This is a genomic window from Bacillus sp. sid0103 (assembly GCF_019219025.1).
The window spans coordinates 57,672-115,342 of record NZ_JAHUWN010000002.1 but is presented as its reverse complement, the minus strand read 5'-3'; the positions used below and the strand labels follow the sequence as shown (position 1 = coordinate 115,342).

General features: G+C 41.2%; 48 protein-coding genes and 1 riboswitch (1 of these 49 only partly in view). Of the genes, 32 read left to right on the top strand and 16 right to left on the bottom strand.

Features of this window, described 5'->3' with window-relative positions; translation table 11 throughout:
* Positions 1–125: 125 nt before the first annotated feature.
* Together KW850_RS02685 and KW850_RS02680 are read right to left on the bottom strand one after the other, a co-directional pair.
* Positions 126–344, bottom strand: a complete 219-nt coding sequence (locus KW850_RS02685; RefSeq protein WP_218346033.1) for a spore germination protein — start codon at positions 342–344, stop codon at positions 126–128.
* Between the two features lie 184 nt (positions 345–528).
* Positions 529–1,143 (bottom strand): GNAT family N-acetyltransferase, encoded by a 615-nt coding sequence (locus tag KW850_RS02680; protein WP_218346032.1) that lies wholly within the window; start codon positions 1,141–1,143, stop codon positions 529–531.
* A gap of 179 nt (positions 1,144–1,322) precedes the next feature.
* Between KW850_RS02680 and KW850_RS02675 the strand changes: the two genes are divergently transcribed.
* Complete coding sequence (locus KW850_RS02675) at positions 1,323–1,616, top strand: hypothetical protein (RefSeq protein WP_218346031.1); 294 nt, start codon at positions 1,323–1,325, stop codon at positions 1,614–1,616.
* 363 nt (positions 1,617–1,979) lie between these two features.
* Positions 1,980–4,010 (top strand): peptidoglycan recognition protein family protein, encoded by a 2,031-nt coding sequence (locus KW850_RS02670; RefSeq protein WP_218346030.1) that lies wholly within the window; start codon positions 1,980–1,982, stop codon positions 4,008–4,010.
* A gap of 75 nt (positions 4,011–4,085) precedes the next feature.
* Here KW850_RS02670 and KW850_RS02665 read toward each other — a convergent pair whose 3' ends face one another.
* A complete protein-coding gene (locus KW850_RS02665) occupies positions 4,086–4,997 on the bottom strand; it encodes a DMT family transporter (protein WP_218346029.1) in 912 nt (303 codons plus the stop codon).
* A gap of 508 nt (positions 4,998–5,505) precedes the next feature.
* A riboswitch (PreQ1 riboswitch) is annotated at positions 5,506–5,552 on the top strand.
* A 125-nt stretch (positions 5,553–5,677) separates the two neighbouring features.
* Between KW850_RS02665 and queF the strand changes: the two genes are divergently transcribed.
* Positions 5,678–6,178: a preQ(1) synthase gene (gene queF / locus KW850_RS02660; protein ID WP_026564093.1), complete on the top strand. Its 501-nt coding sequence runs from the start codon at positions 5,678–5,680 to the stop codon at positions 6,176–6,178.
* 774 nt (positions 6,179–6,952) lie between these two features.
* Here queF and KW850_RS02655 read toward each other — a convergent pair.
* Positions 6,953–7,123 (bottom strand): hypothetical protein, encoded by a 171-nt coding sequence (locus KW850_RS02655; protein ID WP_218346028.1) that lies wholly within the window; start codon positions 7,121–7,123, stop codon positions 6,953–6,955.
* A gap of 304 nt (positions 7,124–7,427) precedes the next feature.
* Between KW850_RS02655 and KW850_RS02650 the strand changes: the two genes are divergently transcribed.
* Together KW850_RS02650 and KW850_RS02645 are read left to right on the top strand one after the other, a co-directional pair.
* Positions 7,428–8,222: a serine/threonine-protein kinase gene (locus KW850_RS02650; RefSeq protein WP_218346027.1), complete on the top strand. Its 795-nt coding sequence runs from the start codon at positions 7,428–7,430 to the stop codon at positions 8,220–8,222.
* Between the two features lie 47 nt (positions 8,223–8,269).
* The gene (locus KW850_RS02645; RefSeq protein ID WP_218346026.1) at positions 8,270–8,536 is read left to right on the top strand and encodes a hypothetical protein; all 267 of its coding nucleotides are present in this window, start codon (positions 8,270–8,272) and stop codon (positions 8,534–8,536) included.
* A gap of 89 nt (positions 8,537–8,625) precedes the next feature.
* Here the strand turns inward: KW850_RS02645 and KW850_RS02640 are convergent, their stop codons facing one another.
* Together KW850_RS02640 and KW850_RS02635 are read right to left on the bottom strand one after the other, a co-directional pair.
* A complete protein-coding gene (locus tag KW850_RS02640) occupies positions 8,626–8,844 on the bottom strand; it encodes a DUF2922 domain-containing protein (RefSeq protein ID WP_218346025.1) in 219 nt (72 codons plus the stop codon).
* Between the two features lie 40 nt (positions 8,845–8,884).
* Positions 8,885–9,103, bottom strand: coding sequence for a DUF1659 domain-containing protein (locus KW850_RS02635; RefSeq protein ID WP_218346024.1), 219 nt, complete (start codon positions 9,101–9,103; stop codon positions 8,885–8,887).
* Between the two features lie 338 nt (positions 9,104–9,441).
* Between KW850_RS02635 and KW850_RS02630 the strand changes: the two genes are divergently transcribed.
* The 10 genes from KW850_RS02630 (at position 9,442) to KW850_RS02585 (ending at position 19,816) form a co-directional block, all read left to right on the top strand.
* Entirely contained in the window at positions 9,442–10,179 is a 738-nt protein-coding gene (locus KW850_RS02630; protein WP_218346023.1) for a GntR family transcriptional regulator, read from the top strand.
* A gap of 68 nt (positions 10,180–10,247) precedes the next feature.
* The gene (locus KW850_RS02625; protein WP_218346022.1) at positions 10,248–11,090 is read left to right on the top strand and encodes a fructoselysine 6-kinase; all 843 of its coding nucleotides are present in this window, start codon (positions 10,248–10,250) and stop codon (positions 11,088–11,090) included.
* Between the two features lie 107 nt (positions 11,091–11,197).
* Entirely contained in the window at positions 11,198–12,490 is a 1,293-nt protein-coding gene (locus tag KW850_RS02620; RefSeq protein WP_218346021.1) for an ABC transporter substrate-binding protein, read from the top strand.
* Between the two features lie 145 nt (positions 12,491–12,635).
* On the top strand, positions 12,636–13,523 hold the full coding sequence (locus tag KW850_RS02615; protein WP_218346020.1) for a carbohydrate ABC transporter permease: 888 nt from the start codon (positions 12,636–12,638) through the stop codon (positions 13,521–13,523).
* A gap of 4 nt (positions 13,524–13,527) precedes the next feature.
* Entirely contained in the window at positions 13,528–14,424 is an 897-nt protein-coding gene (locus KW850_RS02610; RefSeq protein ID WP_256358045.1) for a carbohydrate ABC transporter permease, read from the top strand.
* Positions 14,425–14,599: 175 nt separating this feature from the next.
* Complete coding sequence (locus KW850_RS02605) at positions 14,600–15,433, top strand: TIM barrel protein (protein WP_218346019.1); 834 nt, start codon at positions 14,600–14,602, stop codon at positions 15,431–15,433.
* Positions 15,434–15,495: 62 nt separating this feature from the next.
* On the top strand, positions 15,496–16,719 hold the full coding sequence (locus KW850_RS02600; protein ID WP_218346018.1) for an MDR family MFS transporter: 1,224 nt from the start codon (positions 15,496–15,498) through the stop codon (positions 16,717–16,719).
* Between the two features lie 14 nt (positions 16,720–16,733).
* Positions 16,734–17,699, top strand: coding sequence for an SIS domain-containing protein (locus tag KW850_RS02595; RefSeq protein ID WP_218346017.1), 966 nt, complete (start codon positions 16,734–16,736; stop codon positions 17,697–17,699).
* Between the two features lie 77 nt (positions 17,700–17,776).
* On the top strand, positions 17,777–18,790 hold the full coding sequence (locus tag KW850_RS02590; protein WP_218346016.1) for an SIS domain-containing protein: 1,014 nt from the start codon (positions 17,777–17,779) through the stop codon (positions 18,788–18,790).
* 12 nt (positions 18,791–18,802) lie between these two features.
* Complete coding sequence (locus tag KW850_RS02585; protein ID WP_218346015.1) at positions 18,803–19,816, top strand: SIS domain-containing protein; 1,014 nt, start codon at positions 18,803–18,805, stop codon at positions 19,814–19,816.
* A 104-nt stretch (positions 19,817–19,920) separates the two neighbouring features.
* On the opposite strand, the gene KW850_RS02580 is transcribed toward KW850_RS02585, so the two are convergent.
* From KW850_RS02580 to KW850_RS02550, 6 genes are all read right to left on the bottom strand, one after another.
* On the bottom strand, positions 19,921–20,337 hold the full coding sequence (locus tag KW850_RS02580; RefSeq protein WP_218346014.1) for a VanZ family protein: 417 nt from the start codon (positions 20,335–20,337) through the stop codon (positions 19,921–19,923).
* Positions 20,338–20,545: 208 nt separating this feature from the next.
* Positions 20,546–22,135: an N-acetylmuramoyl-L-alanine amidase gene (locus KW850_RS33075; RefSeq protein ID WP_256358044.1), complete on the bottom strand. Its 1,590-nt coding sequence runs from the start codon at positions 22,133–22,135 to the stop codon at positions 20,546–20,548.
* A gap of 150 nt (positions 22,136–22,285) precedes the next feature.
* Positions 22,286–23,095, bottom strand: coding sequence for an N-acetylmuramoyl-L-alanine amidase (locus KW850_RS02565; RefSeq protein ID WP_218346013.1), 810 nt, complete (start codon positions 23,093–23,095; stop codon positions 22,286–22,288).
* A 223-nt stretch (positions 23,096–23,318) separates the two neighbouring features.
* Complete coding sequence (locus KW850_RS02560) at positions 23,319–23,462, bottom strand: YvrJ family protein (protein WP_218346012.1); 144 nt, start codon at positions 23,460–23,462, stop codon at positions 23,319–23,321.
* A gap of 58 nt (positions 23,463–23,520) precedes the next feature.
* Positions 23,521–23,739: a DUF2922 domain-containing protein gene (locus KW850_RS02555; protein ID WP_218346011.1), complete on the bottom strand. Its 219-nt coding sequence runs from the start codon at positions 23,737–23,739 to the stop codon at positions 23,521–23,523.
* Between the two features lie 38 nt (positions 23,740–23,777).
* Positions 23,778–23,996 (bottom strand): DUF1659 domain-containing protein, encoded by a 219-nt coding sequence (locus tag KW850_RS02550; RefSeq protein WP_218346010.1) that lies wholly within the window; start codon positions 23,994–23,996, stop codon positions 23,778–23,780.
* A gap of 137 nt (positions 23,997–24,133) precedes the next feature.
* On the opposite strand from KW850_RS02550, the gene KW850_RS02545 reads away from it, so the two are divergent.
* Positions 24,134–24,325, top strand: a complete 192-nt coding sequence (locus tag KW850_RS02545) for a hypothetical protein (protein WP_026564084.1) — start codon at positions 24,134–24,136, stop codon at positions 24,323–24,325.
* A gap of 56 nt (positions 24,326–24,381) precedes the next feature.
* Here KW850_RS02545 and KW850_RS02540 read toward each other — a convergent pair whose 3' ends face one another.
* The 4 genes from KW850_RS02540 to KW850_RS02525 all read right to left on the bottom strand — a co-directional run bounded on the left by KW850_RS02540 (position 24,382) and on the right by KW850_RS02525 (position 29,312).
* Positions 24,382–25,611, bottom strand: coding sequence for an NCS2 family permease (locus KW850_RS02540; protein ID WP_218346009.1), 1,230 nt, complete (start codon positions 25,609–25,611; stop codon positions 24,382–24,384).
* Positions 25,612–25,879: 268 nt separating this feature from the next.
* Positions 25,880–27,394 (bottom strand): GGDEF domain-containing protein, encoded by a 1,515-nt coding sequence (locus KW850_RS02535; protein WP_218346008.1) that lies wholly within the window; start codon positions 27,392–27,394, stop codon positions 25,880–25,882.
* Between the two features lie 212 nt (positions 27,395–27,606).
* On the bottom strand, positions 27,607–28,812 hold the full coding sequence (locus KW850_RS02530) for an aminotransferase (RefSeq protein ID WP_218346007.1): 1,206 nt from the start codon (positions 28,810–28,812) through the stop codon (positions 27,607–27,609).
* Positions 28,809–29,312, bottom strand: coding sequence for an Lrp/AsnC family transcriptional regulator (locus KW850_RS02525; protein ID WP_218346006.1), 504 nt, complete (start codon positions 29,310–29,312; stop codon positions 28,809–28,811). The genes KW850_RS02530 and KW850_RS02525 overlap by 4 nt, the downstream gene beginning before the upstream one ends.
* A 356-nt stretch (positions 29,313–29,668) precedes the next feature.
* Between KW850_RS02525 and KW850_RS02520 the strand changes: the two genes are divergently transcribed.
* From KW850_RS02520 to KW850_RS02445, 16 genes are all read left to right on the top strand, one after another.
* Positions 29,669–33,115 (top strand): 5'-nucleotidase C-terminal domain-containing protein, encoded by a 3,447-nt coding sequence (locus tag KW850_RS02520; protein WP_308128740.1) that lies wholly within the window; start codon positions 29,669–29,671, stop codon positions 33,113–33,115.
* Between the two features lie 99 nt (positions 33,116–33,214).
* Positions 33,215–37,966, top strand: a complete 4,752-nt coding sequence (locus tag KW850_RS02515) for an endonuclease (protein ID WP_218346005.1) — start codon at positions 33,215–33,217, stop codon at positions 37,964–37,966.
* A gap of 198 nt (positions 37,967–38,164) precedes the next feature.
* Positions 38,165–38,524 carry a P-II family nitrogen regulator gene (locus KW850_RS02510; RefSeq protein WP_218346004.1) on the top strand — a complete coding sequence of 120 codons (360 nt, stop codon included), beginning with the start codon at positions 38,165–38,167 and terminating at the stop codon, positions 38,522–38,524.
* A 3-nt stretch (positions 38,525–38,527) separates the two neighbouring features.
* Positions 38,528–39,835, top strand: coding sequence for an ammonium transporter (locus KW850_RS02505; protein WP_218346003.1), 1,308 nt, complete (start codon positions 38,528–38,530; stop codon positions 39,833–39,835).
* A 599-nt stretch (positions 39,836–40,434) separates the two neighbouring features.
* Positions 40,435–40,611, top strand: coding sequence for a hypothetical protein (locus KW850_RS02500; protein WP_218346002.1), 177 nt, complete (start codon positions 40,435–40,437; stop codon positions 40,609–40,611).
* 313 nt (positions 40,612–40,924) lie between these two features.
* Positions 40,925–43,282 carry a bifunctional YncE family protein/alkaline phosphatase family protein gene (locus KW850_RS02495; protein WP_218346001.1) on the top strand — a complete coding sequence of 786 codons (2,358 nt, stop codon included), beginning with the start codon at positions 40,925–40,927 and terminating at the stop codon, positions 43,280–43,282.
* A 185-nt stretch (positions 43,283–43,467) separates the two neighbouring features.
* Complete coding sequence (locus KW850_RS02490; protein ID WP_256358043.1) at positions 43,468–46,593, top strand: efflux RND transporter permease subunit; 3,126 nt, start codon at positions 43,468–43,470, stop codon at positions 46,591–46,593.
* A 215-nt stretch (positions 46,594–46,808) separates the two neighbouring features.
* Entirely contained in the window at positions 46,809–47,738 is a 930-nt protein-coding gene (locus tag KW850_RS02485) for a phosphate ABC transporter substrate-binding protein (RefSeq protein ID WP_218346000.1), read from the top strand.
* Positions 47,739–47,896: 158 nt separating this feature from the next.
* Positions 47,897–50,302 (top strand): Ig-like domain-containing protein, encoded by a 2,406-nt coding sequence (locus KW850_RS02480; protein WP_218345999.1) that lies wholly within the window; start codon positions 47,897–47,899, stop codon positions 50,300–50,302.
* A gap of 180 nt (positions 50,303–50,482) precedes the next feature.
* Positions 50,483–51,466 (top strand): biotin/lipoyl-containing protein, encoded by a 984-nt coding sequence (locus tag KW850_RS02475; RefSeq protein ID WP_218345998.1) that lies wholly within the window; start codon positions 50,483–50,485, stop codon positions 51,464–51,466.
* Positions 51,466–52,176: an ABC transporter ATP-binding protein gene (locus KW850_RS02470; protein ID WP_256358042.1), complete on the top strand. Its 711-nt coding sequence runs from the start codon at positions 51,466–51,468 to the stop codon at positions 52,174–52,176. Before KW850_RS02475 ends, KW850_RS02470 begins: the two co-directional genes overlap by 1 nt.
* Positions 52,154–53,320: an ABC transporter permease gene (locus KW850_RS02465; protein WP_256358041.1), complete on the top strand. Its 1,167-nt coding sequence runs from the start codon at positions 52,154–52,156 to the stop codon at positions 53,318–53,320. Before KW850_RS02470 ends, KW850_RS02465 begins: the two co-directional genes overlap by 23 nt.
* Positions 53,321–53,552: 232 nt before the next feature.
* A complete protein-coding gene (locus KW850_RS02460; RefSeq protein WP_218345997.1) occupies positions 53,553–54,110 on the top strand; it encodes a PepSY-associated TM helix domain-containing protein in 558 nt (185 codons plus the stop codon).
* A 166-nt stretch (positions 54,111–54,276) separates the two neighbouring features.
* Complete coding sequence (galE, locus tag KW850_RS02455) at positions 54,277–55,248, top strand: UDP-glucose 4-epimerase GalE (protein WP_218345996.1); 972 nt, start codon at positions 54,277–54,279, stop codon at positions 55,246–55,248.
* Positions 55,249–55,520: 272 nt separating this feature from the next.
* Complete coding sequence (locus KW850_RS02450; RefSeq protein ID WP_218345995.1) at positions 55,521–55,928, top strand: hypothetical protein; 408 nt, start codon at positions 55,521–55,523, stop codon at positions 55,926–55,928.
* A gap of 248 nt (positions 55,929–56,176) precedes the next feature.
* Positions 56,177–57,671: the 5' end (the start) of an MSCRAMM family protein gene (locus KW850_RS02445; protein ID WP_218345994.1), read on the top strand. The gene runs 2,732 nt beyond the window's last position; only the first 1,495 of its 4,227 coding nucleotides appear in the window; the start codon lies at positions 56,177–56,179; its stop codon lies beyond the right edge, outside the window.

The following is a 57,671-nucleotide window of genomic DNA, read 5'->3' as shown; positions in this document are numbered from 1 at the left end:
CCTTTTTTAGGAGGTTAAATGAAGGTGGGGGAATTTTCTCTGCGTGTCTAGTAAGTTGTGTGAAATGTATTTTTTTGAGTGGGCGTGCAGGAGGAATTCCCCAACCTTTTCCCGATTGACCATGGTTAGTTATCGTGAACGATGGGTTGGTCAAATAGATCGGAATTAATGGAAGTGGAGGTACTTTGACCATTGATCGTTGTGACATGAACCCCTGTATTGGTAGAACCTGAGCCATGTGTAGTTTTTATGGCGCTTTTAGGAGAAACAAACAATGAAGCGCCAAATTGGACAACACCGCCACTGATGGAATCAATCTTCACTGGAACTGGAAATTCTGACATAGAAGAACATCCTTTGCATTGTAATATCTTACTATATGCGAATTTCCTTTTTTATGTTCGCAATTGGTCCTGTTCAAAAGTTCTCCATACCATTTCAAACAAACTGTGAACTTGTCACTATAGCCATGGCAACAGATCGAAAAGCAGAAGCAGCCAAACGGCTAAACTTCTGCTTTTCTTTTTATCAAACATATTCATCGTCAATGAACGTGGAAATTTCATCTAAAATGGCATTTCGATCAGATACATCAGAATGAATATTTCCAAAAACCTCTGCGATTGCAGCTTGTATTTGTTCCTTTGGCAATCGATGCAGGTTAGATGTGGGTCTAAAATACAGGTACATTGGAAACCCGCCATCGTTGGTGGGGAGTTTATAAGGGATATGTAATCTCTTGGCGCCCAATCTTTCGTAAAAGTTTATCCGTCTTATTTGTTGTACTCTCGCATGCTCATCGCATTCGGGTTTTTCCACTTCGACAAATATTCCGGCCTGTTTTGATTGAAGAATTTTATTAAATATGAGGCTCCCATACCCAAGATTCTGGAATCGCTTATCGATTGCCAAATAATCAAGCCAAATCACAGGGATATGTTCAAATTCATAAATAAAGGCATAGCCAACGATTTCTTCTTTATTGGTTGCCAAGAGTAATTTATATTTCCCTTTCGCTAGGAGCGATTTAAGGTGATTGTAATCTTTTAATTCATTCGCCGGAAAGTCTGATAATAATCGTTGATAGACATTATTTAAATCACTTAGATTGCTTTCTGAGAGTTCGATATTGTTAATTTTCATTTAGTTTCCTGCCTTTTTTTAAGTTCATAGTATTCCTAAAAAATACATGTAGAAAACGGATTGGGAAGTTTCCAGTGCATTTTATATGCTATTTCAATTTATGTCTCTAAAATTTATTTTTGGGATTTTGTTCATAATTACCGTTTGTTCCATATGCTTAAGGATAAGGGGGGAATGTAATGTCAACTGAACCATTTAATCTCGAGACATTAAAGGATATAAGGAACAAACTTGATTATATTTACTTTATTGCAAAAAGCAATTACAACGATAACCCTAAACTAATGGACACGATTGAACATCTAGCTCAAGTTTCAAAAATGTTTACTAACATTAAAATTCAAGAGTTAAGCAAGCAAATGGAAATACCAAGCCCCCAGGGATACATTCTATCAAAACTGTCAAACTCCTACTCTAGAATGAAGGAGTATGAAAAACAAAAAGAAACTGACTTCCCAACTTGGAAGCTTTGATAAACAGAGACTAATGCGTGAATGGGAGGGTCATCGCAAGTTGGAAGTGGCTTTCCGAGAGTAAAGTAGAACTTCCGCCAGTAAAGGGAGGTTAGGTTATCCGCCAGTAAAGTGGGGCCATCCAGCAGTAAAGCGGGGCCATCCGCCAGTAAAGCCGCATACTTGGTCGATTTCCACTACCAAACTCAAAGAGAAGCGCTTCATGCGCTTCTCTCTTTTTTGAAATGGTGGCTGTCACCACAAGTTTATGAATTTTCAAAATTATTTAGTAAAACTAAATTTTCCTTAGAATCCTTCGTTTGTCGTAGTATAATGGTTTTTATGAGTCTAGCAGACATTTAAACTATTATATTAGGAGGAAAAATGAAGAAAGTTGTCATCTCTGTTTTGTCACTATTGGTTTTTGTTTTGGTACAGCCCTCTCTTATGAGCGCAGCGGGAACGACCTACCCCAAAGTTAATGATTATATCATTTCTATGAAACTAGTACCCGCGAAAGTAGAGCAAGATTACAAAAATATTTTTACCAAATTTACGTATCGGAATGGTTATGGTGAGGTTGAGGGGATTGTTGCCCATGAAACGGCAAATAGCAGATCGACGATCTCGAGTGAGATTGCCTATATGACGAGAAACCATAGTAGAGCCTTTGTTCATGCATTTGCTGATGGTTCGCGGGTGATTGAAATCCATACGCCGAATTATGGGGCCTGGGGTGCGGGATCCTATGCAAACCAACGATTTGTACATATTGAACTAGTCAGAGAGAAGAGCTTTGACAAGTTTGCACGTTCGATTAATAACTATGGGAATTACATTGCATCCGTGCTTTATGAATATAATTTACCTTTAGTAAATGCCGAAAAAACAGGTGAAGGAACACTATGGTCGCATGCTGCAGTCACCAAGTACCTTGGAGGCACCACCCATGCGGATCCGCATGCATATTTTAAACAGTGGGGCTATAGCTGGGATCAATTTGTCCAGTTAGTTACTATGAAATATAAAACCTTCCCAAATAAAACGGAAAATACCAATCGCTTAGGGCAAATCCCAAGCAGCAAGGTCATGATTTATAAGGATTATACTAATACGGCAACAGCCGTTCCGGCAGGAGAAACGTATACGAACCAAACGTTTTATATTAAAAACTTAGCCTTTATTAGCGGACAAACCTATTACTTGCTTAGTGAAAAGCCAAGCAGTGTGGACGGAGTGATCGGCTGGGCAAAGGCTGCTGATCTGCTTTCCTATCCAGAATCTAGTGTAAAATCCACAGCGAAGACGTTGTATTTTACGGGCATTGGGAGCGCATATAGCAAGGCTTGGGGCATGAAGGAAGATGTCATCTACTCTTCACTGTCCAAATATAAAAATCAAGAATTTAAGGTAGATGGTACAGAAACAGTTGGAAATATGGTTTGGTACCGCGGGAATCTGGACGGAAAAACCGTATGGATTTATTCAAGCCGATTGGTACCAAAAGTGGAGCGGGCGATGAGCAGGTTAGGCCAGCTTAAAAATGGCACTGTTATGATCTATAAAACGGTCGGCACTTCAACAGGTGCGATTCAAGCTGGATCTGCCTACACCGGGACCGTCTACTACATTAAGAAACAGGCAACGATCAACGATCAAACCTATTATTTAATCAGTAAACAGCCTAGTAGTGTAACAGGCGTGGTCGGCTGGGTCAACTCTTCCGATATCACAAATTATTCACATACGACGTATGACAAAAATGCCAAAACAATGTATTTCACAGGCAAAGGCAGCGCATATAGCAAGCCATGGGGCGGTACGAAGGATCTGATTTTTAAAGATCTCTCGAAAAATAAAAACCAAGAATTTAAGATCAATTTAACCGAAAAAGTCGGTAATAACACGTGGTACCGTGGAAGCATGGCTGGTAAGACCGTATGGATTCATGGCGGGTACCTATCGAATACACTAGAAAGTGCGACGAGCAGGTTAGGCAATATCAAAATAACCAGCGTTAAGGTTTATAGGAAGCTTGGGTCGAGTTCGAACTTTAAGGCAGGATCCACCTATACCAATAAGGTTTACTATATTAAGAGAAAAGGGCTGCTAAATGGTCAAACCTATTATTTAATTAGTAAAAGTTCAACAGGCGCAAGCCCGGTTGGCTGGATCAAATCTTCCGATATATCCGATGTTAGTTATTCGGTCGTCAGTCAAAAAGCCAAAACTATGTACCTCAAAGGGACAGGCAGTGCCTATAGCAAAGCATGGGGTGGTAAAAAAGACGTCGTTTATAAGAAACTTTCTTCTTACAAAAACAAGAAATTCACTGCTAACCTCACGGCGAAAGTAGGAAGCACTAACTGGTACTGTGGGAAGTTGGACGGTAAGACTGTTTGGTTGATGAAGTAGTACTATCAACTGAAAAACAATATCCATAAAACGAAAAAAAGGGGCTAATTTTAGCCCCTTTTTCTATGAATAAATTTAATTAACCGGTTCTTCTTTCACCGCTTGTGACAGCGGCTTTTGCTGCTGGCTCAAAAAGAAGAATACACCGAGCAGGACGAGCAGACCGCCAGCAATTTGCCAGGCGACAAGGTGCTCGTTTAATAGAATTACTGCAAGGATGGTGGCGCCAACGGGTTCACCTAAAATACTCATTGAGATCGTCGTCGCATTGACGTAGTTTAAAAGCCAGTTATTTATCACGTGTGAGACCGTTGGAACGGTGGCGAGTAATAAGAAGATGCCCCATTCCTTGGCCGGGTAACCACTTAGAGTAACTCCTGCCGTGACGTTATAAATTGTTAGCACAATAGATGCAGCGAAAAACACACAAAAGCTATAAAGCCAATGTGATACTTTTTTGACGATTGATTGCCCAATTAATAAGTAGCCAACGACAGAGATTACACTAAAAAATGAAAGTAAATCGCCCATAATCGCGTCCGTACTTAATCCGAAATCTCCCCAGCCAATCATCATCGCTCCGATGATTGCAATCCCCATTGTCATAATGGCGGACAATGTTGTTCGTTCCTTAAATAGAAGAAAGCCGCCGAGCAGTGAGACAATAGGCTGTAAGGCAAGGATAATAGTCGAACTTGCGACTGTCGTTAGTTTCAAAGACCCGAACCAAAGGACAAAATGCAGTGCCAAAAAGAAACCTGAAAAAAATAAAAAGAACCAATCCTTTTTAACAATATGTTTAAATTCACTGCGTTTTTTCCAGACGATCGGTACCATTAAGATACTGGCAAACCACATCCGGTACATACTCAAAATGGAGGCTGGAGCGTCTGACCATTTGACAAAAATCGCCGAAAATGAAATGGCAATGATGGAAATGGTAAGCGGCAGCACGATGGATCTGGAACCCACTTCTTGTTGTTTCATCATATCCCCCTATGCCTTGTAACAGGTCCTTTCCATAAAATAAAACGTTCGTAACCCTAAAGCCTTCGGAAATTATTATAGCACAAAGGGGGCTGATACCTGCTTACTATTTAACTAGTAAAAAAAAGAAAATCAGAACAGGAAATAGAGGAATGGGCTGACACTTTTTAACACAGATTGCCTATTTTCATTTTGTGGTAAGAGATCTTTCGTTGTAATTTATTTGCGACAGAGGGGGGCAACGAAATCCATATTCCGGGAATCATTATTTGGGAAGATGAAATGTCTGAAGGCTTGTATCTGTATGGCGTCCATTTTCATCTGGAGGAAAACACACGCGCTCATTTTACTCATTTGCTAAATGAGTATTCAGAAAAGTATTTTACCCGAAATGAAGATTAGTGGTGAAATACGTATAGATAATGAGGTTGAGTAAAACTTACAAAAATTTTCAATTGACGTTTGGCTCAGGGTTCTATAATATATGTGGAAGAGAATACCCGTGCTTGCGGGAGAGGTTCATAGCTGATACCCTCTATAAAAAACTATGGATACATGACTTTAGGCCATGTCCATATCGGACGTGGCTTTTTTGATGGAATCCTTTAGTTTGATAAGTAGAGATGCTGCAGAAACTCTTTCTTGGAAAAGTGTGGGACACATTGCAAGGAGGTTTTTTTATGTCTGGCAGAAGCCACGAAGAAGGTTTAAAGGATTTAACATTATTAGGTAATCAAGGGACTACCTATTCATTTGAATATGCGCCGGAGGTATTGGAGGCAGTCGACAATCTTCACCCGGACCGCGATTATTTCGTGAAATTTAATTGCCCGGAATTCACAAGTTTATGCCCGTTAACGCGCCAGCCGGATTTTGCGACGATGTATATTTCGTATGTTCCGGACAAAAAGATTGTTGAGAGTAAGTCACTGAAATTATATCTATTTAGTTTCAGAAACCATGGCGATTTCCATGAGGATTGTGTCAATATCATCATGAATGATTTAATTAAGCTGCTTGACCCAAGATATATTGAGGTTTGGGGGAAATTCACGCCACGAGGCGGGATTTCGATTGACCCTTGGTGCAACTATGGGAAACCAGGAACCAAGTATGAGGAAATGGCCCATTTCCGTTTGATGAATCATGATATTTATCCAGAAAAAGTAGATAATCGTTAAGGAAAAAAGGCCGGATTCCCGGCCTTATTTTTATGTAAAGTAGATGTGTATGAAGTTTTTACAAGAGTTTCATAAATATTTTGACCCATCCGAACAACGCCAACCACAGTGGAACACTAAGTATGGTCGCCCAGAAAATCCCTATGAAAAAATTCTTCTGTTCATCCATGACATCCACTCCAATTGAAAGTGATTTGTAACAGTATAGTCCAGAGGTTGGATTTTTAGTACATATTGAGAGAGTAGATGAAGTTGAGTAGGTTTAATCGTTAGTAAAATGAGGGGGTTCGCCAGTAAGGTGGGGTTATCCGTTAGTAAGTGGCGGATATTTCGCCAAGCTCCATTTATGTGACCTTTTTAGTTAATCAAACTTAAAATCAGTACTTATTTTATGTCCGGAGGGCCCTTCGATTTGTGGATTCCGCCAATTTGGACAGGAATTCCGCCAAACTGTGGAGGGATTCCGCCGATGATTAGATTTATACCGCCAAACTGTAGAAGGATTCCGCCAACTTCAGCACCTATTCCGCCAAGCTCCTTTTAGATGCCTATTTTAAGATGCCTATTGCTGAGATTTCGATATTTTTCAGGTCTGGGGGGACCTCTGATTTGCGGTTTCGGCAGTAAACGGATCTTATCTGCCAGAAAGTGGCGCTTATCCGCTTGTAAAATGAGGCTATCCGTCAGTAAGTGAGGCGTATCCGCCAATAAATGAAACTCATTCGCCAGTAATGTTAAAAAGCCACGGCGCTCCCGTGGCTTTTTCAGTCAGGGTTACCATGCGTAATCATCATGTTCTTCTTCTGGATAGTCATCCTCATCATTTAGTCTGTTCACTAGCCACTCGTCGTGGGTTATTCCCGTGAACATCATTTCATTTTGAACTTCTTCACTATTCCATTCGTCCGCCAGCATATCCCCACGAAGATTTGGATCTTTTGTCATCGTTTTTTCACCTCCACTACTATCATTGCCATTTTTCTCGTGACTATAATAAGAATGAGAGATGATTAATAAACGGGTCGCAAAATGATAGAATGTAAAAGCGGTTACATACGATTCTTTCCATCTTTACAAAGGGCTATTTTCGCATCGATTGTTGTTTTTCGTATAATTTCATCACCCCGTATATCTAGATGCTTCGTGGCCTCTTTTCGTAAGAACCTTTTTTGACTCTAAAAGCAACCAAATTTTACGAAAAGAGCCTACAGAAGAACGTTTAACATAAAAAGAAAGCATGGTGTGAGCAGTGAATATTGGTGGTTTTGAAATAAAAAGGAAGTTGTTTTCCAATGATTTTGGTCTGAGTGTTTTTGAAGTAGGGGAAGCAAAAACTGGTCGGACGTTTATTTTAAGGTTAGTTGATTTTTCGAATAAATCCACGGATTTTAAGAAGGCACAATGGAACCAGCTTCAAGAAGAGTACCAAGTAGTGATCACTGACTATAGCCAATTACCGAGGATGGAACAGGTAGCAAAGGTCGATGAAGATCACTTATATTCTCTATTGGAAGGGGAAAAAGGGTCACCCTTAATTGAAAAAGGGCCACTCGAACCTGATCAAATCAAACAGCTTCTTGCTGCTGTCCGCCATCTTCACGATCATAAGATGATTCATGGGTCCATCTCTCCTGAGAACATCTGGATTACCAACCAAGGTAGAGTGTTTTTATATGGAACTGGCGAGGCAAAGGCCCTTGAAGGGAAACCCCGCTTAGGAGCTGTTTCTGATATTCGGCAATTAATTGCAGTCATCCAGAGTTTTTCTACATTAAGTGAGCCAATCTTGGAAAAACTTGAACAGGAAGAACCTATGACTGTTGCAGAAATAGAACAGATACTAACAAGTGCGGAAAAGAAACCAGGAATAAGTGAGGATAATAAACTAGCTGCTTTTTTCGAACGAAAAAGATTGACCCAAAAAGAGGAAGTCGCTGAACGCGAATGGAGAAAAGCGGAACAGGGTGGGAATCGGAGCAGGAGAATACTAGGTGCAGTCGTTGTGGGAGTAGTGCTGATTTTTGCCGTTTATTTTCTTATTTGAAAACCCCACGCGAAAAATGACACTTAAGATGAGACGGAGTAGTGCATATGCTCTATTATTTATTAGATCTATTGGGATTGATCGCTACAAGTTCTACTGCCGGTTTGGATACGAGAAAGATTGACCAGAATATTGAGCAGCTCAAAAAACATGATTGGTTTAAAAAGATATATGCGCAAGAGAAATATCGCCGTTTGTTTTATGTTAATAGGCATGTAAGAAGGTATTTACAAAGTAATTTGCGAGTAAAAAAAATGTTCTATAATCAAAGAGCGCAAAAAAAATTATTGGTTTTGCTTAATAAACAACTTTGAGGCACTATCCACTAAAAAATGCGGTTCATCCAAGATGAACCGCATCAGCGTGTTAACATGGTAATGTAGTCGAATTTCTGCAATAGTTCTTACACTAGTTCATAATCCGTCACGTTGCGGTCGACGACTCTCGCACCTTTTGCAGACACAAACTTGCCGCTGCTTGTGGTGAAAATGTCAGATGCAATAATTTGTGACATCGATAATTTCACGACTTCTTCATCAATGGGGTCCTTGGGATTTTCGACGGATAGACGGGCTGTCTTTCCAAGCTCCGTAACAAATTGTAATTCTAATGTTTTTGCCATGTTCATTGACCTCCTTCTTTAGACTTCAGTTCATACCCGATTAAGCGATAATTTCAGAACTATCATTTCGTTCTACTTTGTTTAACATGTCATTGCACAAAACAGAAATGGCGGTTGCCGCTTGAAATAACTGATCCGTTGTTGCATCCTTTTTGACATTGCTAAATGTTTTGGCGCGTAGAATTGGTTCGCCATCCTCATCCATACCGCCTTCAAACACTAAACGAAGCTTCGTTCCTTCTAAAAGTGATTGTGCCATTTTCCCTCACCTCCTTTCACCTTCTATATAGAAAAAAGTCGGCCAAAAGGACATGGTTGAAAAAAATAAATTGGTGCCTGACACCGCGTTATGGTTTATTTTGTAGATATTTGTTTGGTTAATAGTCTATTGACATAGCTGAAAATTTAAATTATTCTAAAAACAAGTAAATGTAAGCGCTTTTAAAAATTCAGGCTCTCTAAATTCCAGAAAGAATGGTTTTCACTTTATTTTAAATGGTATATACCACTTTGAAAGCAAGAATTTACAAAAGGAGTAGAAATACTATAATCTTTATATAAGAGATTGAATTTCTGCATAAACGGGAGAAATTAGAGATGAGTAGAATGATAAGTGATGATGAGGCAGTTCCTTTTTACAAACAATTAAAGAATCAAATTCTCGAGGAGATCAAGAGCGGTAAACTTAAGCATGGTGATAAGCTTCCTTCGGAACGGGAACTAGCTGAGCAGTTTCAAATCAGCCGGATGACAGCAAGACATACCTTGTCGATCCTGGAAAGGGAAGGTGTGGTGGAACGGCGTGTTGGTGCAGGAACCTTTATTAATAATAAAAAAATTGAAATGGATTTTGTTACGTTTAACAGTTTCACCAAAAACATGCTAAGTAAGGGATTAATCCCAAGTACACAGATTTTGTCTATACGTAAAATGGAAGCTAATGCAAATCTGGCCCAAAAACTAAAGCTGGCGGTGGGGGAAGGGATGATTGTCATTAGGAGGCTTCGGCTTGTTGACGAGACTCCGATCTCGATTGAAGAGTCGTTTCTCCCTGAAAAACTTTGCCCAGGGCTAGATAAAATGATTACCGACAATGATTCCTTGTATGAAATTTTAGAGAGAGAGTACGGGATTGTTCTGGTCATGGCAAAAGAATACATGCAGGTGACCGTGTCGGATGAAGGTGAAAGCAAATTGTTAAAAATACGATTGGAGAGCCCGTGTATTCTCCAAGAGTCGGTTGCCTTTGATAAAAAAGAAAAGGAAATTGAATTTTCAACATCGTTAACAAGAAGCGATATTGTGAAATTTTATTCCGAATTAAAACTGAAATGAGAAGAATCATTTCAGTTCCTTTTTAGAACAAATGGTATATACCAAAGTGGTAGATGGAGGTTTTTTTCATGAAGGTAATCGGTGTTGGTGATAATGTGGTGGATAAATATATTTATAAAAAAACGATGTACCCAGGTGGAAATGCGTTGAATTTCAGTGTTTATGCTAAACATTTGGGAATTGAAGCAGCCTATCTTGGTGTGTTCGGCAATGATCGTGCCGGAGAGCATATTATTTCCACCTTAAAAGGATTGGATGTGGATATTTCTCATTGCAGGCAGCATGAAGGTGAGAATGGCTTCGCGGCTGTTGATTTAGTGGATGGTGACCGGGTATTCATCGGCGGGAATGGGGGCGGTGTTCAAATCGACCATCCGCTTGTCCTTAGCCTAGAAGATTTGGAATATATTAAAAGCTTTGATATTGCTCATAGCAGTATCTACAGTGAGATGGATTCAGAGTTACATAAATTAAAAGAATTTGGAATTTTGGTATCCTATGATTTTTCAAGTGATTATTCCGATTTATTACTTGAAAAGAATTGCAAGTATATTGATATAAGTCTGTTAAGTTGTGGCCAATTGGCCGACGAGGTAGTAGAGAATCTATTAAAACGTGTACATTCCTACGGGAGTAAATTAGTGCTGGGCACGATGGGCTCACGCGGATCGATTGTGTATGACGGCCAATCCTTTTACCGCCAGGAGCCTCACTTTGTTCAGCCGATTGATACATTAGGCGCCGGGGATTCCTTTTTTACAGCATTTATCTTACATTATCTTTCTGGAAAAAAGGAAACCCCTGATATTCAGGAAGGGGTCCTCTTAAAAAACAGCATGGAGGAAGGGGCAAAGTTTGCGTCAAAAACATGTCTAGTTGATGGTGCCTTTGGTCATGGAATTCCCTATTAATTTCCTTAAAGGGATTAAAATATAAAACCATTTATAGAAGGTTTTGGGGGTGAATGGATACCACTTTTGTATAGTTGATTTTATAAAAAATAAGGAGGGTTAATGAAATGAGAAGGAAAATAAACGTTTTATTAGCAGTACTGATAGTGTTCGCTCTTGTCCTGACGGGATGCTCTAGTTCCTCTTCAAGCAATGAAGAGTCGGGGAAAGTTGTATTAAAGTTTTTGCATAAGTGGCCGCAGCCAGAATACGCTCCTTATTTTGAAGAAGTAGTGCAAGCCTTTGAAAAGGAAAATCCAGATATCAAGATTAAAATGGAAGCGATTGCAGATGAACCAATTAAAGACAAACTCCGTGTTATTCTTGGCGGTAACGAAGTTCCAGATATTATGTTTTCGTGGTCAGGTGAATTTGCCAGGAAATTCGTCCGTGCTGATGCAGCCTTAGATTTAACTCCTTATTTAAATGAAGATACAGCTTGGAAGGACAGTTTTATTCCGGCATCCCTTCAGCCTTTCACATCCGATGAAAAAAATTACGGTATTCCGCTTCGTTTCAATGGAAAATTCTTTGTTTACAACAAGAAGATTTTTGATAAATATCAACTACAGGCACCAACTACTTGGGATGAATTTATAAAAGTGCTAGACACCTTGAAAAAGGGTGGAGAAACGCCGATTATTCTAGGAAACCAAGGCCCATGGGCTGCAATCCATTACCTAACAGGCTTAAACCAAAAGTTGGTGGCCCAAGATGTGAGAATGAAAGACTATAATCCGAAATCAGGTGAGTTTACAGACCCTGGTTATGTTACGGCCATGCAAATGTTAGCTGATTTGAATAAGAAGGGTTATTTTATGAAGAATGTTAACTCTAGCTCACATGATATGGGACAACAATTATTTGCAGCCGGTAAGGGAGCAATCTTCTATGTCGAATTAGAAGAGTTCCAAACGATCGAGAATAATATGAAAGGAAACTGGGGCTTCTTCCCAATGCCGTCCATTACAGATGGTAAGGGCAGTCAGAGTTTCATCACCGGTGCACCAGATGGATTTATCGTTTCTTCCAAAACAAAACATCCAAAAGAAGCGATTAAATTCTTGAAGTATTTAACAAGTAAAGAAAACGCCTTAAAGCTTGTGAAACAAATTGGCTGGCCAAGTCCGATTGATGGGGCCACAAACCCAGATACAGCCTTAAAGGAAGTAGCCGAAGGTGTGGATGTCATGAAGAAGGCTGAAGGAATGGCTGAATGGCTCGACACAGATGTTCATGCGAAGGTAGCGGATGTGTATCTATCCAATATCCAGCTATTGCTTGATGGATCCAAAACGCCGGAAGAAATTATCAAAGAAGTACAAGATGTAGCTAAGCAAGTTCAGAGTGAAGTGGAATAAGAAAAGCGGAAGAGCCCGTTTAGCGAAGTCCACTAGCCGCAGGGCGCTGGAGCTAGACAGTAATCTAAGTTAATGCGTGCATCATTTTATAAACGAGAAAGGGTAGGCAGGGCACTGCTTACCCCCTCCTAGGAGGAAGTTGGGGATGACAAAAACATTTAAAAACAGACGAACCGCGATACTTTTTATTTTGCCAGCGCTCCTTTTCATCCTGTTTTTTGTATTTTTGCCGATTGTATTAAACCTCTATAACAGTTTGTTTCGGTGGAATTCTTTTGACGCTGGAAGAGTTTTTGTGGGCTTGGAGTATTATGGCAGACTATTTAAGGATCCGGTCTTTTTTACCGCATTAAAAAATAATTCTCTGTACGCTGTTATTTCGTTGGTTTTTCAGGTAGGCTTAGGCCTAATTATTGCCGCCGTTTTAGAAGATAAATTGATTAGAAGATTTCAGCCCTTTTTCCGGACCGTCTTTTTTATCCCATCCGTTATTTCCATTGCTGTAGTCGGCTTGTTATGGCAGCTCCTTTATAACCCGGAAGTGGGTTTAGTGAACGGGGTATTAAAAGCACTCGGACAATCGGAATGGGCACTATCTTGGCTGGGTGACAGTAAGACGGCGATTTATGCTGTTGTGGCTGTTTCACAATGGCAGTACACCGGTTATATGGTGATGTTATTCTTGCTTGCGATGCAAAAAATCCCTTTTGAATATTATGAAGCATCGATGATTGATGGCGCTTCTAAGATAAAAACGTTCTTTTTCATCACCTTGCCGCAAATGAAGGAAATGATTTTGGTCGGTACGGTGATCACGGTAATCGGTGCATTCAAAGTATTCGATGAGGTGTATGTAATGACCAATGGAGGACCAGGCCGTTCAACTGAAGTGTTAGGAACGATGCTTTATCGGTCCGCCTTCCGAAATGATGAAATGGGCTATGCTTCCACCATTGGAACCATTATTTTTGTCGTCACCCTTACTCTTTCCTTAATTCAGCTGAAAATAGGCAAATCAGGACAGGAGGCGTAGGGCAATGGCGAATAATAACACGGTAGTTGAGACGAATATAAAAGAAATCAGGACAGGTAGTTCTAAGCTGTCCTTGAAGGTGAAAAATAGAATTTTTCAAACGGTAGTTCTTGTCTGGTTTAGTCTCTTTGCTTTGGTGATCATTTATCCGATCATTTGGCTCGGCTTGAGCGGATTAAAATCCAATGCTGACTTTTTCTTAAATACCTGGTCATTGCCGGTGGAATGGCTGTGGGAAAATTACCGAGCCGCTTGGGATGCCGGGATTGGTCAATTTTTCCTAAATAGTGTGTTCATCACGTTGGTATCGGTTGTAACTGTTTTACTGCTAGGTTCGATGGCTGCTTATGGATTGAGCCGCTTCCAGTTTAAAGGACAAAATATTTTGCTGGTTATTATCCTTAGCGGGTTGATGCTAGCTCCGCAGGTCAGCTTAATTCCACTTTACAAATTACTGCAGGCGATTGGCCTTTACAATACTTATTGGGCGTTAATTCTCCCATATGTTGCTTTTCAACTGCCGTTTTCGATTTTTTTAATGCGCTCCTATTTTCTGTCGATTCCGAGAGAGCTTGAGGAATCAGCGATAATTGATGGATGTAATAGTTGGAAAGTGTATCGGCATATAATTGTTCCGATGGGGAAACCGATCATTGCCTCGTGTGCGTTATTAACAGGTATGAACGTGTGGAATGAATTTATGTTTGCGTTAGTATTTGTGGAAGATTCTGCGTTAAGGACGATTCCGGTTGGTCTAATGAATTTGCGAAGCCAGTTGAATACCAATTTCGGAATCCAATTGGCTGGGTTAGCCATTTCGGCGCTTCCAATGATTATCGCGTATATTGTTTACCAAAAGCAATTTGTTCGTGGTCTATCTGCAGGTAGTGTAAAAGGGTAATCAAACTTATAAAAGAGATAGGAGAATGGAAAAGGAAAGGGTTGATCCGCTTTCCTCTTCCATCTCCATCACTCTAGTTTCGTATGATTAGCCTGAATGGTATATACCATATGACTCTTTAGCAAATACTAGCTGGGATGTCTTTTATAAATCTTCACGCAGAAGGAGGGATTGGATGGGCAAAATCAAACGGTCGCAAATAACAGGGATGAACTTTCATTACCTGCATTATCCGCTGGACTATTTTTTAGATGCGATGGTGAAGTTTGAGTTTGAAAAAATTGAACTATGGGGTGCTGCGCCATACCTGTATGTGGAGGATCTATCCTTAACAGAAATCCGTGCTATTAAGAAAGAGATCGACCGGCGTGAATTGGAGGTCGTTTGCTTTACTCCTGAACAGTGTATGTATCCGATAAATCTGGCGGCAAAGGAGTCCGCGATTCGTAAAAGAAGTGTTGCTTATTTTAAAAAATCAATCGAAGCTGCGCTTGAATTAGAGGCTCCGATGGTGTTGGTAACGGCCGGATGGGGATACCGCAATGAAAGTAGGCAGGAAGCGTGGAGCCGGAGCCAAGATTCTTTGGAACAGCTAACCGATTATGCGGAGAAACAAGGAATCGTTTTAGTACTTGAGCCATTACAAAAAATTGAGTCTAATCTGATTACTACCTTACCTGAGTTAAAAGAAATACTTACTGCGATTGCTTCTCCTTATTTCAAAGGAATGGTCGATACCATTCCGCTTGCGGTAGAAGGGGAGGAACTGGCCAGCTATTTTGAGCAATTACAGGATGACTTTGTCCATATCCACTTTATCGATGGGAACCCGGGTGGACATTTAGCTTGGGGGGACGGCAGCCTGCCATTGGAAAAGTATATGAAAACCTTAGGAGACTACAACTACAATCGCTCCCTTACGTTGGAGTTTACTTCTTCACAATATTTGATCGATCCCAACGAGGCGGTTGAAAAATCCCTGCGAAGTCTTGCACCGTTTCTGTTGTAACGGACTAAGGGGTTGTTTTTGAATAGGGTGACTAATTCAGTGATATAAAGGAGTTTTATCCTATGTCGATTTGGAGGAGTTATCCCAAGAGCTTAAAAGTTTTATTAATCGCAATGTTGGTCAATTCCACTGGTATGGCTTTTCTTTGGCCCTTGCACACCATCTACATAACACAAGGAATGGGAAAAACGCTGTCGGAAGCAGGTTTTGTTTTAATGCTTCATTCAGGAGCTGAGATTGTTGGCAGTTTCCTTGGAGGCTACTTATATGACCGCATTCGGGGGAAACGAACCCTTCTTCTAGCGGTCCTAGCATCTGCCTGTTATATTTTCATTATTTCAATTGGTCTATCATGGCCCGTCTATATCCTACTGATGATCCTGCTTGGATTAGCCATTGGAACCATTTTCCCTCCCATCTATGCCTTAGCAGGGATTGTTTGGAAGGAAGGCGGCAGAAAAAGCTTCAATCTCATCTATCTGGTTCTTAATTTCGGTGTAGCAGTAGGTACCGCTTTAGGCGGCATAGTGGCGCAATTCTCGTTTCAATACGTCTTTTGGGTCAATGGATTCACCTATCTCGTCTTTATCTTCATCGTTTGGTTCGCTCTCGAAGAACCTGACCCAGTTATTGAAGCTGCGAAGGTAAAAAAGGAGCAGGTCCTGATGCCGAAACAAGAGGTGCGCCCTTCGCAAAGCTTTCATTCCTTATTTATTCTTTGTTTAGGGTTTATGTTTTGCTGGGTTACCTACATCCAATGGCAAACGAGTATTTCTAACTATATGCACCAATTAGGATTCCCGTTGTCCGCGTACAGTACTTTGTGGACGATCAACGGGGTACTGATCTTATTGGGTCAGCCGTTGCTCCAATGGTTGATTGCCCGCATGAAAACTCCGATGAAGTGGCAGCTGTTATCGGGTGTACTCTTTTTTATGGCTACCTTCGGCCTCTTGTCACAGAGTCATTCCTATGGCGGGTTTGTTGCGGGAATGGTGATTATGACGATCGGAGAAATCCTTATTTTTCCGGCCGTGCCAGCGATTGCGGATCGACTGGCACCCAAAGATAGAAGAGGAATGTACCAAGGTTTAGTAAGCGGTGCCGCCAATGTTGGGAGGACGATTGGACCATTACTGGGCGGGCTGCTCTACGATGGATTTGGACCTATAGTGCTGCTGTATGGATGTATTTTTATTGGTGGATTCGCCTTGATTTGTTTTGGTACCTATCAAAGGCTCCAATATACACAAAATGAAGTTTCATCTGTCAAAGTCAATAAATAAAGGAGGTTAAAAAAATGTTAGCAGACGTACAAAAGGCTTTGGATGTCTTTAAAGAAAGGGACATCGATCGTGTCTATTTCGTAGGGTGCGGCGGCTCTTCATCCCTCATGTATGCAAGTAAATACGTTTTAGACAGGGAAAGTGCAACGATTGATTCGGACCTGTATAGTTCCAATGAGTTTGTGCATCGTAACCCGCGGAAACTCAATGAGAAATCGCTGGTGATTTTGTGCTCCCACTATGGAAAAACACCAGAGACGGTGGAGGCTGCCCGCTTTGCGCGGGAAAAAGGTGCAATTACCGTCTCGTTAACCTTTGACCCGGAATCACCGCTTGCCGAAGCATCTGAATATGTCATTGTGTATGAAGATGGAAAAGAAGCGAAATATGTGAATGAGTCACCAGCCGTGATGCTGGAACTTGTTTTTGGACTTTTGGCTGCCAAAGAAGGGAATGAAAAGTTTTCCGATGTCGTTTCCTCCTTAGAGAATTCAGATCAAATTTTAGTACAGGAGAAAGCAAAGTATTTAGATCAGGCAAAGGAATTTGCGCAAAGCTATAAAGATGAAAAAGTGATTTACACGATGGCGAGTGGCGCGAATTATGGAACTGCTTATTGGTTTGCGATTTGCCTGCTGATGGAAATGCAGTGGATTCATTCCCACGCTCTGCATGCCGGGGAATATTTCCACGGGCCGTTTGAAGTCTTGGATCAAAACGTACCAGTGATTCAGCTGTTAGGTTTAGACGAGACCCGTCCATTAGAAGAACGCTCATTAGAATTCACCCAAAGATATGGCGCAAGAGTCGTCGTCCTGGATGCAAAGGACTTTGATCTAACGGGCGTAGCAGAAAGCGTCAAAGGCTACATAGCCCCACTCGTCATTCAAGCCATCCTGCGCCAATATGCAGAAGAACTAGCAATAGCTCGTAACCATCCACTAAGCACGAGAAGATATATGTGGAAAGTACCTTACTAAAAAGCGGTGTCAGGCACTAAAGGTGTTTTAAAACTATAGTCTTAAAAATTCTAATAAAAATTTGGAGGTAATGTACGATGTTGAAATTTGATGCTGATTTATTTTTACAATTGGTTGGGAAAGAAGCACTAGCCAAGAGGGAAGAAATTGAGAAGATTGTTGATGGAATTTCAGCTAAAGGATTTAAAAATATCTTCTTAATCGGTTCCGGCGGAACGATTGCGATGATGTATCCATATGAGTATATCTTAAAGTCCAATTCCTCACTGGAGATACATACGGAAATTGCCGCTGAGCTCATGGTGATGAATAATCGCCACCTGACCAATGATTCTGTTTGTATCTTTGCTTCTGTTACTGGCACAACAAAAGAAACAGTAGCTGCTGCTGAGTTCTGTAAGAAGAAGGGTGCGACAACGATTGGACTAGTAGCTGAACAAGGCACGCCGTTGGCTGAGGCTGTTGATTATTGCATCTCCACTGGTCATGAGAAGCATTCGTTTGACACCTTCTTTTTACATTTGCAGCTGCTTACGTTCCGCTTTATTCATAACAATGATGAGTTCCCGCAATATGAGCAATTTGCGAAAGAAATTGCCCTCTTACCACAAGGAATAGTCGATGCGTTAGAGCAGTTCGACTCACAAGCTGAGCAATTTGCGATCAGGCACAAAAATACCGATTACCACATGCTAGTTGGGGCCGGGAACCTGTGGGGGAATACCTATTCCTACGCTATGTGTATCTTAGAGGAAATGCAGTGGATTAAGTCCAAATCTATCCATGCAGCTGAATTTTTCCATGGAACGCTTGAGCTGGTTGAAGAAGATACAAGTGTGATTCTATTCAAAGGCGAAGATGAAACTCGTCCATTGGTGGAACGTGTGGAACGATTCGCAGAAAATATCACCAATGAATTGTTTATCTTGGATACAAAGGATTACCGCCTAGAAGGAATTAGTGAGGAATTCAGAAAGCACTTTGCGATCTGCCTAAACTGGGCCCTAACTGGCCGGATCAGTGTATACCTTGAGCGTGAAAGAAATCATCCGTTAGAGACTCGCAGATATTACCGTAAAATGGCTTACTAGGAGGTGGCCTCCATGTTTAACTTTGATGTGGAAAGATATGTAACCATCCAAACTGGGGCCTTATCTCTTAAGGATGAATTCGATCAGGTGATTGATTCGGTGATGCAAAAAGGGTTGGAAAATGTATTCTTTGTCGGAACTGGCGGCGCAGCCATCCTGATGCTCCCGGCTGAATATATTTTAAAAACACATTCCACCTTACCGGTTTATACAGAAATATCTTCAGAATTGATGTTGATGGATCATCAGCACCTGGGTGAACATTCATTGGTGATCTTGCCTTCTTTGTCTGGTACAACCAAAGAAACAGTGGAGGCAGCGGCGTTTTGTAAGGAAAAAGGAGCGGTAACAATCAGCTTGGTGGGGCATGCCTCTACCCCGTTAGCGAATGGAACCGATTATACTTTTGTCAATTATGCGGCTGATGATACCTCCTGTGAATCGTTCTATATCCAGTCTTATTTACTAGCGTTCCGTTTGATGTATAAGCGGAATGAATTTCCAGTCTATCAGCAATTTATCGAGGAAATGAAAAGTCTGCCAAGTGCGCTCATTAACGTGAAGGAAGCAGTTGAGGCGAGGGCAGCGGCGTTTGCCCGCAAGCATAAAGAGACACCGTATCATATTCTTTCAGGAACAGGAATCGATTGGGGGCAAACCTATTATTATGGAATGTGTATATTAGAGGAAATGCAGTGGATTAAAACACGACCGGTTCATGCCTCTGATTTCTTTCATGGTACATTGGAATTAGTGGAAGAAGATACGAGTATTATTCTATTAAAAGGTGAGGATCGAACCCGTCCGCTTGCAGAGAGAGTCGAGCGATTTGCTGAACATTACTCTAAGGAATTAACCGTTTTTGATATGAAGGATTTTCCATTAGAGGGCATTTCCGAAGGTCTGCGAAGTCTGGTTTCTCCGATTGTCTTTGCGGCGTTACTGGAGAGGGTCAGCTGCCACTTGGAAGAGCAAAGGGATCATCCGCTGACAACGAGAAGATATTATAAGAAAGTACCATTTTGATAGAATACTGGTTTGGGAGCGGCCTTCACATTAGTGTTGGCCGCTTTTTTTATAAAAAAAGGGACCAAGGGATCAGCTATGCTCAAAAAAGTCCAACCAATCCATCAAAGCTGCGTTTGCTTAGATTGGTGCACAATGAGTAGGCTTCGTGCACCCGATGCAAAAAGAATCCCGACTAAATCGAATCCAATATCGAAAATTCTTCCATCACGACTGAAATATAATTGGAGAATTTCAGTTAGAGATGCAAATGAAATAGATAGAATTAAAATGACTGTTTTCGAATGGAATTTAGTTTGCAGTAATAACGTCAGAAAGAGAAAGGCCAAGGCGTGACCGCATTTTTGGAGCAGGAAGTCACGGCTAAGGTCAAGCGGTAATGGTGATAAGAGTTCAGAAAAATTGGGATGACTGTCCCACTGAAAATGAACTTGGCCCGATTCCATTAATCCCGAAAAACTTGTGGTGCAGGTAAGAATAAAGATTGCTAGAGCCCATAATATAATAAAAAATCCGCGCATAGGAGTTCCTCCCCTTTACCCTTCATTGTTGTCTCGTTTTTTTGGTATTATACCGAAACGGTAGGAATTCAACAAACTGCATAAGAAAGACCTTTTCTGTATGATAAAAAGGTTTTTCGTAGTGGTGGATGGCAGGGTGCCATCCACGTATTGGTGAGGGATAAGACAATCTGGGATGAGGGTGAAGTTTGGGGAAGTCTCCAGCTCGTTATACTGAGTGGATCATTTTTTCATAAAGGCTTAGAATGGATTGCCCATAGGTTGTACCTGGAACAGCCCATTTTCCGTTTAAAGCGGTCCATGTTGGAGCAGATCCCCTGTCGACTAGATGAAAGCGGGGATCAACTAATGGATATTTATTGGGTAGCGGCTTAGTTGTCGCATACGCGAACAAGTGCTGAAGTTGGGCAAGAACACCTTCTTCTGCGTTATCAAAGCTTGCACCGCGAGTATCTCCTCCAGTTGCTCCAATTCCTGCGTAGTTGTTCTGTTCAGGATTAACGACTCCAGTAAACCGAAAATAATCTGTTTCATGAATGGCTTGTGCAAAGGCTACATCCCCGCGAATTCTGTAATATTTTCCAAATGTTTGATAAAATGCACCTAATTCCGGCGCCTTAGGATTGACCTTTTTCACAAATTGATTCATTTGTTCCGGCGAAAGGAAGGTCGGGCCTAAAATCGTAAATTTACCGGGGTCCGCTATGAAGGGGATTTGATTGGTACTGCTGTTTGTAGTTGTGCCTTGGTTCGCAGTCGTGCTGCCTTTGGTACTGTTGTTTGTAGTTGTGCTTGGATTTGCAGTCGTGCTGACTTTCGTACTTGTGTTTGAATTCGTGCTTGTGGTGGGTTTTGCTGTTGTTGGTTTACTGGCGTTTGTTGCAGGTTTACTAGTTGATGTAGGTTTTGTGGTTTCTGTTTTAGGTGGCGCTGTGCTAGTTTTTTCGGTAATAATAAATGCATCATCATAGCCTGCTTTTTCGATTTCTTTTAGGCGTTTTTCTGCATTGGCGTTGGTGGTATAGGTGGCAACTTTTACTCGGTACCAGGTGGCACCAGATATTTTTGTGGTAATAATTGATGATTTAATGTTCTTATTCTTCAGTTCAGTAACCCTGTCTTGTGCATTTTCTTTGGATTTATAGGAACCGACATAGACTGTGTAAACAGTTTTTGTGCCGGATTGCGTGGCTTTAGGTGTGGTTGATGTTTTAGGTGCAGTCATTGTTATAGGTGTTTCCTTCGTTGCTTTAAGTTTCAGGCCCAAGGCCTTGGCAATTCCGTTGACATGGCCTTGGGCGACCTTTTGCTGCCAAGCTGCACTTTTCATCAGTTCGGCATCATGCTTATTACTGATAAAGCCATTTTCCGTTAAAAGAGAAGGCATCTTCGTTTCCCTGATGACATGAAAGTTGGCCTTTTTTTGCCCGCGGTCTTTCAGCTGATTCACTTTGAGAACTTCCGCATGGATGATATCCTGATATTTTGCTGCTTTGCTAGAATTAGATACCCCATTGTAGATAAAATCTTCATATCCTTGGGCGGAACTGTCAGCAGAATTGATGTGAATAGCTAAGAAAAAGTCAGCGTCCCATGCGTTAGCGGCACTTGAGCGTTGTGCTAAGCTTCTGGTGACATCGCTTGTACGACTCATCTTAACTTGGACATTTTCATAATCATTTAGGATGATTTTTCGTATTTTAAGCGCAATGGCTAAGGTAATATCTTTTTCATCGAGACCATTCCCTTGTGCACCGGGATCATCACCGCCATGACCTGGATCTATAAATAACTTCATACTTACTCCTCCATTTCATGTAAAATACGTTTTTATCTATATCATATGGAAAATCCAATCCAGTGGACTCAATCTCCACAAACAAAAGACAAAAACCATACAAAAGACCTCCTGGTGTTCGTTAAAAGGAGGTCTTTTGTAGGGGGATGTTTATTCTGCAACGAGAAAGGCGTCTTTGATTCCGGCTTTTTTTACTTCTGCTAAACGGTCTTCGGCGTTTTCACGGCTGGAGAAGGCGCCAGCTTGAACTCGGTACCATGTTTCGCCAGAGATTTTGGTGCTATCAATAAATGACTCGATGCCTTTCTTTTGAAGCTGTTCGACTCGCTCGTCCGCATTTTCTTTTGATTTGAATGATCCAGCAATGACTTTGAAAAGTTTCCCGGCATCTGGTTTTGGTGGGTCGTTTGGTTTACGCTTGAGGCCAAAGGCTTTGGCAATTCCATTGGCGTGACCTTGTGCTACTTTTTGGATCCAAGAAGATTGTTTCATTAGCGCGGAGTCATGGTCGTTACTGATAAATCCATTTTCCGATAAAAGTGCTGGTATATTTGACTCACGTAATACATGGAAGTTAGCCTGTTTTTGGCCGCGGTCTTTCAGTTGATTCATTTTCATGACTTCGACATGGATGATATCTTGATATTGAGCGGTCTTAGAAGAGTTAGACAAGCCATTGTAAATAAAGTCCTCATAACCTAGTGCGGAACTTGGCCCAGAATTGATGTGAATGGCTAAGAAAAAGTCGGCACCCCAAGCATTGGCTTCACTAGTTCGTTGGTCTAAGCTTTTGGTTGTATCGCTGCTCCTGCTCATTTTTATGTCAATGTTTTCATAATCATTTTGTAAAATGGACCGTATTTTCAGCGCTATCGCTAATGTCATATCCTTTTCAACTAATCCATGTCCTTGGGCGCCAGGGTCTTGTCCGCCATGACCTGGATCTAAATAAAGCTTCATTTCATCCTCTCCATTTCCTAAAATTGATTATATATACATGCTATGTAAATATGGATAACCTATGTGCTGGTGCTTGTCAGTAATTGATGACAGGTATCCCAACCGTTGCTATTCTTTGTTACCGAACCTGCAGCAGAACTGATTTTCGGTAAGAAAGAGGGGGCTAAATAAACCGGCCCAGAAATTACAGCAGCCTTAGGGTAAAAAAGAGCCCCCTCCATTTTTATGTTCGTTCCTTCATCCGGTCAGGAAGATTCTGGATCGAGGTGACGACCATATCAAGCTTAGACTCAATACGGTAAAGCAGATAAAGGGTCACGACGATGGGGAAGCCAACCTCGCTGATGATTGGAATGAGTTGGTCCATTTTTGTCACCTCCTTTGTAAAAAAAGGCCGTCCCTAAGGGGAATCGGCCTCTCCGTTATTAAATAAGTTCATATTCAATCACATTTCGGTCGACAACTCTTGCCCCTTTTGCAGTTACAAACTTTCCGCTTGTCGTAGTGAATATTGTAGATGCAATAATCTCGGCCATCGATTGCTTGAGGACTGCCTCATCAATTGGTTCCTTTGGATTTTCAATCGATAAACTCGCTGTTTTTCCAAGCTCTGTACTAAACTGTAATTCCAAGGTCTTTGCCATATTTCTCACCTCCTATCGATTCATTATTTACGTGATTGTTAGGCAATAATTTCCGAGCTGTCATTTCGTTCCACTTTGTTGAGCATGTCCTTGCACAAAACAGTAATGGCCTGTGCTGCTTGAGACAACTGTTCTACTGTAGCTTCTTTTTTCACATTGCTAAACGTTTTTGCTCGGAGAATCGGTTCGCCATCTTCATCCAGGCCAACCTCGAAAACCAAACGAAGTTTCGTTCCTTCTAGTAATGCTTGTGCCATTATCAACCACCTCCTTTCACCTTTTATATAGAAGAAAGTCGGTAAAAAGGACATAGTCAGTGAAAATAAATACGGGATGGTTGATTAATGCTATACTAGGGGAACGGATTTGGTTTCTGAAAGGAGTTAATCATCTTATGAAGTATTTGAAATCACAAATGCAGCAGCTAATTAAGGATAATAAAGAATTGCATACACGCTTAAAAGAGTTGAAGGTTGAACATGGGCTCGAGAAAAATACGGCCTTAAAAGCTTTGTACCATTCAGAAGTGGCAGATGGTGGAAAGTATCAGTTGGCATACCAAGCACTTGATCAGCCTAAAAAGTAGGTAACATAAAAAGAGTGTCAGGCATCCCGCATGGGTGTCTGACACTCTTTTTGTTGTTAATGCTGTAAAAATGCAAGTTGGATAAAGAAGAGGACAGCGAATACGTATAGCAATGGATGAATTTCACGCCACTTACCTTTCACTACCTTTAAAAGAGGGTAACTGATGAAACCCAGTGCAATCCCTGTTGCGATGCTTGATGTTAGCGGCATGCTCAGGACTGTCAAAAAAGCAGGGAAGGCTTCATCCAGCTCGTTCCATTGGATTTTCGCAATACTTCCCATCATTAGACTGCCAACAATGATTAACGCCGGTGCGGTAATCGCAGAAATTCCGGAAACAGAGCTGACGAGTGGCCCGAAGAAGGCGGACAAGATGAACAGGATTGCAACCGTAAGAGAAGTTAAACCAGTCCGACCTCCAGCTGCGACCCCTGACGACGATTCAATATAGGCTGTTGTCGGGCTCGTCCCAAACATTGCACCTACAGCGGTACCAATTGAATCTGCGAGTAATGCCTCTCTAGCCCGCGGCAATTTGCCGCCTTTCATTAAACCGGCTTGGTTCGCAACCCCAATCATCGTACCGGTGGTATCAAAAATGGTCACTAAAATGAAAGAAAAGACAACAGCATAAAGGCTGTGCTGAATCACATCCGTCAGTGCTGTCACTGGATTCGTAATAATTAGACCCTCTGGCAGAGTAGGCAGCGACATAAAACCTTGATTGAATTCAAGTTGGCCAGTAAAGAAAGCGATTAGACCTGTAATGACCATTCCGAAAAATATCGCACCATTGACTCGGAGCACCATCAAGACTAGTGTAATCACCAGCCCAACTAGAGCTAAAAGTGCAGAAGCGGAATGAAGGTCGCCCAGACCAACAAGATTAGTGGGGTGTGCTGTAATGATTTTTGTAAGACGCAGACCGATAAAGGCAATAAAAAGCCCTATTCCTGCGGTAATCCCGTGTTTAAGGTTTTCCGGGATGGCGTCAATTAATTTTTCCCTAAGCGGAGTTAACGATAAGATGACAAAGATAACACCAGCTACAAAAACAGCAGCAAAGGCAGTGTGGTAGGTTATCCCCTGATGGCCGCCTACAACAGAATAAGCAAAATATGCGTTGAGTCCCATTCCTGGGGCAATAGCGATTGGATAATTTGCAAAAAGTGCCATCCAAAGTGTTGCGACGACTGCGGCAATGATTGTCGCTGTGAACACTTGCCCGAACGGAACCCCTGCGTCGGCGAGAATGACTGGATTTACTACGACAATATAGACCATGGTAAAAAAGGTTGTAATCCCTGCAAGCAGTTCCGTCTTTGTATTGTATGATTTTCTTTTAGTTTAAACATAGCTGTTCCTCCAAAATACGAACATTTTAATAAGACTAAACTATATTATTCGTTTTTAGCTAATATTTCAAGATGTACTTCTTATTTTGTTTATTTTTCGTAACAATTATCCTGGTGCCTGACACCCTAAAACAAACGGAGGCAACATTGAAAAAAGAACCACACCGTGCATGCTATGGGCACAAATGTGGTTCTTCTTAGCTATAGTATGAATGTTTTTTCACGATAGGGAAGGTTGTTGCACTCGGCAGTATATTTTTATGAACTAACTTTTCCTTATACATCTCCTGGTCTGCCATTTCGAGGATTTTTTCAAGCGAAATGACAGTACCAGGTTTATAGTGATAAAACCCGTAACTTGCGGAGATGGAATAAGGCTTTCGCTCCGTTTCATTGATCTCTTCGAAACCATGCTTAATTGTTTTCATCAACTCCTGCACTTCACCCATATTCTTTTGAAAGAAGACAATGATAAATTCATCCCCTCCTAAGCGGAATAAGATATCTTCATCAATGATATGATGGTTGATCGTGTCGCAGCACGTTTTAATGAGGTCATCTCCAGTCGAATGACCGAATCGATCATTTGTCTTTTTCAAATCGTTAATATCAATATAGCAAATGATGAATTCGTGAGCATCCGAACCGCCGGATAATTGCTGATTAAGGATTTCCATCCCGCTTCTTCGGTTTAACACCCCAGTGAGCATGTCAACCGAAGCATGTTTATAAAGCTCTTCCTCATTTTTTTTCAGATCTGTGATGTCAGTGGCCCCGATCAAGATACAAGGTTCATCCAAGTAATCTACCAATTCTAAACTCAGTATCACCCATTTCATGATATCAGCCGTAATTTGCTGCTCCATTACATAGTTTTTAATACTTTGCTGCTCGATTAGACGCTTCAGGATATCAAGTTTTTCCTCTGGTTTTTGAAACAAGAACTTTCCATCTATTTGCGCCGCCTCATTATTTTCGAGTTGGTAGTATTCCATTGCGTGTTTATTCATCAATAAAATTTCATCAGTATGCAACTTGGTAAGAATGAGTGGATTCGGGTTTAGATTGAATAATCGCCTGAAATTTTCCTCATTCCTTCGTAGTTTCATTTTGTTTAAAAAATCATTGTTACGAAATGTATAGAATGATAGAGCAATCAAGAAAGAAATGACAACAGTACCGGTCGAATTAATCAACTTGGATAAAAACGGGAAGTGTTCCTCTTCAATCAGATATAAACCCGTTAAGAAGCAGATATGTATCCCAAAATATAGGTTCAACAGATGTCTTGGTTGGATCGGCAGGAATACGGAAACACCTAATAAAATAATAATATAGGCGTAGATATTTCCGGTAAATAACTGACTATTAATAGAAGAAACGGCACCAATTAATAAATAGAAAAGGATATAGCTAGTCACGACGAAACCCTTAGAAATATTTTTGTAATAATGATAAATGCATAGAAAGATAAGAGAGATAACAAGTCCTGTGATGTGAACGGCTGAAAGAATGAATTTGAACGTAGGATTGCTTAGGTTATTGAAAAGGATAAAGTCAACGATGAAAAAACAGGGATAGGTGAAAATTAACATATAAGAAACGAGCTTAATTCGCTCATAAAATTCTGCATAGTTATGATTAATAAACTCTCGATTGGTAGTAGCGTTCATACTCTTTCTATTAAAAAAATCCTTTGTTAAGGACCGCAAGTACATCACCCCTTTTTTTCCATTTCACCCGAGTATTTTAGCATAATCCGTAGGTCGGTCACAAAAAGTGGGTGTCAGGCACCATCAAGATGAAGGGTGTCAGTCACCATCAAAACAACTGGTGTCAGGCACCAGTAAAGCATAGAAAAAGCCCAATTTCTGGAGCTGGCACTGTCAGAATTGGGCTCTTTCTCTACTGGGGTTTATTGGTCTTATCTTACTTCTTCTCTTTGTTTTTCAGCAAAGATGCCCTTTGATTCAAGGAAGTGCTGGATTCTTTTTAGGGCTTCTTGCAGCTGCGGCATTGAGGCTGCGTACGAGCAGCGAATGTATCCTTCACCGCTTTCCCCAAACACATTGCCAGGTACGACGGCAACCTTTTCCTTCATTAATAGTTCTTCAGCAAATTGTTCGGAGCTGAGTCCGGTTACCTTGATTGAAGGGAAGACATAGAAGGCTCCTCCAGGTGTATGGCAATCTAAGCCGATTTTATTCAATGTATGCACAACAAAGTTTCGTCTCATTCGATAACTTCGTTTCATCGCTTCTACTTCATGAAAGGTGTTCCTAAGTGCTTCGATGGCTCCGTATTGGAGCATAGTTGGTGCACACATGGTCGTGTATTGGAAAATTTTCAGCATGACCTCGACAAATTCCTTAGGAGCAGCGAGCATCCCTAAGCGCCAGCCGGTCATCGCAAAACCTTTCGAGAATCCATTGATCAAAATTGTCCGCTCGTACATACCTTCAATCGCCGCGAAGCTGGAATAGGTTTCTTCGTAGCTTAACTCTGCGTATATCTCGTCGGAGACGACGATTAAATCATACTTTTCAACAATTGCAGCAATTTCCCTAAGCTCCTCATGGTTTAAGGTACTGCCTGTTGGATTGTTTGGAGAACAAAACAAGATGGCCTTTGTTTTTTCCGTAATCGCTTCTTCTAATTGTTTCGGGGTTAATTTAAACCCATTGTCCGGTGAGGTGGAGATAGCGACGGGTGTCCCGCCGGCAATGGCCACCAAGGGAGCGTAAGAAACGAACGCAGGTTCAACAATCAGTACTTCATCGCCTTGGTTTAAAATGGCACGGAAGGCTAAATCAATTGCCTGACTAGCGCCGACCGTGACGATGATTTGATTTTTTGGATCATAATTAACAGCAAATCTTGTACCAAGATAATTAGAAATTTCCTGACGTAATTCTAATAGTCCTGGGTTCGCGGTATAGGCGGTATCGCCTTGTTCCATCGATAAAATGGCTGCCTCGCGAATGTTCCAGGGTGTAATAAAGTCTGGTTCGCCAACCCCTAACGATATAACGTCTTTCATGCCGGCTGCCAGGTCAAAAAATTTCCTGATCCCAGAGGGCTTTAATTCTCGAGCGGTATCTGAAAGATAGTGCGAATACTCCTTTTTCATGGTGTAATCACCATTCTCCGGTCTTTATCATCACCACTGCCAAAAATTACCCCATCATGTTTGTATTTCTTTAGCATGAAATGCGTCGTGGTCGAGATGACATTGTCAATCGTGGAAAGTTTTTCAGATACAAAGGTAGCGATTTGATTCATGGTTTGCCCTTCAATGGTGATCGACAAATCATAGGCACCACTCATAAGGTATAGCGATGTTACTTCGGGAAAACGGTAAATTCTTTCTGCAACTTCATCGAATCCCACGCCACGCTTTGGTGTAACCTTTACATCAATCATCGCGATGATGTTTTCCTGTCCTTCAACTTTGCTCCAATCGATGAGTGCCGGATAACTGACAATCACTTTTTCTTCTTCTAGTTTTTTTATGGTATTTCTAACCGATTCTTCACTGCTCATCACCATTAAGGCAATTGTTTCCTCGGATATTTTATGGTTTTCTTCAATAAGCTTTAATATTTCCAGTTCTTCATTGCTTAATTTCATAAGGGGCCTCCTGATTTGTATTTCATATTATTGATTTTATAGGAGGATGGCTTCTAACTCAAATGAAAGTGTTGGTATTATTCTCTCTTTTTTGACTATTAATAAACGAGCCAATCATAGGGGGTTAGTTCCTAGTGAAATAGGTCTAGTAACTTAGTACTCTTTTTGAAGAAGCTTTTTGAAATAAATAACAGAATTATTTATAGATTCCCAAAATATGTAGAATTGTGAAGTCAGACGTTATACAATAGTGGTAGTAATTAATACCTAATGGAAAGTGAGGGAAAGTCTGGAAGTTTTGCAACTTAGAAGACTACTCATAATATTTAAACATTAATATTGGAGGGATTTTATCTGTGACTAATTTAGTAAACAGGTCGAAGAAGTGGATGAGCCTGGCACTTACAGCTATTTTGCTGTTAGCGATGGTATTACCGTCGAGTGTAAGCGCTGCTACAGAGACGGTATCGTTGGCGAAGTGGGACTTCAGCAGTACAACGAATAAGTTAGTAGCAACTTCGGGTACAGAAGCTAACCTTGATAAAACATTGTCTGCAACAGGCACAACAATCTCCGCAACCTATGTTGCAGGACCTACAACTGGAGTGCAAGTTCCAAACGCTACTCCTTGGACGGCTAATCCTGCATTTTGGAAGGTAGCAATTTCCACAAAAGGCTATCAAAATATCACTCTATCCTCAAAACAATTTGGATCAAATACAGGACCAAGAGATTTCAAGGTTCAATATAGTTTAGATAATACGAACTGGGTTGATGTTCCAGGTGCTGCTGTAACAGTAGGTAATAACTGGACTAGTGGTGTTTTAACAAACCTAGCACTTCCTAGCGAAGTAAATGATAAGGACGTAGTCAATGTTAGATGGCTAAAATCCTCAGAAACTGCGATAAATGGCAGCCCGATTGCTTCTGGCGGTACAAGCCGAATGGGCTTAATCGAGTTCAATGGTGAGGCTCAAGCCACAACTCCTCAACCAGATCCAGGTGCAGTTCCAGGTCAAGGGAAGATTGTCTTGGGAGATGAGCCGCTGGCTAATATCACTTTCAGCCTTCGTGATACAACTACCGGTGTATGGCATGATTTCACATCTAATGAGAATGGAGTCTTTACTCACAATCTAGCAGATGGTACGTACAAAATCGAAGGTCTATGGGTTGCACCAACATGGTATCCCCTAGGCAAAACCGTCACGATTAAAGATGGTTTAGTAGATGGCTTACACGAATTAGAATTTGACGCATTAAATCCAGTTGAAGGTACATGGAATGTATCAGGAACTGTAAAAAATGGTTCACAAGTATTGGCGCAACTTCCATTTAGTGTACATAGTACAGCTGGAAAATGGTATGATGCCCGAACAGATAAAAACGGTAAATTCAACTTCAAATTACCTGATGGAGGCTACCAAGTTGATGGTATTTGGGACGCGGCAGCTGGAAAATGGTATGAACTGAATAAAACGTTCACAGTTAAAGATGGCAAACTTGAGGGCGCAACAGAATTACAACTTGATATCTCTGGCGTTTTCAACGTAACAGGAACACTGACTAAAGGAACAAAAGCATTAAATGATACCGTATTTAGCATTCGTACTGCTGCTGGTGATTTGAAATGGGTCGATGTGAAAACAGACGCAGATGGAAAATTTGCCTTCAAACTTGCTGATGGTTCATACACCATTGACGGAGTTTGGGACAGTGTCGATAAAAAATGGTTCGAACTTAAAAAGGACTTTACAGTTGCCGGCACACTCGTGTTGAATATTGATGTTCTTAAAGACGGAACAGGTGTCATTTCTCCAAATGTAACAGGTGTGGTGAAAAAAGGTACTGAAGCATTACCAAACGTTGTGTTCAGTGTTCACACAACAGCTGGTGAAGTGAAATGGTACGACATCACGACAGACGCTAATGGAAAATACAGCACAACCTTACCTAATGGAAGCTATGTACTAGAAGGTATTTGGATTGGTACAGAAAACCACTGGTATAGTCTACAAAAAGAATTCACAGTCGAGGGCATCACAGAATTCAATATCGACGTATTGGCTGGACAAGCTGACAAGAAATTCACGCTAAATTTAATGCACACAAATGATACACACGCAAACCTTGATAATGTTGCGAAAAAGATGACCGCGATTAAGTCGGTACGAGCAACGAAGCCTGATGCGTTATTACTTGATGCAGGTGACGTGTTCTCTGGAACATTGTATTTCAACGAGTATAAAGGTTTAGCAGATTTAGAGTTTATGGAACTAGCTGGCTATGATGCGATGACCTTTGGTAACCATGAGTTCGACCTAGGGACTGAAACATTAGCCAACTTTGTAAAAGCAGCGGACTTCCCGTTTGTCAGTGCAAACGTAAACTTTGCAAAAGATGCTAATTTACAATCCCGTTTCCACAACGATGTAACAACAGCTAGTCCTGTGGGCGGTGAAATTTACAACGGTATTATCAAAGTTGTAAATGGTGAAAAAATTGGTATTTTTGGATTAACAACTGCTGAAACTGAGACGATTTCGAGTCCTGGAGCAGGTGTGGCATTCGAAAATTATATCGAAGAAGCACAAAAATCAGTTGATGCCTTAAAAGCACAAGGCGTTAACAAAATCATTGCGTTAACACATATTGGTTTTGATGATTCACTTGTATGGGATAATGACCAACAATTAGCTGCGGCAGTTGAAGGAATTGACGTCATTGTTGGAGGTCACTCTCATACGAAACTTGATGCGCCTTTCTTTGATACAACTGGCGATGAGCCAACTGCTATCGTTTCAGCCAACGAATACAATAAGTATCTTGGCACAGTGGATGTTACATTTGATGCGTCAGGTAAAGTAATCGTTCCTGAAACAACTGGCAAATTGCTTGATATTGCAACTTTCACGGAAGATGCAGCTGTTGCGAACATCTTAAACACAAAATATAAACCAGCCATTGATGCGAAGAAAGCTACTGTAGTTGGTACAGCCGCTGTTCCATTGGTTGGAGGAAATCCACCTGCACGTGTAGGGGAAACAAACCTTGGTAACTTCGTTGCTGACGGTATGCTTGCAAAAGCAAAAACAATCAACCCGAATACATTGATTGCTCTTCAAAATGGTGGCGGAGTTCGTGTAACTTTACCTGCTGGAAACATTACGTTAGCTAATGTATTCACCGTCCTTCCATTCGGGAATGCTTTAGGCATCATGGACTTAAAAGGTGATGAAATTAAAACAGCACTTGAGTATAGTGTGAAGGATGCACCGGCAGCATTTGGCGGATTCTTACAGGTTTCAGGCTTGAAGTTTACTTATGACAGCACGAAACCAGTTGGATCTAAAGTTCAAACCATTGAAGTAAAAAGTCAAGATGGAAGCTATACAGCTTTAGATCTGACTAAAAACTACTTTGTTGCTACGAACATCTTTACTGCAAAAGGTGGAGACGGATACACCATGTTTGCCAAAGCTTACGCAGAAGGCCGTGTAAGTGAACCGGGATTTGTGGACTGGGAAATGTTCAGAGACTACATTGAGGCACAACCAAACAAAACGGTTAATCCTCAAGTTGAAGGACGTATTATTAACGTAGCTCCACAAGTTGTTCCTGCTGCTTCGTTCAGCGGTACGGCAGCGGCTCCAAAGGTATACTTTGGAAATGTTGTTGTAGATGTAACAGGTGTAGCTAAGCTTGAGTACGCAACTGTTAAAGGAAACCTTACCTTAAAGGGTAACAATGGTGTTGAACTTTCTAACGTAACTGTAGAAGGCGATACGATTTTTGAAGATTAATTAAAACGTAAATTCCTCCAGCAAGAAAAAACTGGAGGGATTTACACCTAAAAAAATAGGTTCAAATATTCACCCAACCGAACCAGGAGGTGCAAGTATTTGTCTAGAAAGAACAAAAAGAATCTTAATATTATCCTTATAGCCATTTTGCTTATAAGTATGGTATTCCCAAATTACTATATGAAATCGGCCATTGCTGCTACAAACGCTACGGATCTATTTATCTCTGAATATATTGAAGGCACCGGCTTTAACAAAGCACTTGAACTTTATAATGGGACAGGTGCTCCTGTTAAATTAAGTGAATATACACTCGAACATTATAGTAATGGTGCATCAACAACTACTTTTAAAATGGCTTTATCCACTGATCCATCAGCAACACTTACAAGTGGATCAACATTTGTTATTTCACGAAGTGACGCTGATCCGGCTATCGTGGCAAAGACCAATTTATTGGATACTGGAAAATCAGTGATCAACTGGAATGGTGATGATGCCGTTGTTTTAAAACATAACGGGACGATTATTGATGTCATCGGACAAGTTGGATTTGACCCAGGTACTGCTTGGGGAAGCACTGTCAAAACAATGGACCAAACCATTGTTCGAAAAAGTTCCGTTACTGCTGGCGATACTAATCCAAGCGATCCCTTTGACCCAGCAACGGAATGGGATAACTTAGGTCTTAATGTGTTTACAAACCTTGGGGCCCATACCATGGATGGCGGTTCGACGCCGGTAGAAACGAAGGTTGCAAACGTAACGTTTTCACCTGCTGCAGGTGCAGTTGCAGAAGGAACCTTGGTATCTTTAGCAACCGCAACCGCTAGTGCGAAAATTTACTACACAACCGACGGTTCTACACCAACCGTTTCAAGCACAGAGTACACAGCACCGATTAAAATTAGTGCCGACACGACTATCAAAGCGATTGCTGTCAAAGTGGACTTAGAAAACAGCGATGTGTCAACGTTTGCTTATACGGTTTTACAAGCAAGTACGATTGCTGAAGTTAGAGCAGCAGCATTACAATCTAACGTTCAAACGAGTGGTGTAGTTACAGCTGTACTAGGCAGAGCGATTTATTTCCAGGATGCAACAGCTGGAATCGTCGCTTATACACCAACAGATAGCACGACGATTCAACCAGGAGATAAAATTACCGTTTCTGGTAAATTAACTGAATTCTCCACCTTGCTTGAAATCGAAGCCAACCATGAAAACATCATTGTGACCGGGAAAGAAGCGGTTCCTGCAGCTGAAGTGTTAACTGCTGCTCAGTTAGTGGAAAGCAAAGAAGCGAAACTAGTAACCGTTAAAAATGCAACAGTCGGAGCATTCTCTGGTGGAAACTACACAGTAACAGATGCGGAAGGAACAAGCTTCCAAGTTCGTCCGCCAAGTGCAACGATGATTGCGACAGGTACAACCTATGAAGCGATTACCGGAGTTCTAAGTGCCTTTAATGGCGTTTACCAATTAATTCCTCGGAACGACGGCGATATTTTACTAGATTCTAGTATTGTTCAAGCTGTTGTCGCTACTCCAGGTGCTGGATTAGTAACGGCAGGGACAACGGTCAGCTTAGCAACAGGTACTGCTGGGGCGGCCATTCACTACACGCTCGACGGAAGTGAACCAACAACTGCAAGCCCCGTGTTTACACAACCAATTGTTATTTCTAAAGCAACCACGATTAAAGCAGTTGCTGTTAAAGAGGGTTTGACAAATAGTGCGGTTGCAACTTTTGATTATGTGATTCAAGATGGCGCCATTCACATCTATGATATCCAAGGCAAATCGCACAACTCACTATTTGCTGGTAAAACCGTAACGGATGTAGAAGGTGTCGTTACGTATATTGATGGTACAAGCCGTTTCTTCATCCAAGATCTAGTGGGTGACGGTGATAATAGCACGTCTGATGGGATTCTTGTTTTCAAATCTGCTCACGGTGTAGCCATAGGTGACCGAGTGAAAGTATCAGGGAAAGTAACCGAGTTCTATGGCGAAGGATTTGCTGAGAAAACAACTACTGACTTAACGATTACTGAAATTGAAGCGACAACAATTACCAAGAATGGTACAGCCCCACTGCCAGCGCCAATTAAACTTGGTGTTGACCGAATTGCTCCAACAGAAATCATTGATAATGACCAATTTGCTGCCTTTGATCCAGAGGAAGATGCGATTGATTTCTGGGAAAGTATTGAAGGGATGTATGCACAGGTAGACGACGGGAAAGTGATTGCCCTTCAAAAAGACGGCTTAGTTTGGGTTGTTCCTAAAAACTATCCAACAAACGTGAATCCGGGAGGTCTACGTATTACAGCTACTGACACAAACCCAGATCGTATTGGGGTTGATGTTAGAAATGGTTCAACTGCTAATAAATCATACCGGGCAAAAATGGGTGACTTCTTTACGGGTTCTATTAAGGGTGTTGTGAACTACGGTTACAGCAACTATAAATTGATGACGCAAGAATCAAGTCTTCCAACCTTAACAGAAACACCAATCGTTCGTCCGGCAACAAAAATTACCCCAGCATCTGATAAATTAACGATTGGGACGTACAACGTTGAGAACTTCTCAACCACTACTCCAGATGCAAAGGTAACAAAAATTGCTGATGCTATTGTCAATAAGATGAAAAATCCTGACATTATCGGCTTAAACGAAATCCAAGATAACAATGGCGAAACTGATAATGGTACAGTTGATGGAGCACAAAGTGCCCAAAAAATTATTGATAAGGTCGTTACTCTGGGCGGACCAACGTATGCTTATACAGAGATCACACCAGTCAATAATCAAGATGGCGGTGCACCAGGTGGAAATATTCGCGTTGCCTTCCTTTACAATAAAACTCGCGTTTCGTTAACTGCAGGTGCGCCAAAAGGAACATCAACCCAAGCAGTGCGCTATGAAAATGGCAAACTTACGTTAAACCCAGGCCGTATTGATCCAACTAACGCTGCGTTTAATTCAAGCCGTAAACCACTTGCTGCTCAATTTGATTTCCAAGGACAAAACGTCATCGTGGTGGCAAATCACTTTAATTCTAAAGGTGGCGATACACCGTTATTCGGTAAAACACAGCCGCCAGTATTAAGCAGTGAAGTTCAACGTCATAAGATCGCAGCGATTGTCAATAACTTCGTTAAAGATGTTAAGGCAAAAGATGCAAACGCCAACGTGGTGTTATTAGGTGACTTTAATGATTTCGAATTCACGAAAACATTAGAAATCGCCAAAGGAAATGAATTAACGAACATGGTTGATAAAGTTCCTGCGGATGAGCGTTACAATTATTCCTACCAAGGGAATGCTCAGGAATTAGACCAAGTCTTAGTGACCAACAATATGGTTGCAAATACTTCTGTCGATATTTTACACATTAACTCAGGTTTCATGGAGGAGCATGGACGTGCAAGTGACCATGATCCAATTATTATCCAAACGCAGTTAAAAGCGGCTGGTGAAGTTTTACCACCAGTAACACCGCCAGCATCAACCAAAGTTTACAACTTAAACGGCTTTAAAACGAAGAAGTTAACGGTAAACAATGTAGGAGCTGACATTACCGTTAGTGCGGATTCCATCATTACAGAGGGGATTGTCATTAAAAGTTCTTACGCTAAACTTAAGGGAGAAGGCTTAAAGAACACAGTGATTACCCTTAGCCCGACAGCACCAGGTGCAGTGATAGATTTTGGCGGCCTTGTGGTGAAAGAAGTAGTTATTGATAATGAGAATATCAGCCAAATTAGAGGCATTGAGCAGGTTCAAAAGTGGACAGTGAAAGACGGTGTAGATACATCAGCCATTAAATTCACCAATGTGGACGGTTTGGTTCTACCGTCACCCATCGCTGCGCCGCCAAAAGTGAATCAAGCGCCCGTTGTAACTAAAGCGTTGCCGAATGTTTCCGTTCAAGTCGGCACTCCCGTTTCTGTAAATTTAAGCAGTTATTTTGCCGACCCAGATGGAGATCCTTTAACGTACACAACTACTGCAGGCACGGTCCAAGGAGCGACATTAACCGTGCAAACTCCTTTAGAAGGGACCATTAATGTGACTGTAACTGCCAATGATGGAACAAGAACCGTTAGTGGGTCCTTTACTATCACAGTAACGGCAGTGCCAGCTAATACAGTCGAAGCCTATTATCAAACGGCTGCTGGAAAAACAGGTGCGGACCTAAAACTTGCTTTACACTCAATTATTAAAACGCAAACAAAATTAACGTATGCACAAGTAACCGAAGCATTAAAGAAAACCGATGAAGACCCTGCGAATACAAATAATGTTATCCTTCTTTACACAGGCCGTTCGCAAGCAAAAACAACGTTCGGTTCAGGTGTAAATGATTGGAATCGTGAGCATGTATGGGCGAAATCCCATGGTAATTTTGGCACAAGCGTTGGACCTGGAACGGATATCCACCATTTACGTCCAACTGACGCCTCTGTAAATAGCACACGCGGCCATTTGGATTTTGATATTGGCGGCAAGTCTCAAGGTGAGTGCGCTGATTGTTATTACGACAGTGATTCTTTTGAGCCGCCTAACCGTGTGAAAGGTGACATTGCCAGAATGCTAATGTATATGGATGTTCGCTATGAAGGGGATGGCGGTGAGCTTAATCTTGAGCTTGCTGACAAAGTCAATACGTACCCAACACCATTCCATGGCAAGAAATCCGTTCTCCTCCAATGGAGCAAAATGGATCCACCGGATGCTTTTGAAAAACATCGCAATGATGTCATCGAATCCATTCAAGGCAATCGCAATCCATTTATCGACCACCCAGAATGGGCAGACTCAATCTGGCCAGTGAATTAATACGAAAACATGGGAAAAAGCATCTGCGATTGCAGGTGCTTTTTTCTTGTTTAAGTGGTGTCAGGCACCATAACTAAATTTTAGACTATTGAAAATTTACAGATTATAAGAAAAATATATTGACGGTAAATCAGGTGTGTTATATAGTTTAACAATATAATGTTAGATTATATAACATGAAATGAGGAGCCGATTCTCTTGAAAAAAATAGAAGCAATTATTCGACCTGAACGACTTACGGAGACAATCAAGGGTTTGAAAAATATGGGGATATTAGGTTTTACGGTTTCTCAAGTGGTTGGCAGAGGGAAACAAAAGGATACACAGGGAGTTTACCGTGGAAAAAATTATCAGGTAACCTTGCATCCTAAAGTGAAACTGGAGATTGTCTTATCGGATTATTTGGTAGAGTCCACGATTCGAACGATTGTGAATGCGGCCCAAACGGGTGAAGATGGAGACGGTAAAATCTATGTTTACCCTATTCTAGAGGCCTATAATATTCGAACTGGAACCATAGATGATGATATCGAAGATTTAGCAAATAAGGAGGGATGACTTGTGGAATTAATATACATTAATACGGTGTGGGTCGTCCTCGCAGCTGCGATGGTCTTGTTTATGGAAGGCGGTTTTAGTTTACTAGAGGCTGGGTTGGTACGAACAAAAAATGCCGTCAATGTCACGATGAAAATTTTTGTCGACTTAACCATTGGTGCTTTAGCGTTTTGGCTCATCGGATTTGCGGTCATGTTTGGAAAAGATGCGTTTGGATTCATCGGGACGAATCTATTTGGGAGCCCCGAAAAAATTACCCTTTCGATGGAACTGCCAAGTGTGGCTTTTGTTCTTTTTCAAATGGGATTTGCGGTGGCATGTGTTTCGATTATTTCAGGAGCAGTTGCCGAACGGATGAACTTTAAAGCCTACGTGGTCACGGCGGCGCTTATTTGTATTTTCATTTATCCTCTTTCTGGCCATTGGATATGGAATAGTGAGGGATGGTTAGCCAAGTTAGGAATGAAGGACTTTGCGGGATCGGCAGCCATTCATGCCGTTGGCGGCTTCGCGGCTTTTGCGATGGCAAAACTGCTGGGGCCAAGAAGAGGAAGATTTAATTCAGATGGAAGCTCCAATGTGTTTGCGCCAAGTAACATTCCCTTAGCGTCTGCCGGTGCCTTTATCTTATGGTTCGGGTGGTTTGCGTTTAATGCGGGGAGTACACTAGATGCTTCCAGTTCCGCACTAGCTCCGATTGCCATCAACACGATGTTAGCAGGAGCAAGTGGGGGAGCGGCGGCGCTATTCATGACGATGAAAAAGTTTGGTAAAGCCGATCCAAGTATGACGATTAACGGGGTGTTGGCAGGATTAGTTGCAATCACAGCGGGCTGTGCCTTTGTTTCGGAGTGGAGCGCGGTTCTCATTGGGACAATAAGTGGTGTGCTCGTCATTTTTACGACTCTTTTCGTTGATTTTCTGAAGGTGGATGATCCTGTTGGGGCAGTGGCCGTTCATGGTTTCAGCGGGGTTTTCGGAACGATTGCAGTGGGATTATTTGATTCAACGCAAGGTTTATTGACAACGGGTCATGTCTCACTATTAGAAGTGCAGCTCTTAGGTGCCATTGTCGTGATCGCTTGGGGGCTGATTGGCGGCACGTTTATGGCAAAGGTATGTGAAAAGACAGTCGGGTTCCGTGCAACAGAAAAGGAAGAAGAAGAAGGCTTGGATATGTCCTACCATGGCATTCCTGCTTACAATGAATTAGAGCGTTTTACCGACTTGCCAACAAGTTTGTTTAATTTTGAAGAAACCACAGGAATTACCGTTGCCTCACCTGCTAGTCGGAAAGAAAACGTGGTCTAAAGCCGGGAGACTTACTTTTACCTAAAAAAAGCCGAAAATAAACATGTTCATTTTTAGAACCTGTCTATTTTCGGCTTTTTTATTTTGTTTTTTTATCAAAATAAAAAGCACCCAAAAGGTGCGAACCTTATCATTTATTCATACTTTTAATACTTAAGGGCAATGAAGAGTGCAATAGGTAGTTAAAATAACTAGTCTAATAAACATCTCTAACATTTTAACAACTCCTTCTTTGGAATTGATTATTACTATTAATATCATATCCTTTGTTTATTAAATCCGTATTTATGAATTGTAAATATATTGTCAATTTTGTAGTAGCAAAGAAATAGATTAACAGCGATGAGCGTCTATTCATCCACTTTTTTATTTGTCTTCTTAGATTCAAATTTTAGTAACCTAATAGGAAAAATGGAATACATGAAAAAAAGAAAGGACGAAATGGACCAATCCATATTAATGTTTTGAAAATTTATTGTGAAAATTATAAATACTTAGTTAATGATTGTTAAGAATGGTTGATTCGTATTCTTTTTCTCACAAATTTTTATATCATGGGATTGTACCAAAATTTGAAACAATCAAGGAGGAAATAAAAAATGAAGGATTTAAAAAAATGGATGTTAGTGTTAATGGCGTCTTTCATGTTGGTAGGAATTGCCTCAGGTTGTAACAATGCAAAAACAGATGCGGATACAGAGCAGAATCAAGATAATGGCGGTACTGATTCCCAGGACAACGGATCTGATCAAGGATCAGATGAATCTGGGCAGTAATATAAAATAAGCAGCCAATCAGAATATAAAGGTAAATTTGCTCTAACTGCTGAAATTTCGGATGGAATAAATGAGATTTCTGCTGGATTTAAAAGAGTATATAACAGGGTAGCCTAAACTTTTGGGCACCTTTTTTTTGTAAATTTTTCTGGGCACTACGGAATATGTGGATTGTGATAAAACTACTAAATATGAAAAGCAATACTAAAATTTTCCTGTTTTTCTTTATATTTCTTTAAATCTACTTAACTTCTAATTTACATAGCGGGCGTAAGATGAAGCGTGTAACACATATGAAAAGGAGATGTTTTTTATGAAACGGAAAAAAATAGCGGCCCTTTCGCTTGCAACATTGCTTCTTGGTTCAACGTCTGCATATGCTGGATATACTCAGTTTGTCGGCCCTAAGGCAGATGGAACGGCTGTTACCCCTCATGGGTGGCCTGTTACTCCTGCTGGTCAGCAAGTGACGCTCGGTGACTTCCCAATGGGAGGTGTGCTAAGCCCGGATCACCGTTATCTTATTGTTTCCAATGATGGGCAAGGTGAACAATCTCTTCAAGTGATTGACGTTAACACCCGGGAGGTCGTACAGACTCTTCCATACAAAGCGCCTGAATCCCTCTATTATGGGGTCGCATTTAGCAACGATGGAAAAACCGTCTATGCTTCAGCCGGAGGCAATAACAAAATCCGTGTCTATGGATTTGAAAATGGGATGTTAACTGAAAAATCCCCAATCATGCTTAAAGATAGCAGCAAAACAAATTTCTATCCTGCTGGAATTTCTGTTTCCAAGGATGGAAAGTCGCTCTTGGCAGCAAATAATTTACATCATTCCGTTTCAAAAATAGACCTTGCCACAAATCAAATAGTCAAAACAATCGCTGTTGGGAAACATCCTTATGCAACTGTATTGAGTAATGATGGGACATCCCTGTATGTCAGCAACTGGGGTGAAAGCAGTATAAGTGTGGTGGATCCGGAAACGCTGACGATCAAAAGCACCATTCCCGTTGGGCTGCACCCGAATGCAATTATTGAAAATGCGGCGAACGGCATGATCTATGTATCCAATTCCGACAGCGATTCTGTTTCGATTATCGATGTGAAACAACAAAAAGAAATCAAGACCATTTCGCTAAGCCCATATAAAAATGCACCTGCTGGAAGTCAGCCTAATGCTCTAGCATTAAGCGAGGATGGCAAAACTTTATACGTTACAAACGGTGGAAACAACGACGTAGCAGTCATTGATCTACAAAAAGGGGAAGTAAAAGGGTTAATTCCAACAGCTTGGTATCCAAGTGGTATCTACTTACATGATGACAAATTGATGGTTCTGAATGCCAAGGGTCTTGGTGCTGGTTCCAATCGGGAAGGCCAGTACATCGGAAATATGATGAAAGGAACCATGTCCTTTATCGATGTTCCGGATAATAAGGAGCTGAAGAAATATACAAAACAAGTGGAAAAGAATAATCAAGAGTATAAACCAACAGGATTCAGTGCAAGCGAAAAATTCCCGATCCCTCGCTTCGAAGGCCAAGAATCACCCATTAAGCATGTCATTTATGTTATCAAGGAAAATCGTACATATGACCAGGTATTTGGTGATATGGAAAAAGGAAATGGCGACCCAAGCTTAACCATATTTGGTAAAGATATTACACCGAATATTCATAAGCTGGCCGATCAATTCGTTTTATTGGACAATTTTTATGCGAATGCTGAAATCAGTGCTCAAGGGCATAACTGGTCTACAGCGGCGCAGTCCAATGATTATGTAGAGAAAAACTGGCTTGCCAACTATTCGGGTCGAAATCGCGGCTATGATTTTGAAGGGGGCAATGAAGCAGCCTATCCGAAAGCCGGATTCTTATGGACGAATGCAAGCCGCTCCGGTGTATCATTCAGAAGCTACGGTGAATTCGTCAATTATGATAAAAATACCGGAAAATATGTAGCGGCTGAAGCAAGCATGGGTAACAATTTTGACCCTGACTATCCTGCCTATAATCTTAAAATTTCGGATCTTACCCGCTTTGAGGCATGGAAAGAAGAATTTAAGCAATATGAAGCTAACGGGAATCTTCCACAGCTGCAAATCGTTCGTCTGCCTAACGACCATACGCTTGGAACAAAACCGGGTGAATTAACACCACAAGCCATGGTGGCACAAAACGATTATGCGCTTGGTCAGCTTGTCGATATGGTTAGTAACTCTTCTTATTGGAAGGAAACAGCTATTTTTGTTACTGAGGATGATGCCCAGAATGGGTGGGATTCAGTTGATGCGCATCGCACTACATCTCTTGTGATCAGCCCTTATACTCAAACAGGCAGAGTAGACAGCACCATGTATGATACAACGTCGATGCTTCGTACAATGGAAATGATTTTAGGTATGAAACCAATGACACAGTTTGATGCTTCAGCGGTTCCAATGGTTAATTCGTTTACCCATAAACCTAAATTTACACCATATAAGGTGGAAGAACCAACTTATCCACTTAACCGGAAAAATGGAGAAACGGCACCAATGGCTCAAGAATCTAAAAAACTAGATTTCTCAGGAGTTGACCATGCCGATTCGGAAAAATTGAACAAGATTCTCTGGAAAGCAGCAAAAGGAGATAAACCATATCCAGGCGAAAAAAAGACTAATTAAATAATGCAAAGAGGGTGACCCCGAAAAAGGGTGTCAGGCACCATTACAGTATTCTGTCAGTGAGACCCGACACATGGGGCACCCTTTTATTATTAACGCACTTGTTAAAGGTGAATGTTTATTTTTAATAGAGCCGTTATTAAAAATGGACATATTGAGATTACTATTTTAAAAGGATGGTCTAAATGATGATTCGATTTATAGAAGGATCGATGAAACGGTCCGTTTTGATCCTGACATGTGTTATCCTGATTATCGCCTGGGGTGCTATGTCTGCAGTGCAGATGCAACGGGATTACTTACCTCCGATAAACAATACTGCCCTAATGGTCACGATTCAAGCCGATAAATATCAATCTAATCAGGTCAAACAAATACTTACCTCAAAGGTTGAGGAAGCGTTTGGATCTGTTGATAAGCTTGATTATCTAGAAACAAACTCTTTTGACGGCGGATTAATGGCGAGCCTCTATTTTCCAGGCCACACCGATATGGAAAAGGCGGAAAATGAAGTTAGGGCGGCTGTTGATAAAGTTAATTTACCGGATAGTGTGAAAACACCATTGATAACAAGGGTTAGTACGAACTCTTTTCCTGTCATGCGAGTAAGTTTGACGAGTCATGCCGAAAAAATTGATGAAAATCAATTACGCACAACTCTTCAAGATAAAGTGGCCAATGAGATTAAGCGTGTTCCTGGAGTCAGAGATGTCCGTGTCACGGGAGCGGGATATTCCGGATACTTGTTGATGTTGAAAGAAGATGCCCTCCAAAAATATGGGTTGACCATAAAAGACGTACAAGGTGCTATTGCTTCGATGCATCCAGTATGGCCTCAAGGAACAATCAAACAAAAAGGCGGACCTGATGGACAAGTATCCATGCCAATCCGTGTGACCGATTGGAACATCAATAGTGCTGATTTAAAAAATTTAAAGATTCCTGTTAAAGACGGGAAAACAGTTCGTTTACAGGAAGTGGCAGACATTAAGAATAGTTTGGTTGATTTACAAACGATTTCTAGAACAGCAGGGCAGCCGAGTGTGCTTCTTGAGGTCTTAAAGACGCCTTCTTCAAACATTACCGAAGTAACCGATCGGATCAACGAAAGGATCAAAGAAATACCAGAAATTAAGTCAGGAACAGTCGATCTTTCTATCTTATTAGACCAAGGGAAGGACATTAACGCTGCATTAAAGGGGCTGATCAAAGAGGGGCTTTTGGGGATTTTATTCTCTATTATCTGTGTCTTTTTATTTTTCAGGAATGTCCGTTCGACATTGATAATTGCTTTATCCTTGCCTATTTGCCTTCTTGGTGCAACAGCGATCCTAAAAACGATGGATGTTAGTTTAAATATCTTAACTATTTCTGGATTAATTGTAGCGATGGGCCGAGTGGTGGATGATTCGATTGTAGTCATCGACAATATGTACAGAAAACAAATGGAAACATACAACGGACAAATAACAGGTCGGGAATTGGCTGGCGGGGTGGTGGAAATGATTCCAGCCATTGTTGCTTCCACTGCAACCACCGTAGCAGTGTTTCTGCCAATTAGTATAATCGGTGGGATGATTAGTTCGGCTTTTTCTGGATTTGCCTGGTCGGTTGTCATCGCCCTTGTAACATCTCTTGCGGTATCCATTATTGTCGTACCAGCCTTAGCCCACTTATTATGGAAAAAATGGCCTATGAATAAGTCAGTGGAAATGGAGACAAGGGCGCAAAACATTCTTCATTGGGCATTTCTGAAGAAAAAATGGGTTGTAGGACTTGTTTTGGTGCTTTTATCCATCACCATTGCAGAAGCCGTGTTTCTGCCAGTTAATTTTTTTCCTAGGGGAAATTCAAAGGATGTAGCCATTCAGGTCGAGCTTCCTGAAGGAGTGCAGCTTTCCGATGTGGATGCGGAGGTGAAAAATATCGAAACCATCTTAAAAAATGATCCTGAGGTAGAAACCTATACTTCCACTCTAGGTTCGACATTTACACCGATGTTTGATGATGTTTTTGATGAAGGCGGCGGTTGGATGCAAAAGCAAAATATCGCCAATATTTCAGTTGGGATCAAAGATAAAAGTGACATCGATTCATTCGTAAAGAAAATGCGCCGGCAGTTTGGCAGATTATCAACATCTGCCGTCTATACCGTTTCCAATCAAAATATCTCTGGAGATGATTCCCGCTTAAAGGTCATTTTAACCGGGGGAGATCAACAAAGTCTTGCGAAAGCCAGCATAATGGTAAGAAGTAAACTGCAGATGATCCCTGGTTTAAGCGTTGAAGGAGCAGCAAATGATGCGGATGCAGCAGTGAAACATTATCTTTCACTTAATCAGGAAGTCATTCAACGCGCCGGTATAAATGTCGATGAAGTTCTTAATCGGATCGATCGTTATTTACCTAAAGAAATTAGAATGGATGTTTCCTCAGGTGAATGGAATACACCAATTTCCATTCGGTTAGACAATCAGAAAAGCCTAGTGGCACCTGGTGACCCGAATCCTGAAAAAACAATTTTATCTAAAATTGGCCATGAAATGTTTACGGCTAAGGACGGCTCAAAGATTTCGTTGGCGGAGATAACGACTTTGGAAACCAGTACCCAAACGGTTATCAGTGAGCAGGATGGTCATCCATTTGCTGCCGTGACGGGAAACATTATTACACGGGACATCGGAAAAGTAACCAAACAAGTGAATGAAACGATGAAAGGGTTGGATTTGCCTTTCGGTGTTGACTATTCCCTTGGCGGGATCTCTCAGCAAGTTAAGCAAATGGTGATGGAAATGGCCCTTACTCTATCTCTGTCTCTTTTGATAGTCCTGATGATAGTAAGCAGTGTTTTTCGTGGCTGGTATGCACCCGTTTCCGTCATCATCTGCATTCCGCTGGCGTTAATTGGATCGGTATGGAGCATGACCCTCTTCGGAATGGAGTGGAATCTCGCCGCTTTGATTGGAATATTGATGCTCGCTGGCATTGTCGTCACCAATGGCATTGTGCTTGTCGATAAAATTGAACGCAACATTTCTGAAGGGATGGAAGCAAAACAGGCAATCCTGCTAGGAACCTCTTCAAGGGTGCGGCCAGTGTTAATGACTGCAGGAACTACTATTTTAACCTTACTTCCATTAGCTTTCTCAAGTACTGGGAACACGATTATTTCACAAACGCTTGGTGTTGTAGTAGTGGGCGGTATGATTAGCTCCACACTGATTAGCCTCGTTGTTATACCGATTCTGTACGATTGGCTCAGTGGAAAAGTCAGAAAAGTAAAGATCAAGCAGCAACCGCTGTCAGCATAATTACTGTAAAGCAAATATCACCTGCCAAAGATGGCTGGTGATATTTTTTTTATGGAGAAAGGTAGATTTTAAGAAATAAAGACAATCCGCTTCGAATTTACAAAATACATCAAATCTATACAAAACTTTACAAACCATTAATACGCAATTAATAAATATGGATTAATCTTAAGCATGTGAACAACAACAAAACATTCATAGGGGGATTTAAAGAAATGAAAAGTTTGAAAAAATTAAGTCTGCTTACAGTGTTAGCAGCGTTAATGATTATCATGGCTGCTTGTGGCAGCGCAACTTCTACAGAAAAGACAGAAGGAACTACGAAGAAAGAAACGGCGCAAACTGAAGAAAAGAAAGAACTTTCTGGATCAATCACAGTTTCTGGTTCCTCTGCGATGCAGCCTTTAGTGGCAGCGGCTGCTGAAGAGTTTATGGCTGAAAATCCAAAAGTTGATATTCAAGTAAATGCTGGTGGATCTGGTACAGGTTTATCACAAGTTGCTGAAGGATCCGTTCAAATTGGTAACTCCGACGTATTTGCAGAAGAAAAAGAAGGCATCCCAGCTGATCAGCTTGTTGACCATAAAGTAGCTGTAGTAGGTATGACTGCTGCAGTTAACCCTAAAGTTGGAATAAAAGATATTAAAAAAGAAGATTTAATTAAAGTTTTCACTGGAAAAATCACAAACTGGAAAGAACTTGGCGGAAAAGACCAAAAGATCGTTCTTGTAAACCGTCCTGACTCTTCAGGAACTCGTGCAATATTCAATAAATTTGCGCTTGATGGTGCTACTCCTGCGGAAGGAATTACCGAAGATTCTTCAAACACTGTTAAAAAGATTATCAACGAAACTGACGGTGCCATTGGTTACCTTGCATTCTCATATTTCACTGACGAATCTGTAACACCACTTGCTATCGATGGCGTGGAACCTACTGCAGAAAATGTACAATCTGGTGAATTCCCTGTATGGGCATACCAACATTCCTATACTAAAGGGGAACCTAATGAATTAGCAAAAGCGTTCCTTGACTACATGATGTCAGATGATATCCAAAACACCCTTTTAAGCGAACAAGGATATCTTCCTGTTACAAAAATGACAGTTGAACGTGACTCAGAAGGCACTCAAAAAAATCTTTAAGACCTGTTTATAATGAAAAGATTGATATAAAAGTAGATAGGATTTTAGCCATTCCTTTCTACTTTTATTTTTCTAGGAACCTTAAAAATCAACTCAATAATTAATATTACACGTGTTTAGTAGATGATAGAAAAACTTATATCAAGGAGGATATCATAATGAATAAGAATAGTATGGTAAAAAAAGGTGCTGCTGTCGCTCTAACACTTGCGTTAACCATTCCTGCGGTCACACCGGCGTTTGCTGCGGGTAATAGCCAAATCAAGATTGACTCTGTTAAATTTAATGGAATGCCTGCCCCAACTACTATCGATAAAATGGTAGAAACGTATACAAGCGCAACTGTTGATGTTAAATACAGCAATGGAAAAGTTAAAACGTTCCCGCTATCATACAAACGACTTTTTAAATCAGAAGATAAAATCGCTATGAACAACGGTGAATTAATTCCAGCAGGAACACCGATTGATTATTATGGCGATCCAATTATGGACAATAGTGTTCCAGGATCACCACAGCCATTCGTTTCGGATGCACCGGATTCAAACAGCTTACTAAACCCAATTAACGGAAAACTTTACATGGTTACACATTATGAATATCAGACATTAGATGCGGCTGGTAATTCTGCCTATGGAATCGTTCCTGCTTCCATGTCATTAACCACTTTAGACCAAGATAAGAAGACTGGTGAATTGAAAGCTGAAGCGGTTAAGAAGATTGATTTTTCAGATGTGAATGGCCTTTGGATTCCTTGTAATGGATCACTTTCGCCATGGAATACACATTTAGGATCGGAAGAGTATGAGCCGGACGCACGTAACTATGAATTTGATGAGAAGTCATCGGCAAGAACTTCCGTTGAAAGCTTTTCACAGCTTTACTTTGGTGATAAATTAAAAGCAAATCCATATTTCTATGGATACGTTCCAGAAATCCAGGTAAAGAAAAACGGTAAAGTAAAAGTAGAAAAACATTATAGTCTGGGCCGCTTCTCTCATGAATTAATGAAAATGATGCCTGACAATCGTACAGCCTACTTTGGTGATGACGGCGGAAATACAGGTATGTTCATGTATGTAGCTGATAAAGCGAAGGATTTATCTGCTGGTACATTATACGCTGCTAAATTCGTCCAAACTGGGACTGAAAATGGCGGTTCAGGTGATTTAGAATGGGTTAAGCTAGGACATGCCAATGATAAGGAAATTCAAGCGATCATTGACAACGATATTAAATTCAGTGATATCTTTGATACGTCTGATACAGCGCAACCAGGTTTTAAAGCGATTAAACAATATTCTTACGGAAAAACTGAATATGTAAAACTTAAGCCTGGTATGGAAAAAGCGGCAGCATTTCTTGAATCACGCCGATATGCAGCGTACCTTGGTGCTACTACTGAATTCAACAAAATGGAAGGTGTCACATATAACGCCAAAGATAATAAGGTGTATATCGCTATTTCCGACCAAAGCGGCAGTATGGAAAAAGACAGCACAGGAACTGCACCTGCCGATGATATTCAATTGCCAAAAATTAAGTCTGGTGTAACTTATCAATTAGATTTAAAGAGCGCTCAAAAAGATAACAGCGGCCGCGGCATTCTGAGTAAATATGTAGCTACAACGATGTCAGGTTTACTTGCAGGTGAAGACCTTGCAACGGCTGATGCTTACGGTAATACAGCGAATGTAGATAAAGTAGCTAGTCCTGACAACTTAAGCTACTCTGAAGAAATGAAAACCTTATTTATTGGCGAAGATAGCAGTAAGCATACGAATAATTATGTATGGGCTTATAATGTCGATACGAAAGAGTTAACACGTATTTTATCGAACCCAGCTGGAGCGGAATCGACTGGATTGTTCGCGGCTGATGATCGTAATGGTTTCTCTTATATTATGAGTAACTTCCAACATCCTGGCGATGAATTAGACGCTAAAGCTATTACTGCCGTTAATAAAGAAGAGTTAAAGAGCGCAATGGAAAAAGAAATTGGCATTAATAAAACTGGTGGTGTTGGATATATCGCTGGACTTCCATCATTTACAAATATGCCAGATTTCACAGCTCCTGCAGCTCCAACCATTAACCAAGTAACGGATCAATCCACATCAGTTACTGGAAAAGCAGAAGCGAATGCGACAGCTAAGCTTTATGTAAATGGAAAATATCTAAAGAGTACCACTGTTGATAAAAATGGTAATTATAAATTTGTAATTGCTAAGCAACGTGCCGCAACAGAAATTAAGGTTACAGTGACAGATGAAGCTGGGAATGTAAGCACAGCAAAGAGTGTTAAAGTTGTCGATAAGACAGCGCCCGCAAAACCTTCTGTAAATAAAGTAACCTATAAATCTACTATTGTTACAGGAAAAGCAGAAATCGGCTCGACTGTCTATGTTTATAATGGAAAAAAATATGTAAGCAAAGCCGTTGTAGATGCAAAGGGAAATTACAAAGTAAAAATTAAAACGCAGAAAAAACATACAACCTTAACGATATTTGTTCTCGATAAGGCAGGTAATAAAAGCACTACTGTTACCATTAAAGTGAATTAAAAATTAACAAACAAGTTGGGTGTCAGGCACCATGTGAAAAGTTCACATGGTGCCTGACACCTTTTTTAATTTTCTTAAGGATAATTTAAGGTACGGACAAGATAATAGGCACATCAAATAAATACACTTCCCTGTTGGATGAGGACGTAATGGAAGCGGGGAGCGAAGGAGTAGGGATAGGTGAAGAAGTGGATTTGGATTCTAATAAGTGTTGTGGTTATTGGGTTTGTCGGGTTTCAGTATTATAAATCAAAGACGGTGAGCACGGAGACAGCGGCTCAAACACGAACCGCCGTTGTGCAACAAGGTAAGCTCGAAGTGAAGATTAGTGGTTCAGGTACGGTTGAACCGGTAACGAGTGAAGATATAAAAGCAACAGATGATAATGACGAAATTGATGAAGTGTTGGTTTCTGCTGGTGACAAAGTAAGCGAGGGGGATGAATTAATTACCTTCACTGATGATAGTGATCCGATTACAGCCCCTGCAGATGGGACGATTACAACTCTTTCTGTTTTAGAAGGAGAACGGGTAACCAATGGCCAGGTGGTCGCTCATCTTACTGATTACAAGGATTTACAAACAGTTGTACAAGTTGATGAGTTAGACATTACCAAAATTAAAAAGAAACAGACGGTTAGCATCACGGTAAGTGCGTACCCTGACAGCACCTTTACTGGAAAGGTAACAGGTATTGGAGCAGAGGGAACATCTTCGAACGGAACATCGACTTTTGATGTCACCATTCACATTGATCAGCCGAAAAATTTAAAGGTCGGGATGAGTACAGAAGCGAGTATTTTAACCCAAAGTAAGGAAAATGCTCTCTACGTTCCAGTCGATGGGGTTTATACAAACAATAATGAGAAATATGTGATTGTGGCCACATCTTCAACTGACACCAGTTCAAATGCATCGGCAGGCACAAGCCAGCAAAAGACAGTAAAAACAGGGATTTCTACTGAAGAATATGTAGAACTAACAGAAGGAGTAACGGCGGGTGAAACGATTCAATTACCAGAACTCGCAACCAGCAGCAGCACTTCGAATCGACAAGGCGGTATGATGCAAGGCGGAATGGGCGGAGTAGGAGCCATGACTGGCGGCATGCCTCCAGGCGGAGGCCAGGCACCATCTGGTACAAGTGGAAGGAGTGGAAATTAATGAGTACCCCGATTATTCAAATTAAAAATATGATGAAAACCTATAAACTTGGCGGTGAAACGGTCCATGCCCTCAATGATGTGTCCTTAGAAATCCAAAAGGGTGAATTTCTAGCGATCATTGGTCCTTCCGGTTCGGGGAAGTCCACCTTAATGAACATGCTTGGCTGCCTTGATCGGCCAAATAAAGGGACTTATCACCTTGATGGCAAAGATATTGGAAAAATGGATGATAACAGCTTAGCGACCATCCGGAATCGGAAAATTGGCTTTATTTTTCAAAACTTTAATTTATTAACTAAGCTCTCGGCACTCGAAAATGTCGAATTGCCCTTGCTATATTCCGGTGTACCCACACGTGAAAGGCGTGAGCGGGCATTAGAAGGATTGGATAAGGTCGGCTTGAAGGACCGCGCCGGCCACCTGCCGACACAGCTTTCCGGGGGTCAGCAGCAACGGGTTGCGATTGCAAGAGCCCTTGTCGGCCAGCCGTCCATTCTCCTCGCCGATGAACCAACCGGTGCCCTTGATAGTAAAACAAGCAAGGAGATCCTCCTTTTAATGAAAGAATTGAATGAATTAGGACATACGATCATTTTAATCACTCATGATCTGGAAATCGCAAAACAAGCCAAACGAATGGTCAGTATTCAAGACGGCCAGCTGTTTGAGAATGGGGGTGTCCTGTTTGGGAATCTTGCAATCCATTAAAATGGCCCTTCGGAGTATCCAAAGCAATAAACTTCGGGCTGTCCTGACGATGCTTGGTATCATCATTGGGGTTTCGTCAGTGATCGTCCTGGTATCGATTGCCCAAGGGTCAGCGAAAAACGTGACAAGTCAAATCAATCAACTAGGAACCAACCTTTTGACTGTAAATACCTATAGCACCGATATTGAATTAACGGAGGACAAGATTAACGAGTTAAGTAAGTTGAATGGTGTCAAGGCTGTTGCGCCGGTGGTTTCAGGCCGGGTATATGTAAAAAAAGACAGAACTTCTTCACAGATTACCTTAACAGGAACGAATGCCGCATACTCAGACGTACGTGATGCAAAGGTCAGCCAAGGGCGCTTTATTACGGACTTAGATGTCGAGTACCGTCAAAAAATTGTCGTTCTGGGCTCAGAAACTGCCTCCACGTTTTTTGGCACCGTGAATCCGATTGGGCAATATATTCAGGTGTCAGGCACCTCGTTCAAAGTTGTTGGGGTATTGGCTTCGAAAGGAAGTTCACTCGGGCAGAGCGGGGATAATGTCGTCATCGTCCCATTGAGCACAGGTCAGCGTTTAGTTGGCAGCACGACGATTAGCACCGTTTATTTACAGGGAAAAAGCGAAGATCAAATGGATTTCGTCATGAATGAGGTTAAAATGTCACTTGCCAGCATGTATCCTGGTAAAAGTGACTACTATGGCGTGACCAACCAGCAAGATGTGATGGACACGATGAGTTCGGTGTCTGACACGATGACCATGATGCTGGGTGGAATTGCGAGTATCTCTTTATTGGTCGGCGGGATTGGTATCATGAATATCATGCTGGTGTCGGTGTCAGAACGGACCAAAGAAATCGGGATCAGAAAAGCGATTGGGGCAAAACGGCGTGATGTCCTCTTGCAATTTTTAATTGAGGCTGTTGTATTAAGTTCGATGGGCGGCTTAATTGGAATTCTTTTTGGATTAGGGTTAGGAAAAATCGTTTCATCATTGATGAGTTTAAGTATCGCCTACTCACCAACCGTGATCCTATCATCGTTCCTATTTTCGCTTGCCGTTGGCGTGGTCTTCGGTGTATTCCCAGCCAACAAAGCTTCTAAATTGAATCCGATTCAAGCGCTCCGTTATCAGTAGGGTTCACGTATAGGGATTTCAGCTTTCCTTTTAATTGCGAAATTTGGTTTCGCAAATAAACCCGGTAGTTTCGCAAATAAATGTGGGCGATTCGAAAATAAAATCCGGGGAGTTACGCAAACAAATCCCGAAGTTTCGCAAATAAACTTAGTTTTCTAGTAAAAAAAGCCGTCCAATGCGGCGATTTACAAGAGATGATCTATCCAAATCTACAAAAACGAGGAGAATGTATATGAAAAAAACGAGAAAAGCACACTTATGGATCGGTTTAATTTGTTCCATCTTTATCTTAATCGAGTCGGTGACTGGATTGCTCATGAACGAACCATGGTTAATCGGCCAAACGCAAATGGAAGGCAATCGTGGTAATTTTCAGCCTGGACAATTTAATCCAGGGTCCATGCAACAAGGAGCAGGTGCAGCATCAACAACCGATCCAAGCCAAGCGGAAGGGCAAACTCAAGGTCAGCCAGAATCTGGTAATCAAACTCAACCCCAAACTAACGGCCAAACCCAAGGTCAAACTGGAGCAAACGCAAACGGCCAAACTGGATCCAATGCAGCCAGTCCATTCACAGGCAGACCTGGAGAAGGAGGAACTAGTTCAATCACAAGTATCATCAGAGGCCTACACGAAGGAAGAATCGGCACAACCAATGTAAAATGGCTTGTAGATTTAGTGGCACTTGCGATGATTTTCTTAACCGGGTCAGGCATATTCTTATCCATGAAAGTCCTCAAAGCGGATAAAAAGAGAAAAAGTAGAAAAGCAGACGGCCAAGTGGCTTAGGCCAAGTAGCATAATAGTAGGAAATAGGGTGTCAGGCACCATGTGAAAAATTCACATAGTGCCTGACACCCTTTGGTGTTCGGGATTATACGCAAAATATGTTGTTTTTTCGACAAAATGTTATAATAAAAAAGGTAATTGAATTTCTAGCTAAGGGGAAATGAATATGATTCTGGTCGTTGGCGGAGCAGGTTACATTGGTAGCCATCTTGTAAAGGAATTAGTAGAAACGGAAGAAGTGGTTGTTCTTGATAACTTATCGACCGGTCACCGTGAAGCAGTGGATAGCCGTGCTGTATTTGTTGAAGGGGATCTTGGCGATGAAGAAGATTTAGGGATGATTTTCAAAAGTTATCCAATCAAGGCCGTTATGCACTTTGCTGCCTTTAGCTTGGTAGGGGAGTCTGTGGTAGACCCTTTGAAATATTATCAGAATAATGTGGCAGCTACACTTACCTTGTTAAAAGTCATGATAAAAAACAATGTGAAGAACTTTATTTTCTCTTCAACGGCGGCTACTTATGGAATTCCGGATGTGGAGCTGATCGATGAGACCACTCCAACTAGACCGATTAATCCATATGGACATTCCAAACTGATGATTGAACAAATCCTGTCTGATTTCTCCAAATCCTATGGTTTAAACTATGTGGTCTTACGTTACTTTAATGCAGCAGGCGCTCATGAATCAGCAGTGATTGGGGAAAGTCATGACCCAGAAACCCATTTAATCCCGATTGTCCTTCAACAATTATTAGGGCAGCGCGAAAAGATAGCTGTTTTCGGAACGGATTATGATACGGCTGATGGTACATGTATTCGTGATTATATCCATGTTACGGATTTAGCAAGTGCCCATATTCTTGCCCTTGAGGCATTATTATCCGGGAAAAAATCAACCGAGATTTATAATCTTGGCAACGGGCATGGCTATTCGGTAAAGGAAGTCATTGAAACATGTGAAAGAGTAACCGGCAGAATGGCGAACGTCGAAATGGCGGACCGTCGAGCGGGAGACCCAGCTATGCTAGTCGCTTCCTCCCAAAAGATTCATTCCGAACTTGGCTGGAAGGCAGAACGGAAACTAGAACAAATCATTGCCGATGCCTGGAAATGGCATCAACAACAACAGTATTAAAATTGGTGCCTGACACCATACCATACTTTTAGCAAAAACTGGTCCCACAAATTGTGGGGCCAGTTTTACTATCATTTCATTCTTGCCCTATGCTTGTCACCGCTGTACAAGGCGCTTCTACTTTTTAAATAATAGACAAACAATTCTGAAATAAAAACCGTTCCCCATTGCTTGCTGATAGGTTCAACGTTATAATCTAGTAAGATGGTAAAATAAAGGAAACAAGAGAGTCGATTTCTTATTCTTGTTTTATTTGTGCAGGAGGAAGAATAGTGAAGGTATCTAGTAAGTTAATCTTCATGCTAATGCTATCGATAGCGTTAGTAGGTTTAAGTGGCTGCGCTGAAAAGGAAAAAACTGCGAGTGAAGTTGAGAAGCAAACAGTAGAGAAGCAAACAGTAGAAGCAAAAACGGTCGAGACAAAGACTGCAGCGAAAACAGAAGAAAAAAAGGTGGAAACTAGCGAACCTAAAAAACAGGAAAACCAAGAAAAAGAGATTCATGATTTTGTATTAAAAAATACAAAAATTGTTCAAGTTTCAAACATTAGCCGACGGGTCCATGAAAAACACCCAGACTTAGGTCCCTTCTATGTAGTAAGAGGAATTGATGTAAGAGGACAAAAAAGTGAAGTTTGGATTAAGGATATGAAGATTTTTGAAATGACCAACTCAAAATAGTCACGTCTATTAAGGGAAACGACAACACCTAACAGGTGTTGTCGTTTCCCTTTTTTTATGCAGGCTGCATGACCAAGATAATAGAAATTTGTCGAGAAGTTTTAGGCTCTCGACACCATGGTTTGCTTAATAAAAATTTATGGGTATTATATACTAATACAATAGTATTGGGTTTCGTGTGAATAAATGGGGGAGATGTACCTAATACAGGACAATTTGGAAAAAAGAGAATCTTAGAGTGGGAGGGATTGCTTATTTCGCCTCAAAAATGGAAGATTTGGAGAAAGGTAGTATCTGCATTATTGACCATATTAATGGTTGCGGGTGGACTTATTCAACCCGTGTTTGCAGAAGGGACAAGTAAGGCACCTGCAAAAACTGAAACGAATGTAGCAGCTGCGAAAAGCGGAGAAGGCAGGATTGAAGGAACGCTGTCACAAGCAGGGACCACGCTGCCAAACATTACATTTAGTATTAAGTCTACTGCTAGTAATTTGTGGTATGATGCCAAAACCGATAAAGATGGGAAATATCGATTCGATGTACCGATCGGAGAGTACTTGCTAACAGGCATTTGGCTGCCTGATGAGGGGAAGTGGTATTCTCTTGATAAAAAGATATCCGTACCGGAGGATCATCTAACCTATAATATCGAGCTTCCGGCAAAAGTTGGTGCAAATGTCACGGGAACGCTGACAAAGGACGGACAGCCTCTGCCAAAAGTCACGTTTAGTATACATACGACGGCAAAGCCCGAGCAATGGTATGATACTACGACAAATTCAGATGGTCATTTTGCTTTTACCTTAAGCGATGGTGACTACAAACTAGATGGAGTCTGGGTTGGAGCAGATGAAAAGTGGTATAAGCTTGATAAAACATTCAAAGTAGTGAATGGAAAACTTGATAGTCTAGAAAATTTGAATATTGATTTAAAAACAGTACAGTTGCCTGCACTAAATAAGGTTTCAGGGAAACTGACACAGGCAGGCAAGCCGCTCGCGAATATTCTCTTCAGCCTTCATACAAAAGGTGCAGAATCAGAAGAGTGGTATAGTGCGACATCTGATCAAGATGGTCATTTTGAATTAAAGTTGCCTAAAGGCGAATATGAAATTGAAGGAATATGGGTTCCAGCAGCAGAGAAGTGGCACCAGCTGGATCAAGTGTTCTCTGTAACGGACGCTATGGATCTAGCAATTGATTTGCCTGCTTCGCCAGTACAGACGGAAATCAAAGGGACTGTGACTAAGGGCGGGAATCCACTAGGCAATGTTCCTTTTAGTGTTCATTCGACAGGAGCAGAACCAGTGTGGTATGACACCCAAACCGCTGGTAATGGTACGTTCACATTTAAGGGACTGCCTGATGGAGACTATATGCTAGACGGAATTTGGTCAGCTGCAGATTCTAAATGGTACCTATTACAAGTTAAGTTTACAGTGGTGGATGGAAAACTATCTGGCTCACAATCATTAGCGATTGATATTGCTCAACAAGAAAAAAGTGTCAAAGGTCATGTAGTAAAGGGGAAAGTTCCGGTTCCTAATGTTTGGGTAAGTGCTCATACTACTGGTGCAAATGAAAAATGGTTTGATGTAAAGACAGATGATATGGGGGCTTTAACTTTTACCCTGCCAGACGGTGACTATTTAATCGAAGGGATTTGGATTGGTACTGAGGCGAAATGGTATCCACATCTAGTTGAATTTACTGTCTTTGATGGGGGCTTAAAGGGTTCAG

Bases quoted from the DNA above. Each gene is read 5' to 3' on its own strand.
- KW850_RS02685 (WP_218346033.1), bottom strand. From the start codon at position 344: ATGTCAGAATTTCCAGTTCCAGTGAAGATTGATTCCATCAGTGGCGGT.
- KW850_RS02680 (WP_218346032.1), bottom strand. From the start codon at position 1,143: ATGAAAATTAACAATATCGAACTCTCAGAAAGCAATCTAAGTGATTTA.
- KW850_RS02675 (WP_218346031.1), top strand. From the start codon at position 1,323: ATGTCAACTGAACCATTTAATCTCGAGACATTAAAGGATATAAGGAAC.
- KW850_RS02670 (WP_218346030.1), top strand. From the start codon at position 1,980: ATGAAGAAAGTTGTCATCTCTGTTTTGTCACTATTGGTTTTTGTTTTG.
- KW850_RS02665 (WP_218346029.1), bottom strand. From the start codon at position 4,997: ATGAAACAACAAGAAGTGGGTTCCAGATCCATCGTGCTGCCGCTTACC.
- queF (WP_026564093.1), top strand. From the start codon at position 5,678: ATGTCTGGCAGAAGCCACGAAGAAGGTTTAAAGGATTTAACATTATTA.
- KW850_RS02655 (WP_218346028.1), bottom strand. From the start codon at position 7,123: ATGACAAAAGATCCAAATCTTCGTGGGGATATGCTGGCGGACGAATGG.
- KW850_RS02645 (WP_218346026.1), top strand. From the start codon at position 8,270: ATGCTCTATTATTTATTAGATCTATTGGGATTGATCGCTACAAGTTCT.
- KW850_RS02640 (WP_218346025.1), bottom strand. From the start codon at position 8,844: ATGGCAAAAACATTAGAATTACAATTTGTTACGGAGCTTGGAAAGACA.
- KW850_RS02635 (WP_218346024.1), bottom strand. From the start codon at position 9,103: ATGGCACAATCACTTTTAGAAGGAACGAAGCTTCGTTTAGTGTTTGAA.
- KW850_RS02630 (WP_218346023.1), top strand. From the start codon at position 9,442: ATGAGTAGAATGATAAGTGATGATGAGGCAGTTCCTTTTTACAAACAA.
- KW850_RS02625 (WP_218346022.1), top strand. From the start codon at position 10,248: ATGAAGGTAATCGGTGTTGGTGATAATGTGGTGGATAAATATATTTAT.
- KW850_RS02620 (WP_218346021.1), top strand. From the start codon at position 11,198: ATGAGAAGGAAAATAAACGTTTTATTAGCAGTACTGATAGTGTTCGCT.
- KW850_RS02615 (WP_218346020.1), top strand. From the start codon at position 12,636: ATGACAAAAACATTTAAAAACAGACGAACCGCGATACTTTTTATTTTG.
- KW850_RS02610 (WP_256358045.1), top strand. From the start codon at position 13,528: ATGGCGAATAATAACACGGTAGTTGAGACGAATATAAAAGAAATCAGG.
- KW850_RS02605 (WP_218346019.1), top strand. From the start codon at position 14,600: ATGGGCAAAATCAAACGGTCGCAAATAACAGGGATGAACTTTCATTAC.
- KW850_RS02600 (WP_218346018.1), top strand. From the start codon at position 15,496: ATGTCGATTTGGAGGAGTTATCCCAAGAGCTTAAAAGTTTTATTAATC.
- KW850_RS02595 (WP_218346017.1), top strand. From the start codon at position 16,734: ATGTTAGCAGACGTACAAAAGGCTTTGGATGTCTTTAAAGAAAGGGAC.
- KW850_RS02590 (WP_218346016.1), top strand. From the start codon at position 17,777: ATGTTGAAATTTGATGCTGATTTATTTTTACAATTGGTTGGGAAAGAA.
- KW850_RS02585 (WP_218346015.1), top strand. From the start codon at position 18,803: ATGTTTAACTTTGATGTGGAAAGATATGTAACCATCCAAACTGGGGCC.
- KW850_RS02580 (WP_218346014.1), bottom strand. From the start codon at position 20,337: ATGCGCGGATTTTTTATTATATTATGGGCTCTAGCAATCTTTATTCTT.
- KW850_RS33075 (WP_256358044.1), bottom strand. From the start codon at position 22,135: ATGAAGTTATTTATAGATCCAGGTCATGGCGGTGATGATCCCGGTGCA.
- KW850_RS02565 (WP_218346013.1), bottom strand. From the start codon at position 23,095: ATGAAGCTTTATTTAGATCCAGGTCATGGCGGACAAGACCCTGGCGCC.
- KW850_RS02560 (WP_218346012.1), bottom strand. From the start codon at position 23,462: ATGGACCAACTCATTCCAATCATCAGCGAGGTTGGCTTCCCCATCGTC.
- KW850_RS02555 (WP_218346011.1), bottom strand. From the start codon at position 23,739: ATGGCAAAGACCTTGGAATTACAGTTTAGTACAGAGCTTGGAAAAACA.
- KW850_RS02550 (WP_218346010.1), bottom strand. From the start codon at position 23,996: ATGGCACAAGCATTACTAGAAGGAACGAAACTTCGTTTGGTTTTCGAG.
- KW850_RS02545 (WP_026564084.1), top strand. From the start codon at position 24,134: ATGAAGTATTTGAAATCACAAATGCAGCAGCTAATTAAGGATAATAAA.
- KW850_RS02540 (WP_218346009.1), bottom strand. From the start codon at position 25,611: ATGGTCTATATTGTCGTAGTAAATCCAGTCATTCTCGCCGACGCAGGG.
- KW850_RS02530 (WP_218346007.1), bottom strand. From the start codon at position 28,812: ATGAAAAAGGAGTATTCGCACTATCTTTCAGATACCGCTCGAGAATTA.
- KW850_RS02525 (WP_218346006.1), bottom strand. From the start codon at position 29,312: ATGAAATTAAGCAATGAAGAACTGGAAATATTAAAGCTTATTGAAGAA.
- KW850_RS02500 (WP_218346002.1), top strand. From the start codon at position 40,435: ATGAAGGATTTAAAAAAATGGATGTTAGTGTTAATGGCGTCTTTCATG.
- KW850_RS02495 (WP_218346001.1), top strand. From the start codon at position 40,925: ATGAAACGGAAAAAAATAGCGGCCCTTTCGCTTGCAACATTGCTTCTT.
- KW850_RS02490 (WP_256358043.1), top strand. From the start codon at position 43,468: ATGATGATTCGATTTATAGAAGGATCGATGAAACGGTCCGTTTTGATC.
- KW850_RS02485 (WP_218346000.1), top strand. From the start codon at position 46,809: ATGAAAAGTTTGAAAAAATTAAGTCTGCTTACAGTGTTAGCAGCGTTA.
- KW850_RS02480 (WP_218345999.1), top strand. From the start codon at position 47,897: ATGAATAAGAATAGTATGGTAAAAAAAGGTGCTGCTGTCGCTCTAACA.
- KW850_RS02470 (WP_256358042.1), top strand. From the start codon at position 51,466: ATGAGTACCCCGATTATTCAAATTAAAAATATGATGAAAACCTATAAA.
- KW850_RS02460 (WP_218345997.1), top strand. From the start codon at position 53,553: ATGAAAAAAACGAGAAAAGCACACTTATGGATCGGTTTAATTTGTTCC.
- galE (WP_218345996.1), top strand. From the start codon at position 54,277: ATGATTCTGGTCGTTGGCGGAGCAGGTTACATTGGTAGCCATCTTGTA.